This window comes from Pseudoalteromonas sp. NZS127, assembly GCF_015864805.1.
Lineage (GTDB): Bacteria > Pseudomonadota > Gammaproteobacteria > Enterobacterales > Alteromonadaceae > Pseudoalteromonas > Pseudoalteromonas nigrifaciens.
The window spans coordinates 287997-345667 of the sequence record NZ_JADYWN010000002.1 but is presented as its reverse complement, the minus strand read 5'-3'; the positions used below and the strand labels follow the sequence as shown (position 1 = coordinate 345667).

At 41.2% G+C, this 57671-nt stretch carries 57 protein-coding genes (1 of these 57 only partly in view); 51 read left to right on the top strand and 6 right to left on the bottom strand.

The window, feature by feature from the left end:
* The 9 genes from flgH to fliD form a co-directional block, all read left to right on the top strand.
* Positions 1-263, top strand: the 3' portion of a protein-coding gene (gene flgH / locus I6E78_RS03510; RefSeq protein WP_011327469.1) for a flagellar basal body L-ring protein FlgH. Its footprint begins 421 nt before the window's first position; the window shows 263 of its 684 coding nt (coding positions 422-684); the start codon falls outside the window, past its left edge; its stop codon occupies positions 261-263.
* A gap of 12 nt (positions 264-275) precedes the next feature.
* The gene (locus I6E78_RS03505) at positions 276-1373 is read left to right on the top strand and encodes a flagellar basal body P-ring protein FlgI (RefSeq protein ID WP_197181930.1); all 1098 of its coding nucleotides are present in this window, start codon (positions 276-278) and stop codon (positions 1371-1373) included.
* A gap of 127 nt (positions 1374-1500) precedes the next feature.
* Complete coding sequence (gene flgJ / locus I6E78_RS03500) at positions 1501-2496, top strand: flagellar assembly peptidoglycan hydrolase FlgJ (protein ID WP_197181929.1); 996 nt, start codon at positions 1501-1503, stop codon at positions 2494-2496.
* A 1-nt stretch (position 2497) separates the two neighbouring features.
* A complete protein-coding gene (gene flgK, locus I6E78_RS03495) occupies positions 2498-4510 on the top strand; it encodes a flagellar hook-associated protein FlgK (RefSeq protein ID WP_197181928.1) in 2013 nt (670 codons plus the stop codon).
* A gap of 2 nt (positions 4511-4512) precedes the next feature.
* Positions 4513-5784, top strand: coding sequence for a flagellar hook-associated protein FlgL (gene flgL / locus I6E78_RS03490; protein WP_089367866.1), 1272 nt, complete (start codon positions 4513-4515; stop codon positions 5782-5784).
* Positions 5785-6691: 907 nt separating this feature from the next.
* Positions 6692-8233 (top strand): flagellin, encoded by a 1542-nt coding sequence (locus I6E78_RS03485; protein WP_197181927.1) that lies wholly within the window; start codon positions 6692-6694, stop codon positions 8231-8233.
* A gap of 306 nt (positions 8234-8539) precedes the next feature.
* Entirely contained in the window at positions 8540-10075 is a 1536-nt protein-coding gene (locus tag I6E78_RS03480) for a flagellin (RefSeq protein WP_197181926.1), read from the top strand.
* Positions 10076-10218: 143 nt separating this feature from the next.
* Positions 10219-10635, top strand: coding sequence for a flagellar protein FlaG (locus I6E78_RS03475; RefSeq protein ID WP_197181925.1), 417 nt, complete (start codon positions 10219-10221; stop codon positions 10633-10635).
* A gap of 80 nt (positions 10636-10715) precedes the next feature.
* Positions 10716-12128 carry a flagellar filament capping protein FliD gene (gene fliD, locus I6E78_RS03470; RefSeq protein WP_197181924.1) on the top strand — a complete coding sequence of 471 codons (1413 nt, stop codon included), beginning with the start codon at positions 10716-10718 and terminating at the stop codon, positions 12126-12128.
* A gap of 758 nt (positions 12129-12886) precedes the next feature.
* Here the strand turns inward: fliD and I6E78_RS03465 are convergent.
* Both I6E78_RS03465 and fliS read right to left on the bottom strand, forming a co-directional pair.
* Positions 12887-13186 carry a hypothetical protein gene (locus tag I6E78_RS03465; RefSeq protein ID WP_011327478.1) on the bottom strand — a complete coding sequence of 100 codons (300 nt, stop codon included), beginning with the start codon at positions 13184-13186 and terminating at the stop codon, positions 12887-12889.
* A 6-nt stretch (positions 13187-13192) separates the two neighbouring features.
* Complete coding sequence (gene fliS, locus I6E78_RS03460) at positions 13193-13594, bottom strand: flagellar export chaperone FliS (protein ID WP_179807101.1); 402 nt, start codon at positions 13592-13594, stop codon at positions 13193-13195.
* 374 nt (positions 13595-13968) lie between these two features.
* On the opposite strand from fliS, the gene I6E78_RS03455 reads away from it, so the two are divergent.
* Entirely contained in the window at positions 13969-15402 is a 1434-nt protein-coding gene (locus I6E78_RS03455) for a sigma-54 dependent transcriptional regulator (protein ID WP_179807102.1), read from the top strand.
* A 144-nt stretch (positions 15403-15546) separates the two neighbouring features.
* On the opposite strand, the gene I6E78_RS03450 is transcribed toward I6E78_RS03455, so the two are convergent.
* Positions 15547-16143, bottom strand: coding sequence for a DNA-3-methyladenine glycosylase I (locus I6E78_RS03450; protein WP_197181923.1), 597 nt, complete (start codon positions 16141-16143; stop codon positions 15547-15549).
* A gap of 146 nt (positions 16144-16289) precedes the next feature.
* Between I6E78_RS03450 and I6E78_RS03445 the strand changes: the two genes are divergently transcribed.
* The 31 genes from I6E78_RS03445 to I6E78_RS03295 all read left to right on the top strand — a co-directional run bounded on the left by I6E78_RS03445 (position 16290) and on the right by I6E78_RS03295 (position 46035).
* Positions 16290-17402: a sensor histidine kinase gene (locus I6E78_RS03445; protein WP_089368937.1), complete on the top strand. Its 1113-nt coding sequence runs from the start codon at positions 16290-16292 to the stop codon at positions 17400-17402.
* The gene (locus tag I6E78_RS03440; protein WP_197181922.1) at positions 17399-18859 is read left to right on the top strand and encodes a sigma-54-dependent transcriptional regulator; all 1461 of its coding nucleotides are present in this window, start codon (positions 17399-17401) and stop codon (positions 18857-18859) included. The genes I6E78_RS03445 and I6E78_RS03440 overlap by 4 nt, the downstream gene beginning before the upstream one ends.
* Positions 18860-19019: 160 nt before the next feature.
* The gene (gene fliE / locus I6E78_RS03435) at positions 19020-19352 is read left to right on the top strand and encodes a flagellar hook-basal body complex protein FliE (protein ID WP_041454357.1); all 333 of its coding nucleotides are present in this window, start codon (positions 19020-19022) and stop codon (positions 19350-19352) included.
* Between the two features lie 20 nt (positions 19353-19372).
* Positions 19373-21088, top strand: a complete 1716-nt coding sequence (gene fliF / locus I6E78_RS03430) for a flagellar basal-body MS-ring/collar protein FliF (RefSeq protein ID WP_197181921.1) — start codon at positions 19373-19375, stop codon at positions 21086-21088.
* The gene (fliG, locus tag I6E78_RS03425; protein ID WP_011327486.1) at positions 21081-22121 is read left to right on the top strand and encodes a flagellar motor switch protein FliG; all 1041 of its coding nucleotides are present in this window, start codon (positions 21081-21083) and stop codon (positions 22119-22121) included. The genes fliF and fliG overlap by 8 nt, the downstream gene beginning before the upstream one ends.
* A gap of 3 nt (positions 22122-22124) precedes the next feature.
* Entirely contained in the window at positions 22125-22940 is an 816-nt protein-coding gene (gene fliH / locus I6E78_RS03420) for a flagellar assembly protein FliH (RefSeq protein WP_231617933.1), read from the top strand.
* Positions 22941-22958: 18 nt separating this feature from the next.
* Positions 22959-24293 carry a flagellar protein export ATPase FliI gene (gene fliI, locus I6E78_RS03415; protein ID WP_011327488.1) on the top strand — a complete coding sequence of 445 codons (1335 nt, stop codon included), beginning with the start codon at positions 22959-22961 and terminating at the stop codon, positions 24291-24293.
* Positions 24293-24742: a flagellar export protein FliJ gene (gene fliJ, locus I6E78_RS03410; RefSeq protein WP_041454359.1), complete on the top strand. Its 450-nt coding sequence runs from the start codon at positions 24293-24295 to the stop codon at positions 24740-24742. The genes fliI and fliJ overlap by 1 nt, the downstream gene beginning before the upstream one ends.
* A gap of 137 nt (positions 24743-24879) precedes the next feature.
* Positions 24880-26460, top strand: a complete 1581-nt coding sequence (locus I6E78_RS03405; RefSeq protein ID WP_197181920.1) for a flagellar hook-length control protein FliK — start codon at positions 24880-24882, stop codon at positions 26458-26460.
* 57 nt (positions 26461-26517) lie between these two features.
* Positions 26518-27048, top strand: coding sequence for a flagellar basal body-associated protein FliL (fliL, locus tag I6E78_RS03400; protein ID WP_197181919.1), 531 nt, complete (start codon positions 26518-26520; stop codon positions 27046-27048).
* Positions 27049-27057: 9 nt separating this feature from the next.
* The gene (gene fliM / locus I6E78_RS03395; RefSeq protein WP_011327492.1) at positions 27058-28149 is read left to right on the top strand and encodes a flagellar motor switch protein FliM; all 1092 of its coding nucleotides are present in this window, start codon (positions 27058-27060) and stop codon (positions 28147-28149) included.
* Positions 28150-28169: 20 nt separating this feature from the next.
* The gene (gene fliN / locus I6E78_RS03390) at positions 28170-28568 is read left to right on the top strand and encodes a flagellar motor switch protein FliN (protein ID WP_011327493.1); all 399 of its coding nucleotides are present in this window, start codon (positions 28170-28172) and stop codon (positions 28566-28568) included.
* Complete coding sequence (gene fliO, locus I6E78_RS03385) at positions 28565-28948, top strand: flagellar biosynthetic protein FliO (RefSeq protein ID WP_197181918.1); 384 nt, start codon at positions 28565-28567, stop codon at positions 28946-28948. Before fliN ends, fliO begins: the two co-directional genes overlap by 4 nt.
* Positions 28949-28952: 4 nt before the next feature.
* Complete coding sequence (fliP, locus tag I6E78_RS03380) at positions 28953-29693, top strand: flagellar type III secretion system pore protein FliP (protein WP_089367877.1); 741 nt, start codon at positions 28953-28955, stop codon at positions 29691-29693.
* A gap of 41 nt (positions 29694-29734) precedes the next feature.
* Positions 29735-30004: a flagellar biosynthesis protein FliQ gene (gene fliQ, locus I6E78_RS03375; protein ID WP_011327496.1), complete on the top strand. Its 270-nt coding sequence runs from the start codon at positions 29735-29737 to the stop codon at positions 30002-30004.
* A 2-nt stretch (positions 30005-30006) separates the two neighbouring features.
* Positions 30007-30786, top strand: a complete 780-nt coding sequence (gene fliR / locus I6E78_RS03370) for a flagellar biosynthetic protein FliR (RefSeq protein ID WP_011327497.1) — start codon at positions 30007-30009, stop codon at positions 30784-30786.
* A gap of 9 nt (positions 30787-30795) precedes the next feature.
* Positions 30796-31926: a flagellar biosynthesis protein FlhB gene (gene flhB, locus I6E78_RS03365; RefSeq protein ID WP_197181917.1), complete on the top strand. Its 1131-nt coding sequence runs from the start codon at positions 30796-30798 to the stop codon at positions 31924-31926.
* A gap of 72 nt (positions 31927-31998) precedes the next feature.
* Positions 31999-34110: a flagellar biosynthesis protein FlhA gene (gene flhA / locus I6E78_RS03360; protein ID WP_197181916.1), complete on the top strand. Its 2112-nt coding sequence runs from the start codon at positions 31999-32001 to the stop codon at positions 34108-34110.
* Between the two features lie 20 nt (positions 34111-34130).
* Complete coding sequence (flhF, locus tag I6E78_RS03355; RefSeq protein WP_193038479.1) at positions 34131-35621, top strand: flagellar biosynthesis protein FlhF; 1491 nt, start codon at positions 34131-34133, stop codon at positions 35619-35621.
* Positions 35614-36474 carry a MinD/ParA family ATP-binding protein gene (locus tag I6E78_RS03350; protein WP_011327501.1) on the top strand — a complete coding sequence of 287 codons (861 nt, stop codon included), beginning with the start codon at positions 35614-35616 and terminating at the stop codon, positions 36472-36474. The genes flhF and I6E78_RS03350 overlap by 8 nt, the downstream gene beginning before the upstream one ends.
* Positions 36475-36500: 26 nt before the next feature.
* Positions 36501-37211 (top strand): RNA polymerase sigma factor FliA, encoded by a 711-nt coding sequence (locus tag I6E78_RS03345; RefSeq protein WP_011327502.1) that lies wholly within the window; start codon positions 36501-36503, stop codon positions 37209-37211.
* 40 nt (positions 37212-37251) lie between these two features.
* Positions 37252-37635 carry a chemotaxis response regulator CheY gene (gene cheY / locus I6E78_RS03340; protein WP_011327503.1) on the top strand — a complete coding sequence of 128 codons (384 nt, stop codon included), beginning with the start codon at positions 37252-37254 and terminating at the stop codon, positions 37633-37635.
* A gap of 15 nt (positions 37636-37650) precedes the next feature.
* Positions 37651-38412, top strand: a complete 762-nt coding sequence (locus I6E78_RS03335) for a protein phosphatase CheZ (RefSeq protein WP_011327504.1) — start codon at positions 37651-37653, stop codon at positions 38410-38412.
* A 15-nt stretch (positions 38413-38427) separates the two neighbouring features.
* Positions 38428-40605 (top strand): chemotaxis protein CheA, encoded by a 2178-nt coding sequence (locus I6E78_RS03330; protein ID WP_011327505.1) that lies wholly within the window; start codon positions 38428-38430, stop codon positions 40603-40605.
* 51 nt (positions 40606-40656) lie between these two features.
* The gene (locus I6E78_RS03325; protein WP_011327506.1) at positions 40657-41832 is read left to right on the top strand and encodes a protein-glutamate methylesterase/protein-glutamine glutaminase; all 1176 of its coding nucleotides are present in this window, start codon (positions 40657-40659) and stop codon (positions 41830-41832) included.
* A complete protein-coding gene (locus I6E78_RS03320) occupies positions 41825-42589 on the top strand; it encodes a flagellar motor protein (protein ID WP_058372798.1) in 765 nt (254 codons plus the stop codon). The genes I6E78_RS03325 and I6E78_RS03320 overlap by 8 nt, the downstream gene beginning before the upstream one ends.
* An 8-nt stretch (positions 42590-42597) precedes the next feature.
* A complete protein-coding gene (locus I6E78_RS03315) occupies positions 42598-43557 on the top strand; it encodes a flagellar motor protein MotB (protein WP_197181915.1) in 960 nt (319 codons plus the stop codon).
* A gap of 12 nt (positions 43558-43569) precedes the next feature.
* Positions 43570-44340, top strand: a complete 771-nt coding sequence (locus I6E78_RS03310) for a ParA family protein (RefSeq protein WP_011327509.1) — start codon at positions 43570-43572, stop codon at positions 44338-44340.
* A gap of 3 nt (positions 44341-44343) precedes the next feature.
* Positions 44344-45093 carry a chemotaxis protein CheW gene (locus I6E78_RS03305; protein ID WP_182683996.1) on the top strand — a complete coding sequence of 250 codons (750 nt, stop codon included), beginning with the start codon at positions 44344-44346 and terminating at the stop codon, positions 45091-45093.
* 24 nt (positions 45094-45117) lie between these two features.
* Positions 45118-45615 carry a chemotaxis protein CheW gene (locus I6E78_RS03300; RefSeq protein WP_011327511.1) on the top strand — a complete coding sequence of 166 codons (498 nt, stop codon included), beginning with the start codon at positions 45118-45120 and terminating at the stop codon, positions 45613-45615.
* 18 nt (positions 45616-45633) lie between these two features.
* Positions 45634-46035, top strand: a complete 402-nt coding sequence (locus I6E78_RS03295) for a DUF2802 domain-containing protein (RefSeq protein ID WP_011327512.1) — start codon at positions 45634-45636, stop codon at positions 46033-46035.
* A gap of 30 nt (positions 46036-46065) precedes the next feature.
* Here the strand turns inward: I6E78_RS03295 and I6E78_RS03290 are convergent, their stop codons facing one another.
* Together I6E78_RS03290 and fliK are read right to left on the bottom strand one after the other, a co-directional pair.
* On the bottom strand, positions 46066-46374 hold the full coding sequence (locus I6E78_RS03290; RefSeq protein ID WP_011327513.1) for an EscU/YscU/HrcU family type III secretion system export apparatus switch protein: 309 nt from the start codon (positions 46372-46374) through the stop codon (positions 46066-46068).
* Positions 46375-46376: 2 nt separating this feature from the next.
* Complete coding sequence (gene fliK / locus I6E78_RS03285; RefSeq protein WP_197181914.1) at positions 46377-48479, bottom strand: flagellar hook-length control protein FliK; 2103 nt, start codon at positions 48477-48479, stop codon at positions 46377-46379.
* A gap of 113 nt (positions 48480-48592) precedes the next feature.
* Between fliK and ccmA the strand changes: the two genes are divergently transcribed.
* Genes ccmA through I6E78_RS03235 form a run of 10 tightly spaced genes read left to right on the top strand, consistent with a single transcriptional unit; the run spans position 48593 to position 56303 of the window.
* Positions 48593-49213 carry a cytochrome c biogenesis heme-transporting ATPase CcmA gene (ccmA, locus tag I6E78_RS03280; protein ID WP_157863170.1) on the top strand — a complete coding sequence of 207 codons (621 nt, stop codon included), beginning with the start codon at positions 48593-48595 and terminating at the stop codon, positions 49211-49213.
* Complete coding sequence (gene ccmB, locus I6E78_RS03275; RefSeq protein WP_011327516.1) at positions 49213-49899, top strand: heme exporter protein CcmB; 687 nt, start codon at positions 49213-49215, stop codon at positions 49897-49899. Before ccmA ends, ccmB begins: the two co-directional genes overlap by 1 nt.
* 1 nt (position 49900) lies before the next feature.
* Complete coding sequence (locus tag I6E78_RS03270; RefSeq protein WP_011327517.1) at positions 49901-50638, top strand: heme ABC transporter permease; 738 nt, start codon at positions 49901-49903, stop codon at positions 50636-50638.
* Positions 50639-50640: 2 nt separating this feature from the next.
* Positions 50641-50841: a heme exporter protein CcmD gene (ccmD, locus tag I6E78_RS03265; RefSeq protein ID WP_011327518.1), complete on the top strand. Its 201-nt coding sequence runs from the start codon at positions 50641-50643 to the stop codon at positions 50839-50841.
* Positions 50841-51320 (top strand): cytochrome c maturation protein CcmE, encoded by a 480-nt coding sequence (gene ccmE, locus I6E78_RS03260; RefSeq protein ID WP_011327519.1) that lies wholly within the window; start codon positions 50841-50843, stop codon positions 51318-51320. Before ccmD ends, ccmE begins: the two co-directional genes overlap by 1 nt.
* Positions 51321-51322: 2 nt before the next feature.
* A complete protein-coding gene (locus tag I6E78_RS03255) occupies positions 51323-53293 on the top strand; it encodes a heme lyase CcmF/NrfE family subunit (RefSeq protein WP_011327520.1) in 1971 nt (656 codons plus the stop codon).
* Entirely contained in the window at positions 53290-53859 is a 570-nt protein-coding gene (locus tag I6E78_RS03250; protein WP_011327521.1) for a redoxin family protein, read from the top strand. The genes I6E78_RS03255 and I6E78_RS03250 overlap by 4 nt, the downstream gene beginning before the upstream one ends.
* Complete coding sequence (locus tag I6E78_RS03245) at positions 53859-54320, top strand: cytochrome c-type biogenesis protein (protein ID WP_011327522.1); 462 nt, start codon at positions 53859-53861, stop codon at positions 54318-54320. The genes I6E78_RS03250 and I6E78_RS03245 overlap by 1 nt, the downstream gene beginning before the upstream one ends.
* Positions 54321-55562, top strand: a complete 1242-nt coding sequence (ccmI, locus tag I6E78_RS03240; RefSeq protein WP_192531780.1) for a c-type cytochrome biogenesis protein CcmI — start codon at positions 54321-54323, stop codon at positions 55560-55562.
* A gap of 9 nt (positions 55563-55571) precedes the next feature.
* On the top strand, positions 55572-56303 hold the full coding sequence (locus tag I6E78_RS03235; protein ID WP_011327524.1) for an MlaA family lipoprotein: 732 nt from the start codon (positions 55572-55574) through the stop codon (positions 56301-56303).
* 63 nt (positions 56304-56366) lie between these two features.
* Here the strand turns inward: I6E78_RS03235 and I6E78_RS03230 are convergent, their stop codons facing one another.
* Positions 56367-57590, bottom strand: a complete 1224-nt coding sequence (locus I6E78_RS03230) for an EAL and HDOD domain-containing protein (protein ID WP_197181913.1) — start codon at positions 57588-57590, stop codon at positions 56367-56369.
* Positions 57591-57671: the final 81 nt, after the last annotated feature.

Here is a 57671-nt window from a genome sequence, read left to right as displayed (position 1 = left end):
ATATATCGGTAAACGTAATGCGTGTTTTACCTAATGGTAATTTAGTTATTCGCGGCGAAAAATGGCTAACGTTAAACTCGGGCGAAGAATTTATTCGTTTAGAGGGATTAGTAAGGCCAGAAGATGTAACTGCAGACAATACCGTACAGTCAAATAGAATTGCTAATGCACGAATTCAATATTCGGGCAAAGGGCAAACTCAAGAAGCGCAAAGTGCCGGTTGGCTAACACGCTTTTTTAGTAGCTCACTTTTTCCTTTTTAGAGGACATTCATTATGAATGTATTTAAAGTTCTTTGTTTAATGGTGTTACTTGGCTGGCAACTTCCTGCCATGGCCGAGCGCATTAAAGATGTGTCTATGGTTGAGGGCGTACGCTCAAACCAATTAGTAGGCTATGGCCTAGTTGTTGGCTTACCTGGTACGGGCGAGAAGCAAAGCCGATTTACCGAGCAAAGCTTTAAAGGCATGTTAAACAGCTTTGGCATTACGCTACCGGCAAGCTTAAAACCAAAAATTAAAAACGTGGCTGCGGTTGCAGTGCATGCTGAGCTACCGCCTTTTAGAAAGCCCGGGCAAACTATAGATATTACCGTATCATCTATTGGTAGTGCAGGTAGTTTACGTGGTGGTACTTTACTACAAACCTTTTTAAAAGGGGTCGACGGCAACGTATACGCTATTGGTCAAGGTAGTTTAATTGTAGGTGGTTTAGGCGCAGAAGGGCTTGATGGCAGTAAAGTCGTTATAAACACGCCAACAGTGGGGCGTATTCCAAATGGCGCAACCGTTGAGCGTGCAGTTAAAAGCCCATTTATGCAAAACGACTATATTACTTTTAACTTAAATCGCCCAGACTTTACTACCGCCAAGCGATTAGAAAAAACCATAAACGATTTAGTAGGCCCAAATAGCGCCCAAGCACTCGATGCAGCGTCTATTAGAGTTATTGCCCCAAGAGACGCCTCGCAGCGCGTGTCTTACTTATCAACGCTCGAAAACCTAGAGTTTACCCCAGCAGATACAGCGGCAAAAATTATCGTTAACTCGCGTACCGGTACTATTGTTATTGGTAAAAATGTAAAGCTGCAACCAGCTGCTATTACTCACGGTGGCTTAACAGTAACGATTGCAGAGCAGCTAAACGTATCGCAGCCTAATGCTTTTAGCGATGGCGATACCGTTGTTACCCAGCAAAGTATTATAGATATAAAACAAGACGACTCACGGGCATTTGTATTTAACCCCGGAGTGAGCCTAGATGACCTAGTACGCGCTATAAACGAAGTAGGCGCCGCACCTGGCGATTTAATGGCAATACTAGAAGCCCTAAAAGAAGCCGGCGCAATAAACGGCCAGCTAGTTGTAATTTAAAACAACGTAATGCTATCGGTGGTCAGTTTTAAAAGCTGGTAACCGATGGCATCTTGCTTAACACCTTCCCCTCTGGCTCAATTTTTGCATTGCTTTATACATTATTCATTATTGTGTCAAAAAGCTGATGGAAACAAATCACCTCGATAAGCAAAACTTTTTTGATTTAGGTAACTTAAACGCTTTGCGTAAAGACGCCCTAAACAGTGGCGACGCGTCTAGTGATGCCTCAAAAGCGGCTCTCAAAAAAGCAGCGGCACAATTTGAAGCCATATTTACGCAAATGCTGCTTAAAAGCATGCGCAAAGCCAGCGAAGCCTTCGAAGACAAAGAAAGCCCATTAAATTCAAGTAGCGTAAAGTTTTTTGAAGAAATGCACGATCAGCAACTTTCATCAGAGCTCTCGTCTAATGGCTCATTAGGGCTTGCCGACTTAATAGTGCAGCAACTTTCTCCTACGGCAAAAAATTACACCCCAGCTTCAGTACTCAGAACCAGTAACGATCTTTTAAGCGATCAGCGTGCTGGCATAGAGTTGCCGCAGCAACAGCGTAAAAAAGCCGTAACCGAGCCTGTAGATAAAAACGCTATGAATACCGAAAAGCCAGAAGTAGCTAAGCCAAACTTTGAAACGGCCGAAGAGTTTGTAAGTTCGGTATGGGAGCATGCTAAAACAGCGGCTAAAAAAATTGGTTTAAACCCAGCCGTTATGGTGGCTCAAGCAGCACTTGAAACCGGTTGGGGTAAGCATATTATTAATAAAAGCGACGGTAACAGCTCAAATAACTTATTTAATATTAAGTCAGATAAAAGCTGGCAGGGCGAAAAAGCCAACAAAGTAACCTTAGAGTTTGAACAAGGTGCTGCAGTTAAAAAACAAGCCAGTTTTAGAGCTTACGACTCAATAAAAGACAGCGTAAACGACTTTGTTGATTTTTTAACTCAAAACCCACGCTATCAACAAGCATTACAAAATACCGGCAAACCGGCAGCGTTTTTAGACTCATTACAACAAGCCGGTTATGCAACAGACCCAAATTATGCGGATAAAATAAAGCGCGTACTTAACAGTAGCGAGCTAAAAAATATTGCAACAAACGTGATCCGCCAAGGAGTAAAGTAACATGTCGTTTAATTTATTAAACATTGCTAATTCAGGAATAAGAGCAAACACTGATCTGTTGCAAACAACCAGTAAAAATATTGCCAATGTAAATACCGACGGGTATGTGCGCGAGCGTACAGAGCATGGCACCATGATCGGCAATCAAGTTGGCAAAGGTAATACCTACAGGTTACTTAATGAATTTGCACAAAAACAATTAAACCGAGACACCTCAAATAAAACGTTTTTTGATCAGTTTGTAAGTGAAGCAAACCGGGTCGATACGTTATTTTCGCAAGAAGCGAATAGCTTATCAACAGGTATAAACTCGTTATTTAATAACGTGCAAGAAGCGCTTAATCAGCCATCGTCAACGGTTGCACGTTCGTTAGTAATGACTAACGCCGATAGCTTAATAAGCCAAATGGATAGGTTGTCGGGAATAGTGCTGGATCAAAAAAATGTTGTAAATGAACAGCTCGAAATATTCTCCGATGAAGCCAATACCTTAATTCAAAAAATAGGATCGTTAAACCAACAAATTGCTGGTGTTAATGGTACTAACAACGCATCAGCTGCAAGCGGCACATATAACGAGCGCGATAAAGCGATTCGCGATTTATCAGAGTTAATCGACATTGAAACGCTTGACGGCCCTAATGGTGAAAAGCTCGTTTTTATGGGCAGCGGTGAAGCCGTTGTAATGCAAAACGGCTCGTTTAACTTGTTTTCGATGCGCGGCGACCCGGATCCAAACTTTAAAGAACTGCGCTTAGATGTAAATGGCGGCAAAGCTGTGCCGCTTGAAGTTGATGCCAGTAAATTAAAAGGCAAAATAGGTGGTTTACTTGCCTTCAGAGACGATATTTTAGTACCTGCGCAAAATCAAATAGGCCAAATGGGTTTAGCGTTAGCAGATGCATTTAACCAGCAAAACCGTTTGGGAATGGATGCTAACGGTAAATTGGGCGGCGATATATTCAATATACCTACGGCAAAAGGGTTTGCCTATCAAGCTAACACCGGCGGTGCGGGTGTTAGTGCAACAGTAGAACCCGGTAAAGGTAGTAATTTACCAGCCAGTGATTTTATTGTGACTTATACCGCAAACCCAAACGAAGTGAGTATTCAGCCAGTAGATAATAAAGGCGAGCCATTAGGCGCCGCTACAACAGCAACATTTGTAGGCGGTGAAATTAACTCGGCAAATAACCCAGGTGTTGATTTATTTGGTTTGCAGTTAACTATGGCTGGTGCAGGTAATGAAGGCGATAAATTTCAAATTAAGCTCAATTCAGAAGCCGCAGCAAATATTACCCTCGCCACTGGGCGCGGTGAAGACCTAGCGTTAGCATCGCCAATACGCACCGCCGATTACATAAATAACACCGGTAGCGGCGCTATTTCTGCTGGCAGTGTGAGTAGTGTTACCGCTGGTGGCTTTACAACTACCACTCCTCCTGCACTCGCTAATGGAGATATAACCATTGTTAAAGCAGCGGGTACAAATGATTACTTAATTAGCGATGGAAACGGCGCTAATGTGCCAATTACTATTGCACCACCAGGCAAAAATGTTTTGGCTGGCCTTGGTGCTCCTTATGACGGTTATGGTTTTGACTTTGATATTGAAGGCTCGCCAGCCACAGGCGATAGCTTTACGTTAGAGTTTAACAAAGGCGGCTTTGACGATAACCGCAATGGCTTAAAGTTAGCCGAGTTACAAAACGGTGACTTGGTGCGCCAAAATGTTGTTTCAAGCTCAGATGCCGATAACCATAAAACGTTTAACCAAGCGTATGCCGGATTAGTAACCGACATTGGCGTGGTAACAGGCCAAGCTAAAACAAACGGCGCAGCATTCGACGCACTCGCACAGCAGTCAGAGGCTTGGTACGAGTCCTTATCTGGGGTAAACCTTGACGAAGAAGCGGCCAATTTACTGCGCTTTCAACAATCTTATGCGGCTTCAGCTCAGGTGCTTTCTGCTGCACGTTCTATTTTTGACACTTTACTTAGTGCCACGAGGTAATTATGCGTTTATCAAATAACTTAATGTATCAAAACAGCATTAATAAAATATTACAAAATCAAAATGGCGTAGCAAACGCACAAGAGCGAGTAAATACTAGGCAAAAGTATTTATCTACCTCAGAAGCGCCTGCCGACATATCGCAAGCTATGCTGTATACCAATAAAATACAAAGCAATGAGCAATATACAAAAAATATTAACCAGCTCAATGGCCGACTCAAAACCGAAGAAAGCGTACTGCAAGGTATTAACGAAAGTATTCAAGCGGCTAAAGATATTGCCTTAAAAGCAGGTAATGGCGCATACAGTAAAGACGACTTAAAGTCGTTAGCGTCGGAGCTAAGCGAAATACAAAAAACGTTAGCTAATTTAATGAACACCCGTTCAGAAGATGGTAAGTACATATTTTCAGGCTACCAAGACAACACGCAACCGTATCAGTTTGATGCTGCCAGCGGCACATACAATTACCAAGGCGATCAAGGTCAGCATAAAATTACTATTGCCGAAGGTGTGTCGATTAAATCTAGCGACAACGGCTACGACACCTTTGAAAAAACCAATGCACGGCTAAATGTGGCGTCAAATACCGGCAGTATTCCTACATTAACACCCCCAAATAACATTACAGCGGGTAGTGTGTATGTAGATAAACAAGGAGTGTTCGATCAGTTTCATAAAGAGCAATATAATGCTGATCCCACTGCCGCACCTTCGGCAAATACCTTTAATATAGTGGTTTCTGCGGGAACTAACCCAGGCGATCCGCAGCAATATGAAATTCAGCGCGCAGGTAACCCATTAAACCCACCTGTTACCGGGGCGGTACAAGCAGGCGAGCCAATTGAATTTGCGGGCATGAAAATTCAGCTAAGCGGCGCTGCACCTGGGCAGCTTGATTTTAGTCTCGAGCCACCTCATAAAGAAAACGTACTTAATACGCTACAAGGTTTAATTACAGGCTTAAATAATGGCACGCTTACGGGGGACGATTTTCAGCAAGCACTTAACGATGGTGTAACGCAGTTACAAAATGCCAGCGAACAAGTTGTGTTTACCCAAGCGAGTTTAGGTGGGCGGATGAATGTGCTAGAAAGAGTAACCGACTCTAACTCTGCGCTAGACATTCAAAACCAAAGTAATCGTTCAAGCCTGCTTGAAGTAGATATGGCTGCTGCAATTAGCGAACTCACTCAGCAAGAAACCGCACTCCAAGCATCGCAAGCCACCTTTGGCCGCTTAGCTAAACTTTCGTTATTTGATTATATTTAAAGGTCAAGAGCAGGTTTTAGGTGTCAGGTTTTAGGCAAAAATTAACCAAGCACGGTGTGAAAGAGCAGGTTTGAGGTGTCAGGTATCAGGTTTTAGGCAAAAACAAGCCAAGCTAGGCGTTTTTGTTGATGGAGGCGCGGTTTTATACCGCGCTTTTTGGTTTTCGACTATCTGAAATTTACTGTTCTTTGTGCAAACGGGTTTAGTAAATTTATTTACAAAGAGGTTATGAGGGCGCTACGCTTTAGAGAAGAAAAAACACATAAATTATGTGTTTAAGTTACTCCTCATTTACCCTCATTGTTTGCTCTTTGTGCACAGTAATATTTAAATGCTTTATTCACAAAAAGGCTAAGAGGGCGCTACGCTTTAGAGAAGAAAAAACACATAAATTATGTGTTTAAGTTACTCCTCATTTACCCTCATTTTTTTCTCTTTGTGCGCAATAATATTTAAATGCTTTATTCACAAAAAGGCTAAGATGGCGCTGCGCTTTAGAGAAGGAAAAGATACTAAATAACCTGTTTAATTGGCTTCTCATTCCCCCTCATTGTTTTCTCTTTGTGCAAAATAATATTTAAATAACTTATTCACAAAAAGGCTAAGAGAGCGCTGTGTTTTTAGAGAACCAAACACACTAAAGTAAAAAACATCTCATACCCCGGTAATCGTCCCCGAATATCACCACTAAACCAAGCGGCAAAAAAATGTCACTATTTATTAACCTTCCATTATAAAGCTCACTTTTACTCTAAAACTCAGTTTAATATTTATATTTTGCATTAAAAACAATGCGTTGAGTTTGTTAGGTGAGTTGGCACAAAACCTGCTTTATTAACTGCATCTAATAGTGGTTCCTGCAAAAGCATTTTGAACCACATCCTGTTAAACACTCGGAGATGGTAAAATGGCATTAACAGTAAATACTAATGTGTCGTCACTAAACGCACAACGTAACTTAACTAAATCAGGTCAGGGTTTAGCCACTTCAATGGAGCGTCTTGCCTCAGGCATGCGAATAAATAGCGCTAAAGATGATGCGGCTGGTATGCAAATTGGAACGCGTTTAACCTCACAAATTAGTGGTTTAGCTGTAGCGCAGCGAAATGCTAACGACGGTATTTCAATGGCACAAACTGCTGAGGGTGCATTACAATCATCTACCGATATTTTACAGCGTATGCGTGACTTAGCACTGCAATCATCAAACGGTTCTAACTCAAAATCTGACCGTGAAGCACTGCAAAAAGAGGTGTCAGCATTACAAGCCGAACTAACCCGTATAGCCGATACCACCACCTTTGGTGGGCAAAATTTATTAAACGGTGATTACGGCACTCAGCAATTCCAAGTAGGTTCAGATAGTAACCAAACCATTGGTGTGACCTTGAACTCATCAGCGGCTAAAGATATTGGTTTAACGGGTAAAAAAATTGAGATTGCTGCTATAACAGGTTTTTCAGGTGCAAGTAAAACCCCCAAAGATTTTGATCCTACCGACACATTAACAATGAAAGTTGGTACTGAATCAAAAGATATTGTATTAACCACTGGCATGAGCGCAGCTGATTTAGCAGGTCAAGTTAATGGTACTAATGGTGTGTTTGGTGTTAGTGGTACCACGCAGGTTGCAGTTGGAGGCTTTTCAACCGATACAACTGGTGGCGATGTTGTTACTTTAAATGTTGCAGGTGTTGAGATTTCAGCAACAATGTTAGCAACTGAGGATAACGATGCTCAGGTTAGTAGATTATTTAATGCAATAGATGCAGCAACAGTAACTGCACTAGCAGAGCAAGGAATTGAAGCGTCACTTGATTCCGATGGCGATTTATTAGTATTTACCAATAAAGATGGTAAAAATATAGACGTAACAATGAAGATTGCAGAAGGAGGTACTGATGCAGGTGGGGCTGCTGGTACAGTTTCTGCTTATGATGGTACAGGTGCCGTGGCTGGTGGTGTAATTACGACTGCAGCAACTGGCGCTACAGTCAGTGAAACTTCTACAGTAACCGGCCGTTTGGATTATACAAATTCAACGATAGATATCAAAAATGCTAGTGCATCACTAACTGCAGGAGGTACACTCACTGGTGCTGGTGCTGCAACGGTTGGCGCTAAAACTTTAACATCGATTGCGGATTTAGATATATCGACTTCGGGTGGTTCACAATCAGCAATAGATGTGATTGATGCCGCTTTACAGCAAATTGGTAATGAACGCGCCGAGTTAGGTGCCACGCAAAATCGCTTTAGCCAAACGATTAGTAACTTAGCGAATATTCAAGAAAATGCGTCGGCATCACGTAGTCGTATTATGGATACAGATTACGCTACTGAAACAGCGGCTATGACTAAAAACCAAATATTGCAACAAGCAGGTACGTCAATCTTGTCGCAAGCTAACCAAATACCACAAGCCGCTATTAGTTTGTTAGGTGGCTAATTACTTGGCTTATCGATAACAGTTTATAAAAACGCACTTCACAATTTTGAAGTGCGTTTTTTTTGGATAATAAAAAGTAACTAAAAATATTATTTTGAATTTCATCAAAAAAATAGATTTAAATAAATCATTAAAAACAATTGGTTATGTTTTATTAATAAGTGAGCTAATTTATTTTTTAAAATACTCCTAAAGATAATTAACCTTCTGCCGTTAACTTAATCAGTACGGAGCTGAGCATACATTTGTGACAGCTCTTGGTTAAATTAAACAAGCAATATTACGAAAGTAATCAGGAGTTTTATCATGGCTATATCAGTAAATACAAATGTATCTTCACTAAACGCTCAGCGTAACCTTTCTAAATCTGGTCAGGGTTTAGCTACTTCAATGGAACGTTTATCATCAGGTATGCGTATTAACAGCGCTAAAGATGATGCGGCTGGTATGCAAATCGGGACACGTTTAACTTCGCAAATTAGTGGTTTAGGTGTAGCGCAACGTAACGCTAACGATGGTATTTCTATGACGCAAACCGCAGAAGGCGCATTACAATCATCTACCGATATTTTACAGCGTATGCGTGACTTAGCACTGCAATCATCAAACGGCTCTAACTCTACATCTGACCGTGAAGCACTGCAAAAAGAAGTAACCGCATTACAAACCGAACTAACCCGTATAGCCGATACTACCACATATGGTGGTCAAAAGTTATTAAACGGTGATTACGGTACTCAGCAATTCCAAGTAGGTTCAGACAGTAACCAAACCATTGGTGTGACCCTGAATTCATCAGCAGCTAAAGATATTGGTTTAACGGGTAAAAAAATTGAGATTGCTGCTATATCAGGTTTTTCAGGTGCAAGTAAAACCCCAAAAGCTTTTGATGCTAACGACACATTAACAATGAAAGTTGGTACTGAATCAAAAGATATTGTATTAACCACTGGCATGAGCGCAGCTGATTTAGCAGGTCAAGTTAATGGTACTAATGGTGTGTTTGGTGTTAGTGGTACCACGCAGGTTGCAGTTGGAGGCTTTTCAACCGATACAACTGGTGGCGATGTTGTTACTTTAAATGTTGCAGGTGTTGAGATTTCAGCAACAATGTTAGCAACTGAGGATAACGATGCTCAGGTTAGTAGATTATTTAATGCAATAGATGCAGCAACAGTAACTGCACTAGCAGAGCAAGGAATTAAAGCGTCAGTTGATCCTGATAGCGATTTATTGGTATTTACCAATAAAGATGGTAAAAATATAGACGTAACAATGAAGATTACTGAAGGAGGTACTGATGCAAATGCTGTCGGTACAGTTTCTGCTTATGATGGTGCAGGTGCCGTGACTGGTGGTATAACTACGACTGCAGCAACTGGCACTACAGTAAGTGAAACTTCTACAGTAACCGGCCGTTTGGATTATACAAATGCAACGATAGATATCAAAAATGCTAGTGCATCACTAACTGCAGGAGGTACACTCACTGGTGCTGGTGCTGCAACGGTTGGCGCTAAAACTTTAACATCGATTGAGGATTTAGATATATCGACTTCGGGTGGTTCACAATCAGCAATAGATGTGATTGATGCCGCTTTACAGCAAATTGGTAATGAACGCGCCGAGTTAGGTGCCACGCAAAATCGCTTTAGCCAAACGATTAGTAACTTAGCGAATATTCAAGAAAATGCGTCGGCATCACGTAGTCGTATTATGGATACAGATTACGCTACTGAAACAGCGCAAATGACGAAGAACCAAATATTGCAACAAGCGGGTACGTCAATACTCTCGCAAGCAAACCAGTTGCCACAAGCAGCACTTAGCTTACTAGGTTAATAGCTAACTAATACCAAAAGTCAGTATTAGTAATTTAAAAAAGGAGATGGCTTTGTTCATCTCCTTTTGTCGTTTAACTTGCTAAATTAAGCTAATTTATAAATAGTGTACAATGCAATGTTTAAAGCTATTTAGGAGGCGTTATGAATACAATTACCTCAGGCGCAGAAGCTTTAGTAACGGCAAGTAATACTGGGCAAGCTAGCGAAAGTAAAGCAGGGCAAGCCAGTACAGTATTAACTGCTGGCGCTATTGACGATGTTAAAAAAAGTGCTTCACAAGCACAGCAGTATCAAAGTAGTGCCGACACTGCTATGCAGCAGCAACAATCGCTTGAGCGTGAACAGCTTGAAAAAGTGGCGCAGCAATTGCAGGATTTTATGGGCGAAATGAACCGTAGTTTGCAGTTTAAAGTTGATGAAGATTCAGGCCGCGATGTAATTAAAGTGCTCGATAAAGCCACTGGCGATGTAATTAAACAATACCCTTCGGAAGAAGTGTTAAGTTTAGTGTCTAAGTTGTCTGAAACTGCGGGTTTATTAATTGACCAAACGGTATAGCTATATAAGTATATAACTAAATAGCAGCTGCGTTTTTTAAGTTTTTTGTTTTTTATTTAATAGTGTAAAGGGGTATAAACATGGCTATTTCGTTTACTGGCTTAGGTTCAGGCTTACAAGTATCTGAAATTGTGGGTGCATTGGTTAATGCCGAAAAAGCCCCATTTGAAGCGCGCTTAAATAGAAAAGAAGGTAGCTTAACTACCGATATATCGGCGGTGGGGGCATTAAAGGCCGCGCTTGAAAAGGTACAGCAGTCGATGACAGGACTAGGCGACGTTGATAACTATCAAAAACGTACGACATCGGGTAATGATGATTTTATATCGCTTAGCTCAGATAAAGACGCCCAACCAGGTGGCTACTCAGTAAAAGTAAATAATTTAGCCACTGAGCATAAAATAATGTCGAGTGCGTTTGATGCCACCAACCCTGTTGGCGCTGGCACCATGACGTTAAGCTCGGGCGATAATAGCTTTGATATTGCAGTATCAAACACTGCAACGCTTAGCGAAGTGCGCGATGCAATAAATAGCAGTAAAGATAACAAAAGCATTAACGCCACCATAATTACAGATGATACTGGCCAGCGCTTAGTGTTTTCGGCTCAAACCAGTGGTGTAGAAAACCAAATTAAAATTGCAGTGGCCGATGACGATGCTAACAACACCGATACCCTAGGCCTTTCGCGTTTAGCATTTGACCCTGCACCTGCAGGAATAAAAAATGTGAGCGAAGTGGTTGCCGCTGTTGATGCGTCAATAACTATTGACGGCACAGTAACAGTAACTAGTAGCACTAACGAATTTAAAAACGTGATTGATGGCGTGACTATTACGGCTAAAAAAGCACAAGGTGTTGACGACGACTTAAGTAAGCTAACCGTTAAAGAAAATAACAATAATATAAAAGCAGGGCTAGATAGCTTTATTAAAAGCTATAACGAGCTGTTAGAGCTAAGTAAAAACTTGGGTAAATCTGGCGAAGATGGTGCTGGCGTAATGGCGGGTGATTCTCTGCTACGTGGTGTTATGTCAAAGTTAAGGCAAGAAATTACCAACAGTGTTGACTTAGGCGATGGTAACTCTTTGTCGCTATCGCAGTTAGGTGTTGAGGCCGACCGCTATGGTAAATTAAGCTTAGATAGCGAACGCTTAGATGAGCAAGTAAAAAATGATGTTGATTTAGTGCAGCAGTTTTTTATTGGTGAAAATAAAGACGAAGGCGGCTTTGCCCAATCGTTTGATGAGTTAATGAACTTTTATACAAAGTCTGATGGCTTAATTCAAAACAGGATAGAGAGTAAAGAAGGTCAGCTTCGCGGGATTGATGACGAACGAGTATCGTTTGCACGTAAAATGCAGTCGTTAGAGTCGCGCCTTTATGCGCAGTACAACAGCATGGATTTATTAGTAGCAGGTTTAAACTCAACCAGTAGTTATCTTCAATCTCAGTTAGATAATATGCCAGGCGTAGTTAGAAAGTCTAAGTAGTTAAGGGTTAGGCTTTAGGGAATATACTGGGCTTTAGGCTAAGACAAATACTGAGCTTGCGAAAAGGCAGTTTTTAGTTTTATAAGTGCGGTTTTATTTAATCACAACAATACCGCACTTTTTGCGTTAAACAGATTAAAACAGTGCAAAAAAGCTTTAAGTGATTTACTCACAAAAAGGCTAAGAGGCGCTGCGCTTTAGAGAAGAAAAGGCACTAAATTACTTGTTTAACTCACTTCTCATTCCCCGCGTCCTCCCTCGCTATGCATATTTGATTTAAGTAAATATATTCACAAAGAGGTTAAGAGGGCGCTGCGCTTTAGAGAAGAAAAAAGACACTCAATTATGTGTTTAATTTACTTCTCATTTACTCTCATTGTTTTCTCTTTGTGCAAAATGATCTTTAAATAATTTATTCACAAAAAGATATTAAGAGGCGCTGCGCTTTAGAGAAGAAAAGGCACTAAATTACTTGTTTAACTCACTCCTCATTTACTCTCATTGTTTTCTCTTTGTGAAAAATGATCTTTAAATAATTTATTCACAAAAAGAGGCTAAGAGGCGCTGCGCTTTAGAGAAGAAAAAAGACACTCAATTATGTGTTTAATTTACTCCTCATTTACTCTCATTGTTTTCTCTTTGTGCAAAATGATCTTTAAATAATTTATTCACAAAAAGATATTAAGAGGCGCTGCGCTTTAGAGAAGAAAAGTATAAAACCATCGTTTAATTTACTTCTTATTATGCTAACTGTCTTTTTAAGTGCTTTTGTAAGCGCTGATCGCTTTGTCTGACTTTTTATGCTTTAACAAGGCTTTAAACGAGTCGTCTTTATGGATATTAGCTTGAGTTAAAATAGCATTAATATGCGCTTGTGTTGTTATAAGCTCGTCACTACTTGGCTGCTCAGCGCTTTCGCACCAGCTTTTTAAACACGTATTTAACGCTTCAAGCTGTAAAGCTGCTGCGTCAGCATCGTTGTTATTTACCAGTGTTTCAAGCTCGCAGAGCAATTGTTTAATTTGCTCTGCTGGCTGTTGGTCAGTAATTAAAGGCATAATAAATTAAACTGCAGGAGAGCGTTCGCTAGCAGGAATATTATCCCACCCTTCTTTTATTTCTTTCACTATGCTAGAAACTTCCATAATTGCTGCTGTGTCGTTATTTAAGTTAGCTTTAGTTAGTGTACGCTGGCAATAGTCGTATAACGCTAATAAGTTGTCTGAAATTTCTGAGCCTTGCTCAACGTCAAAATTAAGTGCGTCTTGTAATGCGCCAAAAAGTAAAATGCAGGCTGAAATGTTTTCGCCCTTTTTTTCAATTTCTTTGCGTTCAATAAAACCTTTGGTTGCAGCTAAGCGCCCGATAATGTTACTAAAAATTAGGTTTATTTGTTCGTAAGGTGTCATTTCGCTAATGCTGCTTGCACGAACTTGACCGTATTTTTTAATTGATGCATGTGCCATGAGAAGATCCTAAATTTTGATAACTAAAAATATTAATACAATGCCAGCAATTATAATGCCAAGCATTTTATATATACTTACTTATCGGCATTTAAGGCAGCAACTTAAGTAAATATTAGTGAATATTTTTATTATAAAGTGACTTTATATCTCTAATTTAAGTATTAAGCTTTGCGATTAATTTATTATGCGAATGTAGGGGGCCTTTATAACCTTAATACTTAATGGTTAATCCTTAAGTATTGTTGCTTTAATTAAAGTGTCTGTTTTTTGGCGTTTATGTCAAAAAGTCGCCACTAGTGCTTGCATACAATTTCAACTGGCTTACAATTTGATTAACAAAATAAATTAGTGAAATGAATGGCCCGCTAAATATGATCTTAATTTTAGATAATAATAACAATCGCTCGATAGGATTATATGCCTCACTTACTTTTATTGGTGAAGCGGTGCAATTACAAACGGAAGCCGACTTTGAGCAAGCATGTAGTAAGTATCAAAGTAAAGAATGCATTGTAATTTTAGGTGCATTGCAGGCGCTTGATCACGAAAGTTTAATTAAACGCTACCCTACGTTTCCTTTTTTACTAATTGGCGAAACACTCAAGCCTTTACTGAGTATTGCTAATGTAGTGGGGTTAATTTGTGAGCCATTTAGCCACGAAATAACCACGCAACTATTACACGACTGCCAACAATATCAGCGCATGTTGCCTATTGAGCACAAACACAGTAAACCACACAATACTTTTGATGGCCTAGTAGGTGAAACATCTGCGGTTAAAGACCTGCGCTTTTTAATTGAGCAAGTAGCAAAAACCGATGCTAATGTACTTATTTTAGGTGAGTCGGGCACAGGTAAAGAGGTAGTGGCGCGTAACGTACATTTATTGTCTAAACGCCTTAAAGGGCCTTTTGTACCAGTTAACTGTGGTGCGATTCCGGGGGAGTTGCTCGAAAGTGAATTGTTTGGCCATGAAAAAGGCGCATTTACAGGGGCAATTTCTGCTCGTAAAGGGCGTTTTGAACTGGCGCAAGGCGGTACACTATTTTTAGATGAAATAGGCGATATGCCGCTGCAAATGCAAGTTAAGTTGCTGCGCGTATTGCAAGAACGCAGTTATGAGCGAGTAGGTGGTACAAAAGCGATTCAGGCTGATGTACGTATTATTGCTGCAACCCATCGCAACCTCGAAACCATGATAGAGCAAGGCACGTTTCGTGAAGATTTATACTACCGATTAAACGTATTCCCTATTGAAAGCCCGTCGCTTACTCAGCGCGCCGATGACATACCGCTGTTATTAAAAGAGTTAATGCGCCGCGTTAATGAGCAAAGTGGCTCAACCGCTAAGTTTACTGAGCGCGCGGTCGAGAGTTTAAAAGAACATAGTTGGCCGGGTAATATTCGCGAGCTTGCAAACTTAGTTGAGCGAATGGTGATAATGTTCCCAGAAAAAGTGGTAGATGTTCCCGATTTACCGGCTAAGTATCGCTATATTGAAGTTGAAGCCTATGAGCCGCAGTACCCAGAAGAGTTAATGGAGCGCGATGCTTTTAACGACATATTTAGCACCGACTTTAGCGATTATGACGATGAACCCGAACACTCTACAGCAGCAGATTCAGGCTTGTTACCCAGCGAAGGGATTGAGCTTAAAGAATACTTAGCCGAGCTGGAAATTAACTTAATTACTCAAGCATTAGAGCGCTTTGATTATGTAGTTGCCCGCGCCGCTGAAATACTCGGGGTACGCCGCACTACTTTGGTCGAAAAAATGAAAAAATATAACTTGTCGAGAGACTAAAAATTAAGGGCAGCTATCAGGTTTTAGGTGTCAGGGTTCAGGCTTTAGGTAAAAAATAACCAAGCACAGCGTTTAGCTTTTGCTGTAGGCGTTAAGCTTGCTGACGCGCGCACTAATTACAGAGGCTTGATTAAAAGCCTGAAATCAGACTGTTTGCCTAGCCCCTAGCTTTTTAACTTTTTCTTTTCTAAAACAATTATTACTGTGATCGTTAACCATGCCGCAGGCTTGCATATGGGCGTATACGGTTGTTGGCCCTAAAAACTTAAAACCACGCTTTTTTAAATCTTTAGCAAATGCGCTTGAGGTAGGGGTAATTGCTGGGGCGTTGTCAGCAGAATTTAAATTACTTACTTGCGGCTTATTGCCAACAAACTGCCATTGATAGTTACTGAAACTGCCAAACTCTTGCTGAATTTTAATAAAGCATTTGGCGTTATTTACAGTAGCAGCAATTTTTAAGCGATTGCGCACAATACCCGCATCAAGCATTAGTCGCTCAATATCTTGCTCGGTAAATGCTGCTACTTTGTGTGCATCAAAATCGGCAAAAGCATTTTTATAACCATTACGCTTTTTTAAAATAGTGTACCAACTCAAGCCTGCTTGCGCCGACTCCAGCGTTAAAAATTCAAACAGCTTTTTATCGTCATACACTGGCACTCCCCATTCATTATCGTGGTATGCAACGTAGTCGGGTTTGCTGGTGTCGAGCCATGAGCAGCGGGTTTGCTTGGTCATTATAATTCCTTAGTTGCGGTGCTTTTATTTGCGCGTCATTTTAATGTCGCGCATTTTTACTGTGTAACTCAATGATATACATGGTAATAAAAGGTGGTATAAATTGTGCATTTGAAACTGTATCTGCATCAATTAGAGATTTGATTATGGCACTTGCTAGTGTGTTAAAACCACAGTTTATTTCTGCAAATCAGTATAACCCATGTTTACTTCAAGAGGAGTATATAGGGGAGTTAAGTGATCTGCGTAAACAGGCTAGTTGGCTTTCGCATTTAGTAGATACTATGCCCGCAGGAGTAATTGTGCTTGATGGTAAAGGCATGATAGCGAAAGCGAATCAAATTGCGATTGATATGCTTGGCGAGCCGCTTGAAGGCGAAAAGTGGTTTAGTGTTATTCAGCGCTCTTTTCGGCCTCAGCAAGATGATGGCCACGAAGTGTCTTTAAAAGACGGGCGCTTAATAAAACTTGATATTACCGCACTTGCCCCAGAGCCTGGGCAACTTATTTTAATGACAGACTTGAGTGAAACCCGCCGCTTACAAAAGCGGGTTGCACATATGCAGCGTTTAAGTGCGCTGGGTAAAATGGTGGCATCTTTGGCGCACCAAGTACGTACGCCGCTGTCGGCGGCTATGCTTTATGCTGCTAATTTAGGTTCAAAACGCTTACCCGAAGCGTCGCGCGATAACTTTCAAACTAAATTAATGTCGCGCTTAAAAGATTTAGAAAACCAAGTAAACGACATGCTGCTATTTGCCAAAAGTGGCGATCAGCATGTGGTTGAGCAGGTGTCTATGCAGCAATTATTAAGCGAAGTAAAAACCGGTGCAGATGCCATGGTAACGCTTAATAACAGTGAGCTTGATGTAAGCTTACCTGAGCCCGACATTGCGATTTTAGGGAATAAAACCGCGCTTGCCAGTGCGATTCAAAACCTGATTCATAACAGTATTCAAATTATAGGCGCTGGGGCACAAGTGCAAGTAAGTGCAATGCGCGATTTGCAAACCCCAGATTTTGTACGCATTAGCGTGAGTGATAATGGCCCAGGTGTTGACCTACAGCAGGTAGATAAACTGTTTGAACCATTTTTTACCACTAGCAGCCAAGGCACAGGCTTAGGGTTGGCGGTTGTTAGCTCTGTTGCTAATGCGCACCAAGGGCGTATTGAGGTGACTAATAATGTACATGGCGGCGCTTGTTTTAATCTGTTATTGCCAATTAGCGCAGCATCTAAATTAGAGGAATCGTTATGAGTAATACTATTTTAGTTGTAGAGGACGACGCAGGACTTCGCGAAGCATTAATAGATACCCTAGAAATGTCGGGTATTGAATGCGTTGCTGCCGACAGTGCTGAGCAAGCAATGTTACTACTTAAAAAAGAATCCTTTTCGTTAGTGGTGAGCGATGTGCAAATGGGCGCTATGAGCGGCCTAGATTTACTGCGCAGTATTAAATTAAATTACCCCGATTTACCGGTATTAATGATGACCGCCTACGCAACTATTGACGATGCGGTAGAGGCAATGCGCTTAGGCGCGATTGATTATATGGCCAAACCATTTGCACCCGAGGTGCTATTAAATATGGTGAGTCGCTATTTGCCCGAAAAACCCAAAGAAACCGACGGCCCTATTGTTGCCGATCCAACGAGTATTCAATTGTTGGAGCTTGCAAGCAGGGTAGCTAAATCAGACGCCAGTGTTATGGTGCTGGGACCAAGTGGCTCGGGTAAAGAAGTATTAGCGCGGTTTATTCATGATAAATCAGCGCGTGCAGCAAAGCCTTTTGTGGCTATTAACTGTGCAGCTATTCCTGAAAACATGCTAGAAGCAACATTATTTGGCTACGAAAAAGGCGCGTTTACTGGCGCGATTCAGGCATGCCCAGGTAAGTTTGAGCAAGCACAGGGCGGTACAATTTTACTTGATGAAATTACCGAAATGGATTTAGGCTTACAAGTTAAACTACTGCGTGTATTACAAGAGCGTGAAGTTGAACGCTTAGGGAGTCGTAAAACCATTGCGCTGGATGTACGCATACTCGCAACCAGTAACCGCGATTTAAAACAAGCGGTAGCGAATAATCAGTTTAGGGAAGATTTATATTATCGCCTTAACGTTTTTCCGCTAATGTGGCGGCCATTGTGCGAGCGCCCTGGCGATATAATTGTGTTGGCGAAGCACTTAATTGAACGCCATTTAATAAAAGCTAAGCAGCCGCTGGCTATTTTAGATAAGCAAGCTGAGCAAAAGCTCCTTAGCCATACATGGCCAGGTAATGTGCGTGAGCTTGATAACGTAATTCAGCGTGCGCTTATACTGCGCAGTGGTAACAGCATAGGTGAGCAAGCTATTTTTATTGAAAATTTAGCCCCAAGTAACTTTGTAGTAGAGCCAGCAATTAGTGAAAGTGCGTTAACTAGCGCCTATTACGATAGTAAAACAACAGCCGTTATTAATGACGAAAAGTCGGGTGATGAAAAGCTTGATGATCAAACACCGAATGAGCAAAAATCAGATTTACTCGCTCAAGATACAGGCAGTTATAAAGATGAGCTTAAAGATAAAGAGCATCGAATTATTTTAGAAACACTTGCGCGTTGCCAAGGCAAGCGTAAAGACGTAGCCGAAACTTTGGGTATTAGCCCGCGAACTTTACGTTATAAACTAGCGCAAATGCGCGACTTAGGTATTTCACTTCCTGCATAACCTTCAAAAAAGCCCTAAATTCAATACCTTGAATTTAGGGCTGTCAAAACTCTGACTAAGTAAAAACTAACTGTAACACCATGTATTTAAAGCTTTATTTATGTGGCACGTTTTGTGCTTTATTAACCTTAAGAGTTAACTGCATTGTTAGAGACAAATAATGAAAATTCAAAATAGCGCTGTATTTCAAGAAATGCAATCAATGGCCTTAGAAGCGGGCCGTAATAATCAAATTAATAAATTGCCTACGCAAGTTCAGTCTACGTCATCAGCACAATTTGGCGATATGCTTAGCAATGCGCTCAATACTGTGCATGAGTTACAGCAAGACACAGGTCAAAAAGTAAAAGCGGTTGAAATGGGCGACAGAAGCGTATCGCTTGCTGAGGCAATGATTGCTTCGCAAAAGTCTTCTGTTGCATTTGAAGCGACCGTACAAGTGCGTAATAAACTTGTTGAAGCTTACAAAGAAATCATGAATATGCCTGTTTAATCAGGTAGTGGAGAATAATTGTGGCGCAATCTAATCAATCTACAGATCTTGCACTTGCTAGTGGCGGTATTGAGCAAAGCGATAGTGACGATCAACAAGAACAAAAGTCGGGCTATTTAAGTGCGTTAAGCGGTGTTGATGTATTGCGTCAAGTTACCCTTGTTATAGCACTGGCGATTTGTTTGGCAATTGCCATTTTTGTGATTATTTGGGCACGTCAGCCAGATATGCGCCCATTAGGTAAAATGCCCACCGAAGAGCTAATTCAAACGCTTGATTTTTTAGATGCGCAAAAAATAGATTATCAACTAGATGGCAATGTAGTGTCGGTTGATGAAAGCGAATACCAAAATATAAAATTACTAATGACTCGCGAAGGCTTGGATCAAGGTCCTACTTCTGGTTCAGACATAATAATGCAAGACATGGGCTTTGGTGTAAGCCAGCGCTTAGAGCGCGAGCGCCTAAAGCATGGCCGAGAGCAACAACTTGCCCGCACTATAGAAGAGCTAAATAACATCACTCGCGCCAAGGTGCTGTTAGCTATTCCAAAAGAAAACGTATTTGCCCGCAGAGAGAAAAAACCATCAGCAACGGTCGTACTTACGCTTAAACGCGGACGCTCGCTTAACAGCGAAGAAGTAGACTCTGTTGTGGATATTATAGCCTCAGCTGTGCAAGGGCTTGAGCCTGCACGTGTAACGGTTACCGATCAAAATGGCCGTTTATTAAATTCGGGCTCACAAAGCTCACTTTCTGCGCGTTCTCGTAAAGAGTACGACCTAGAGCGTAAGCGCGAGCAAGAATACCTAGAAAAAATTGATAGCATTTTAATCCCTATTGTTGGTTTGAGTAATTACACTGCGCAAGTTGATTTGAGCATGGACTTTAGCTCATTAGAAGAAACGCAAAAACGTTATAACCCAGACCTACCAGCGGTAAGAAGCGAAACCACGTTTGAGGAAAACAACATAGGCGGCTTAGCTGTGGGTATTCCTGGCGCGTTAAGTAATCAGCCTCCGGTAAATTCAGATATTCCAGAAGTAGCAGGCCAAGGCGGCGCAGGAAGTGCTACTTCACCGAGTCGTACGCATAAAGAAGCCACGCGTAACTATGAGCTCGATACTACTATTTCGCATAAGCGCCAACAAAGCGGCACGATTCGCAGAATTAGTGTATCGGTAGCGGTTGATTATTTGCCAACAGTGGGCGAAAACGGTGAAACCACCATGACCCCGCGCTCGGTTGAGGCACTGTCAAATATTCGACGTTTATTACAAGGTGGTGTTGGCTTTGATATACAGCGCGGCGATGCCCTAGAAGTAGTAACAGTTCCCTTTGTACGAGAAGCCGTAGATATGAGTTTTGAAGTACCTTTATGGGAACAAGACTGGTTTATGAAAATAGTACGCTTAGTACTGGCTGCATTGGTTATTATTGTGTTGATTATGGCTGTAGTTAAACCTATGCTAAAACGCTTAATTTACCCAGACAGCACGCTTGATGAGTACGATGAAGATGCACTTAGCTCAGGGGTTGATATTGGCGATAATAGCTTAGATATGCTAAATAAAGACTTTGATTCTGCTTCAGTTGGCTTCTCAAGCGATGGTACACTGCAGCTACCCGATTTACATGGTGACGAAGACTTACTTAAAGCCGTACGTGCCCTTGTAGCTAATGAACCAGAACTATCATCACAAGTAGTGAAAGCGTGGTTAACAGAAGATGACTGATCAAAACCAAAAACAACTCCCAGCAGCATTTGATGTTGATAAGCTAGATGGCGTAGATAAAGCGGCCATACTGCTATTAAGTTTATCTGAAGAAGATGCAGCGCAAATACTCAAACACTTAGAGCCCAAACAGGTGCAAAAAGTGGGTATGGCGATGGCCGGTTTGCAGGATCTATCGCAAGCTAAAATAAGCGCAGTACATAATTTATTTATAGAGCAAATTCAAAGCTTTAGTACAATTGGTTTTCAATCAGAAGACTTTATTAAAAAAGCGCTTACTGCTGCATTAGGTGAAGATAAAGCTGCCAGCTTAATTGACCAAATAGTAATGGGATCGGGCGCTAAAGGGCTAGATTCGTTAAAGTGGATGGACTCGAAGCAAGTAGCTAACATTATTCGTAATGAGCATCCGCAAATTCAAACCATTGTATTATCTTATTTAGAGCCTGAGCAATCTGCCGAAATACTGGCGCAGTTTCCTGATAAAGTGCGCCTAGATTTAACCATGCGTATTGCTAACCTTGAAGAAGTGCAGCCAGCTGCCTTGCAAGAGCTTAACGAAATTATGGAAAAACAGTTTGCAGGCCAAGCGGGTGCGCAAGCTGCGAAAATGGGTGGCTTAAAAGCGGCTGCCGATATTATGAACTACCTAGATACCAACGTAGAAGGGCAGTTAATGGACTCTATTCGTGAGCATGACGAAGAAATGTCGCAACAAATTCAAGATCTTATGTTTGTGTTTGAAAACTTAATGGACGTAGACGACCGTGGTATTCAAGCAATTTTACGCGAAGTACAACAAGACGTACTAATGAAAGCTATTAAAGGTACAGACGATGCGCTTAAAGAAAAAATACTCGGTAATATGTCTAAACGTGCTGCCGAAATGCTTGCCGATGACTTAGAGGCAATGGCACCAGTGCGTATTAGTGAAGTAGAAGCAGCGCAAAAAGAAATACTCTCTACGGCGCGTCGATTGTCTGACTCGGGCGAAATACAGCTTGGCGGCGGCGGCGGCGAGGAGTTTTTATAAACCATGACTAAATCGTCAATGCACAAAGGGCGTCCACTGCACGCAGATGAAGCCGATGAACTATTAAAGCACTGGGATGTTCCTGATGTAGCACCCGATGAAAAAAGCTTTGGTAATCGCTCTACTGCCTTTGGTACACCGCTTGCTGAGTTGTATCGAAAAGAAATGGCTGAAGAGTCGCTAATTGAAGAGCCGCAAGAACCTGAGTTACCTGCGCTTACTATGGCCGAACTTGAGCGCATTAGACAAGATGCGTTTGAAGAAGGTGTAAAACAAGGGCACGAGCAAGGTTACATAGATGGTTTTGATAAAGGTGTTACCGAAGGTAAAGAAGCTGGCTACAAAGAGGGCCTAGAGCTGGGAAAAACCCAAGGCCAAGAAGATGTAAAACCACTAATAGAGGAGCAGTTAACTGGCCTACGTAGTATTTTAGAGGGGTTAACCGCGCCGCTAAGTAAAGTAGATGAGCAAGTTGAAAAGCAATTAGTGCAATTAGCCGTTATGCTTGCAGAAGCTATTATTTATCAAGAAGTAAAAACCTCTCCTGATGTTATTTTACACACCCTTAAACACAGTATTGATGCGCTTAATACCGAGCAAGAAAAAGTACGCATTCATTTACACCCCGAAGATTTAGAGCTAATAAAGCAAAGTTATGGCGAGCAAACAGTGACAGATAATAACTGGCAGTTGATTGCAGAGCCAACGTTAGAGCGAGGCGGCTGCGAAGTTAAAACGGCGCAATCATCGCTTGATATGACACTTAAAACGCGTGTCAAAGAAACATTGGATAGTTTTTTGCATAGCAGTAGTATCTAACTATTTTATTGGTCTGTTATGTCTGCTTTAGATGTTTCATTAAGCGAACGCTTATCTCAATACAAACAGCATATTAAACCGCCAACACTTGCTGTAGCGGGTATTTTAACACGAGTAGTTGGCCTTACCCTTGAGGCTAAAGGCTTACGTGCGCCTGTAGGTAGCCAATGTAAAATAGAAACTATGAACGGCTTTGTTGATGCCGAAATAGTTGGTTTTAACGACCAAACCTTATATTTAATGCCAAACGATCATATATCGGGGGTGCTCCCTGGTGCTCGGGTGATCCCCCAACTTAACGACACAGGTTTACCTGTAGGCATGAGTTTGCTGGGCCGCGTAGTTGATGGCTTAGGTCGTCCTCTTGATGGTTTAGGTAAAATTAATGCCGAGCACTATCTTAAGTTTGCCCAAAAACCGATAAACCCTCTTTCAAGACGACCTATAAGCCAGCCTATGGATGTAGGCGTGCGTGCTATAAATTCAGTAATAACAGTAGGACAAGGCCAGCGAATGGGCTTGTTTGCAGGCTCGGGTGTAGGTAAGTCGGTACTGCTTGGTATGATGACTCGTGGTAGTGAAGCCGATGTTATTGTGGTGGGGCTGGTGGGCGAGCGTGGCCGCGAAGTAAAAGAATTTATTGAAGAAATACTTGGTGTAGAGGGGCGTAAACGCTCAGTGGTTGTAGCAGCACCGGCAGATTCTTCACCATTAATGCGTTTAAAAGGCTGCGAAAGTGCGGTAACAATTGCAGAGTACTTTCGCGATCAGGGATTAAACGTTTTGTTATTGCTCGATTCGGTAACGCGCTATGCCATGGCGCAGCGTGAAATAGCACTTGCAGTAGGCGAGCCACCGGCGACTAAAGGCTACCCGCCTTCGGTGTTTGCAAAACTGCCAGCGCTGGTGGAACGTGCCGGTAACGGCGGAGAAGGGCAAGGCTCTATTACTGCCTTTTTTACCGTACTAAGTGAAGGCGATGATATGCAAGACCCCATTGCCGATGCGGCGCGCGCTATACTCGACGGCCATATTGTACTTTCGCGGGAACTGGCCGACAGCGGTCATTACCCGGCAATTGATATAGAAAAATCCATTTCGCGAGTGATGCCACAAGTGGTATCTGAGACGCATATGCAACAAGCGCGAGTGCTTAAGCAGGTATATTCTATGTACCAGCAAAATAAAGACATGATCACCTTAGGTGCGTATCAAAAAGGGACAGATCAAATGCTTGATCAAGCCATAAATATGATGCCAAGAGTAAATGCCTTCTTACAGCAAGGCATGCGTGATGTAATTAGTTACGACGACGGCCTGCAAGGGCTAGCGCAGTTATTAGGGCAAGCATAATGGCTAAAAACAAACTGCATTTATTACTAAAGATTGAAAACGATAAAGAAGAAACGCTGCGGATGAGCTATTTGCAGGCGAATCAAAATTTGCAGGCAAACCAGCAAAAACTCCAAGGTTTAAATAACTTTAGATTGGAATACACCCAGCAATTACACATTAAAGGGCAGTCGGGCTTATCAAGTGCTGGGTTTAGTCAGTTTCATGCATTTATTGCTAAAATAGAAGAAGCAATTCGCCAACAAGCCAATACAGTTAACACTGCAAAACAAGTGGTTAGCCAGCGTAAAACCCTGTGGTTAAAGCAGCAAATTAAGGCTAAAGCAGTCGCTAAACTCATAGAAAAACAACAGTTAAAGGCCGATGTGCTAGTGGCTAAAAATGAGCAAAAAATGTTGGATGAATTTTCGGCTAATCAATTTTTTCAACGACACAACAATCGACTTTAGTAAGTAGCGAGTACTTTAACCGCTTTAACAAAAGCTTGTACCTTATAAACACAGGCACGTTAATTGCTTTGTTGTTAAATGAACTATAATTTTAGGCATTATTGGGTGGTTTGTTGCCGCTTTATATTAGGTGATTTATGACGATTAATGATATTTCAATGTTAGCGGTATCTGAGCAAGACGCTTACTCTAATAAACAAACGAGTAACTCAAGACGTAATGATGACTCTGATACTGGTTTTTTTAATCAGTTAGAAGATGCCAATAAAGCGGCTTACAATAATAACAGCAAAGCTAAAGCAGGCGCTAGCAATGCTAAGGCTGAGCAGCCTGAAACACAAGACGATGCTGTTTCGGGCGATAGTATGTTGGCGCAAATAAATGCTGCGCACACTATAGACACCACAGTTAAAAAGAACGCTGATGCTAAAGCCGAGGCTTTAGATGAAGACGCTAAGCAATTAAAAGGGAAGCCTGATGATCAGCTTGCCCCTATTGTAATTGCACCGCAAAAAGGTGTGCTTAGCGATGTTGCAGCAAGCGCTGAGGCGGCAAACGAAAAGCTAATGCCCTTATCTCAAAGTATGGCCACTGCAAATAATAAAGGCGATGCAACAGCGCAAAAACAATCTGTAGATGCCGCAGTAATGAACTTGCTAAGCAAAGATAGCGAGGCAATTAAAGCAGATCCGTTACTTGCTAAACTAACACCCGAGCAGCATGAGCAATTAACTACGCAGCTGCAGGCAAGTAGCAAACCCAATGGCAACGACAACCTAGCAACGTTAAAGCAAATGCTTACTCAATATGTTGTTGAAAGTGATAAAGCAAGCGCGGCAGACACGGCTAAACAGGCCTTAAATTCTCAAATAAATGCTTTGACCACACCAGAAAAACAAGCGCTACTGAGCCAGTTAAATAGCTATATTAAAAATGAGCAGCCCCAAGGTGAGCAACTAGCAAGTATTAAGCAAACAATTACAGAGCTAAGCGCATCGATTGATAAAAAAGTATTAATATCTGCAGATGATAAAACAGCATTAAATGCGCTTAGCGATAAAGAACTCACTAAATCGTTAGAGTCATTGCAAAAAAATAACACTGAACAGTTATCACCCCGAGCAGCACAATTATTGACGCAAATTACCAGTACGGTAAATGGTTTAGGCCTATACGATAGTGTAGGGTATGAGCAAACTATAATTGATATGCAAGCGTTGCAGGCTGGGCAATTACAAAGCACAGCGCAAGTTAAACAAGCAAGCTTGGACCCAGGTGTTATGCAAGCGCTTAATATTATAAAAAGTGACGCGGCAAAAATGTTGCAAGAGCGAGTGAGCTCTATGCTTAGCATAAATAATAAAGTAGCAGAAATTCGTCTCGACCCACCAGAAATGGGCAGTATGCAAATTCGCATCAGAAGCGATGCAGAGCAAGCACAAATAAACTTTGTAGTACAAAACCAGCAAGCTAAAGAAGCGCTTGAACAATCGCTTCCGCGCTTACGCGAAATGCTTGCCCAGCAAGGTATAGATTTAGGCGAAAGTACTATTTCTTATGGTGAGCCTGGAGGGCAAGGAGCAGAGCAAAATGATGACAACGATAGTCGTCGTTTAGCTAATAATGAATTGACTACTGATGAAAACGATGAGCAAATTAATACACAAATGCCAAGTTCTCGACAACAAACGTCATCATCAATAGATTACTATGCCTAAGTACTGCTATTATAATAGCTAAAACAAGCAAGTACCTTTGCTAATAAAGGAAATATCATGGCTGAAGAGACTAATTTAGAAATAGAAGAAACAGGTAACAGCAAAAAGAAAATCATAGTAATTATTGCAGCTGTATTGCTTGTTATTGTTGCAGCTGTTGTTGGTTATTTTTTGCTTTCGGGCTCAGACACGCCAGCGGAAACGTTAAATGATGAAGCCGCTACAGCACAGCAAACAAGCTCTTCTACAGGCTCATCGGCCAAAATAGGCAGCGCACTTTATGTTGCAATGCCAAGACCTTTTGTATTTAACATACCGGGCTCTAGTCGCGATAGAATTGTGCAAATTAAAGTGGAATTATTAGTGCGCGGCGAAGCAAACGAAGAAACCGCTAAAAAGCATATTCCACTAATAGAAAGTACATTATTAAGTATATTTTCTATGTCCACGGCTGACGAACTAAGCACCAGTGTAGGTAAAGAAAACTTACGCTTTGCAGCACTAGAAAAAGTACAAGCTAGCTTAATGGACGTTGAAGGCAGTAAAGTAATTGAGCGGGTATTATTTACCGGCTTTGTGATGCAATAAGGGGCTAGCGTGAGCGATTTATTATCCCAAGACGAAATTGATGCGTTATTGCATGGTGTTGATGACGTTGACGAGGAAGATATACCCGAAGGTGAAGACGGTGAAGGCAATACGCTTCAGTATGACTTTTCTTCGCAAGATCGGATCGTACGTGGACGAATGCCGACACTGGAAATTGTTAACGAACGCTTTGCTCGTCATATGCGAATTAGCCTATTTAACATGATGCGCCGCACCGCTGAGGTGTCTATAAATGGCGTGCAAATGATTAAGTTTGGCGAGTATGTGCATACTTTGTTTGTGCCAACTAGTTTAAATATGGTGCGTTTTAGACCTTTAAAAGGCACCGGCCTTATAACCATGGAAGCACGTTTAGTGTTTATTTTGGTTGATAACTTTTTTGGTGGTGATGGCCGCTACCATGCAAAAATTGAAGGGCGTGAATTTACCCCTACAGAGCGACGCATTGTGCAAATGTTACTAAAAATAATCTTTGAAGATTATAAAGAAGCATGGGCACCGGTAATGGATGTATCGTTTGAATACTTAGATTCTGAAGTAAACCCTGCTATGGCTAACATTGTAAGCCCAACCGAAGTGGTGGTTATTAGCTCTTTTCATATTGAATTGGATGGCGGCGGAGGGGACTTTCATATTGCTCTACCTTATTCTATGCTGGAGCCAATTAGAGAGCTGCTTGACGCGGGTGTGCAATCGGATACCGAAGACACCGATTTACGTTGGAGTAAGGCACTACGCGATGAAATAATGGACGTAGAGGTTGAGTTATCTACTCAGTTATTGGAAGTGGATTTAACGCTAAAACAAATAATGGAACTTAAAGCGGGTGATATTATTCCGGTAGAAATGCCTGAGCATATAACTGTATTTGTTGAAGAGTTACCGACATTTAGAGCTAAAATGGGCCGCTCACGCGATAGTGTTGCGCTGCAAATTAGTGAAAAAATTAAACGACCTGATTCAGTTAAATCTGAGCTGCATGTATTTACCAAAGGCGGCAAGAAAATTGATTCAGATGCAGAATTAGCAGAACTAGAAGATGATTTACACCTCTCTGACGGTGTAGACTTAGACTGGTAATTGATTAAAAGGTTAAACGTATGAGCGATGATCAAGACACTATGGATGAATGGGCAGCAGCTTTAGCCGAAGCTGAGGGTACTGATGACAGTGGCCAAGCAAAAGTAACTGAACTCGATGAATTAAGTGATGCAAAACACGAGATCAGTGGCGATGAAAAACGCAAGCTCGATACAATTTTAGATATACCTGTGACTATTTCTATGGAAGTAGGGCGCTCTAAAATTAATATTCGTAACTTATTACAATTAAACCAAGGCTCGGTGGTAGAGCTTGACCGTGTTGCAGGTGAGCCGTTAGATGTACTGGTTAATGGTACTTTAATTGCCCATGGCGAAGTGGTGGTAGTAAACGATAAGTTTGGTATTCGTTTAACCGACGTAATTAGCCAAGTAGAACGGATCAAAAAATTACGATGAGTATGGTTGTTGCTTTAACCAGCTCGGTATTTACAAAAGCAGAGCAGGTAACACCCACAGGCGATATTCTCTCTATGGTGTTATCGCTTGTTATGGTGCTGGTGCTAATTATAGTACTGGCATTTTTTGTGAAAAAGTTTAATCCAAATTTAGCAAATAGTGATGAATTTAAAGTAGTGCGTAGTTTACCGCTGGGCTCGCGTGAGCGTTTAATGGTGGTAGAAATAGACAACACACAACATTTGTTAGGGGTTACCCCGCACAGCATTAACTATTTACATAAATTAGATACACCTTTGAGTGAAAAAGAGCTACCAGAATTAGCAAAACGCTTTAGTAAGCTTTTAAATCCACAAGCAAATCAAAATAAAAAGAATTAAAATTATGACTAAATGCCTGCTTCTTATTTTTGTCATGCTGTTTGTACCAAATGTAAGTGCAGAAGGAATAGACGCACTAACCATTACCACAAATGCAGATGGCACCCAAGATTACTCGGTAACGCTGCAAGTATTGGCTATTATGACCGCGCTGAGCTTTATTCCGGCGGCTATAATCATGATGACCTCGTTTACCCGTATTATTGTAGTGCTGGCTATTTTACGCCAAGCCATAGGTTTACAACAAACCCCTTCAAATCAAGTATTGCTAGGCATGTCTTTATTTTTAAGTATTTTTATTATGGCGCCTATTTATCAGCAAGTGAACGAGCGCGCTATAGAGCCCTACCTAAGCGAGCAAGTCACTTCAATGGAAGCATTGGAGCTAGCAAAAGAGCCAATGAAAGCCTTTATGCTGTCGCAGGTGCGTATTAAAGATTTAGAAACCTTTGCCAAAATAGCAGGATACGATCAGTTAGACTCGCCAGAGGCCACGCCGTTAATTGTACTTATTCCGGCGTTTGTAACCAGTGAGCTGCAAACGGCCTTTATTATTGGTTTTATGTTTTTTATTCCTTTTTTAATCGTGGATTTAGTGGTGGCGTCGGTATTAATGGCCATGGGTATGATGATGTTATCGCCAATGATAGTGTCTTTGCCGTTTAAAATAATGCTGTTTGTGTTGGTTGATGGCTGGAGCTTAGTGATGGGAACCTTGGCAAAAAGCTTTGGTTTAGGCACATGACCTTACTTAACACTAAGCTAATTACGCACTAGGAGTATGCCGTGGAACCAGAAGTATTTGTTGATATTTTAAGTAGCGCGCTGTTTTTAGTAATTAAATTGGTTTCTGCTATTGTAGTGCCGGGCTTAATTGTGGGTTTAGTGGTTGCCGTGTTTCAGGCTGCAACTTCAATTAACGAGCAAACTTTGAGTTTTTTACCACGCTTACTAATTACTATAAGTGCGCTTATTGTTGGCGGCCACTGGTTTACCCAAGAGTTAATGGACTTTTTTACCCGCCTAGTATTACTTATTCCTGAAATTGCAGGCTAAGTATGGAATTACCGTTTGCTGTCGTTATTCAATGGTTGAGTGACTTTTTACTGCCATTAGTGCGCATTAGCTCAATGATTATGGTAATGGCTGGCCTTGGCGCTAAAAACGTACCCACACGTATAAAAATGGGCTTAGCAATTGTTGTTACTTTTGTTGCTGTGCCTATGCTGCCGCCTGCTACCTTTACTAATTTGTTTTCGTTTGAAATGATTTTAGTGGTTATTCAGCAAATGCTAATAGGCATTGCGATTGGCTTTGCATCTACCTTATTGTTAAATACCTTTGTGTTAGCTGGGCAAATACTGGCTATGCAAACGGGTCTTGGTTTTGCCTCTGTGGTTGACCCCTCCAATGGTTTAAGTGTGCCTGCAGTAGGGCAGTTTTACCTTATTTTAGCGACCTTATTATTTTTTGTATTTAATGGTCACTTAATGATGATTCAAATGGTGGTACACAGCTTTGAAGTGCTGCCAATTGATGGTAATTGGTGGTCGGTGGATCATTACTGGGACATAGTAACCTGGGGCGGCTGGATGTTTACTACAGCGCTGGTGCTATCACTGGCACCGCTTACCGCTATGCTGGTAATTAATATGTCGTTTGGCATTATGACCCGCGCCGCGCCACAGCTAAATATTTTTTCTATTGGTTTTCCGTTTACGTTAGTTGCTGGGCTTATCATTATTTGGGCGACCTTAGGTAACTTTGTATCGCAGTTTGAGTTTCAGTGGCTAAAAATGGTCGAGTTAATGTGCTCATTAGTGGGCTGCTCGCCTTAGGAGGTTATTGTGTCTGAAGATTCTGGACAAGAAAAAACCGAAGAACCCACATCCAAAAAAGTAGAGGATGCCAAAAAGAAAGGTCAAATAGCGCGATCCAAAGAGTTGGGCACTATGTTTGTGCTTATTTTTTCGGCTATTTCGTTGCTCATGTACGGCCCCGAAATTGGTAAAGGTTTGTATAACGTAATGGGTAGAATGCTTAGCCTAAACCGTAACGAAACCTACGACACCACCAAAATGTTTGCTGTATGGGGCGAAGTGGCCGATGCGCTGATATTTCCTATGGCAATGTTTGTATTAATTATTGTATTAGCTGCTTTTATTGGTAACACCATGCTAGGTGGCTTTAATTTTAGTTGGCAAGCTGCTGCACCTAAAGCCAGTAAAATGTCGCCAGCTAAAGGCTTTAAACGTATGTTTGGCCCACAAGCTGGGGTGGAGCTGTTAAAGTCGCTGTTAAAGTTTGGTTTAGTTGCCAGTTTTGCAGTGTTTTTAATTAATACCTTTTTTGATGAAATACTGCACTTAAGTGTAGAAAGCGCCCCAGGTAATATTATTCATGCCTTAGAAATATTGGCTTGGATGTTTTTAGGCTTGTCTTGTACCTTAATTATTATTGCTGCGATTGATGCGCCGTTTCAAAGCTATAACCACAATAAACAACTTAAAATGACCCTTCAAGAAGTAAAAGACGAGTATAAAAACTCAGAGGGTGACCCACAAATAAAAGCGCGCATAAGGCAAACCCAGCGGCAAATGTCGCAAAAACGTATGATGCAAGATGTGCCCGATGCCGATGTTATTGTAACTAACCCTACCCATTACTCTGTGGCTTTAAAGTACGACACCGAACGCGCCGGAGCACCTATAGTAGTTGCCAAAGGAATTGATGAAATGGCAATGCAAATTCGTAAAATAGCGATTGGTAATGAAGTGCCTATTTTAGAATCGCCATCGCTTACTCGAGCACTTTATCATACTGCAGAAGTGGGGGAGCAAATCCCGGATCAATTATTTACCGCAGTTGCGCAAGTATTAGCTTATGTGTTTCAGCTTAAGCGCTTTAATAAAGGGCGCGGAAAACGCCCCACCAAACTTAATAAAAAACTGCCTATTCCTGACGATTATCAGTATTAATTTAAATAACCTATAACTTGGAATAGTTATTGCAATTTCACAGTAGTGTCAATTTTTTGAAATTGTAGGGTTATGGGATTTAAAGCGGTATTACAACAACTTAACAAAGATAAAAAAGAGTATGCCAAAGGCGTAGGTACACCATTAATGGTACTTGCTGCGCTGGGTATGGTCATTTTACCTCTTCCTCCGTTCCTGCTTGATATATTATTTTCTTTTAATATTGCCCTTGCTTTGGTGGTGTTACTGGTAACTGTATACACCATGAAACCACTTGAATTTGGTATGTTTCCGGCTGTGTTACTAATCGCCACTATTATGCGTTTGGCACTTAACGTTGCCAGCACCCGAGTAGTATTACTTGAGGGCCACAATGGTGGTGACTCTGCCGGTAAAGTAATTGAAGCCTTTGGCTCTGTGGTTATTGGTGGTAACTATGCGGTAGGTTTAGTGGTGTTTTTAATCTTGATTATCATAAACTTTGTGGTAATTACTAAAGGTGCTGGGCGTATTTCTGAAGTGTCGGCGCGCTTTACCCTTGACGCTATGCCGGGTAAACAAATGGCAATTGATGCCGACATGAATGCGGGCTTTATTAGCGCCGAGCAAGCCCGAGAGCGCCGTGAAGAAGTTACCCGCGAAGCCGACTTTTATGGTTCTATGGATGGTGCCAGTAAATTTGTTAAAGGCGATGCTATTGCCGGTATTGTTATATTAATTATTAATATTGTTGGTGGCTTATTTGTTGGCATGATCCAACACGATTTAAGCTTTGGCAGTGCCATGGAAATTTATACCTTGCTTACCATAGGTGATGGCTTAGTTGCACAACTTCCCTCATTATTACTCTCTATTGGTACTGCTATTGTTGTAACGCGTCAAAATGAGTCGCACAACATGGGCGATCAATTTAAGAAACAACTCGGTAACGAAAAGTCGTTATTTATTGCTTCAGGCATTTTAATTATTATGGGTTTAGTACCTGGTATGCCACACGTAGCGTTTTTAAGCTTGGGCGCATTATTAGGTTATTTAGCTTACTACACCCAACAAAACAAATTAAAAGTGGCAGCAGCACTTGCTGAGGAAACCGCTAATGGCAGCGCAGCAGGTACAGGCATTGCCAATAAGCAAGAGCAAAAAGAGTTAGGCTGGGACGATGTGCAGCAGGTTGATGTAATTGGTTTAGAGGTAGGTTACCGACTTATTCCATTGGTTGATCAATCCCAAGGTGGTGAATTGCTAAACCGCATTAAAGGCGTGCGTAAAAAGCTCTCTCAAGAATTAGGCTTTTTAGTGCCCCCGGTACATATACGCGACAACTTAGAGCTAGACCCAAATGCATACCGAATTACCTTAATGGGCGTATCAAGTGGCGAAGGCGAACTAAAACACGGCGACGAATTGGCAATTAATCCGGGGCAAGTATTTGGTCCTATAAAAGGGATTGAAACTAAAGATCCGGCTTTTGGTTTAGATGCTGTGTGGATCAAGCCTGATCAAAAAGATGAAGCGCAATCGCTTGGTTATACCGTGGTTGATTCGGCGACTGTGGTTGCCACTCATATTAGCCAATTGCTCACCAATAATGCGGCGTTATTATTAGGCCACGAAGAAGTACAAAACCTATTAGATATGCTAGCAAAAAGTCACCCAAGGTTAGTAGAAGGCTTGGTGCCTGATGTATTGCCATTAACTACCATAGTTAAAGTTTTACAAAATTTATTAAACGAAGGTGTAGCTATTCGCGATATGCGCTCAATAGTACAAACCCTTGTAGAGTATGGCCCGCGTAGCCAAGACCCAGATGTTTTAACCGCTGCGGTACGTATTTCACTGCGTCGATTAATAGTTCAAGATGCGGTCGGTATGTCTTCAGAAATCCCTGTCATAACCTTGGCGCCTGAGTTGGAACAGATGTTGCATCAGTCATTACAAAATGCAGGCGACGAAGGTGCCGGAATAGAGCCAGGACTTGCAGAGCGACTTCAAGTGTCATTAAACGAAGCGCATCAAAATCAAGAAATGGCCGGTGAACCTTCAATACTGTTAACGTCAGGAATGTTACGCACTGTGTTATCTCGTTTTGTTAAGTACACCATTCCAGGATTGCGAGTGATGTCTTATCAAGAGATACCAGACGAAAGGCAGATCAAGATTGTTAGCTCAGTAGGCCAACAATAAGATTTTAAAGGGGTTGAACCATGAAGATTAAACGTTTTTTTGCTAAAGATATGCGCACAGCACTTAAAGAAGTTAAAGATGAGCTAGGTGTTGATGCGGTTATTATGTCTAATAAAAAGCTCGCAAACGGCGTAGAAATTGTCGCAGCAGTTGATTATGACAAAGCAGCCCCTAAAGCCGCCGCGCCACAACAAAGTGCGCCGCTGCAGCAGCGTACGGCACATTCTGCCCACTCGCAAAGCATGCATAACTTTGTAAAACCAGAGCCACAGCGTGCTAGACCTGAGCCACAAGCAAAAGTAGCCGACAGCTTACAAGCATTATTAGAGCGCCAGTCGCCGCGTCCACGTTCAGCAGAATTGGCTTCAATGTTTTCGCAATCAGGTATAGATACCTCAGAGCATTATCAAGAGCCGGTCGCTAAACAACGCCCTACAAATATGTTTGCGCGTGAAGAAGCCGCGCAAGCACGCCCACAAACGCAAGCTGACAGCTTAGGTTTTGATGACCTAGACCGTGATTTTGATGAATTAGACACGCCAGTTGCGCAAACACACACGACTAAAAATACCGAAAGTGAAGCAATGAGCACAATGCGTGAAGAAATGAACGCAATTCGCCAGTTATTAGAGCACCAAGTGTCGGGTTTAATGCAGCAAGATATGGCGCGCCGTGACCCAACGCGCGCATGCATGATTGACCGCTTAGTAGGCATGGGAATCGATAAAGAAGTTGCTGAGCAAATGGCTTGTTTTGTACCTGAAGATGTTCCGCGTCAGCAGGGCTGGAAAGCGCTGTTAACTATGGTTGAAGATCAGATGCAAACCACGAATAATGAAATTTTGCGCCAAGGTGGTGTTTACGCATTAGTTGGCCCAACCGGTGTAGGTAAAACCACTACAGTGGCTAAGCTCGCGGCATTAGGTGCACAAAAATATGGTGCTGATAAAGTAGCGCTAATTACTACCGATACTTACAGAATTGGTGCTTACGAGCAGCTTGCAACATATGGCCGTATTATAGGCTGTGGGGTTAAACAAGTTAAAGATGCGAACGAACTGGCTGAAGTGTTATATCATTTACGTAACAAGCGCTTAGTACTTATAGATACCGCAGGTATGAGCCAACGTGATTTACGTTTAACTGAGCAGCTAAATACCTTAATGCGTAATCAGCGTGTGGATATTCGTAATTACTTAGTATTAAGTGCCACTGCGCAAATAAATGTGTTACAAGAAACCGTAAGACACTTTAAAAAAGTACAGTTAAGCGGTTGTATTTTCACTAAACTCGACGAATCATTAAGTTTAGGCGAGATAATTAGTATTGCGATTCAAAATCGCCTGCCAATAGGGTATCTTACTAATGGTCAACGAGTACCTGAAGATATTCGAGTTGCAAATGCAGAAAAACTAGTGAAAAAAGCTGAGCAATTATATTTAAAGAGAACAAAAGTACAACATTCACGACACCAATCAGTGGCGTCGAGCACAGTAGAGATGTATGATTAACACAGTATTAGATCAAGCAAGCGGCCTGCGTAAAATGAGCAAAAATAATAATAACGGCGTTAAGGTTATCGCCGTCACTGGCGGTAAAGGTGGCGTTGGAAAAACAAATGTATCGTTAAATACTGCGATCGCTTTAGGTCAGCAAGGCAATAGAGTGTTAGTGCTTGATGCCGATTTGGGTTTAGCCAATTGTGATGTAATGCTTGGACTACGTGTTGAGCGTAATTTATCGCATGTGTTATCTGGCGAATGTGAGCTTGATGAAATACTAGTAGAAGGCCCCGCTGGGATAAAAATAGTACCAGCGACTTCGGGTTCACAAAGTATGGTTGAGTTGTCGCCTGCAGAACATGCTGGGCTTATTCGTGCTTTTAGCGAACTCAATACTGATTTTGATATATTAGTTGTTGATACCGCTGCCGGTATATCGGATATGGTGCTGAGTTTTTCTCGCGCTGCACAAGATGTTTTGGTTGTGGTATGTGACGAGCCTACCTCAATAACCGATGCCTATGCACTGATCAAAGTATTAAGCCGCGAACATGGCGTGTATAAATTTAAAATTGTTGCCAACATGGTGCGTTCATTACGCGAAGGGCAAGAGTTATTTGCAAAGCTATCAAAGGTTACAGACCGATTTTTAGATATATCAATGGAGCTGGTTGCAACCGTTCCTTATGATGAAAATATGCGCAAAGCAACACGTCGTCAAAAAGTAATTGTTGAACTGTTTCCTAGTTCTCCAGCTGCACTTGCCTTTAAAACATTAGCAACAAGAATAACAAAGTGGCCAATACCGAACCAGCCTTCGGGTCATTTAGAATTTTTCATTGAGAAACTCGTTAACGGCTAACTATGACTACATTGGTGAATAGAGCTATGGGATATGAATCAACACAAAATTTAAATATGATTGTTGAAAAGCATGCTTCATTAGTAAAAAAAGTAGCATGTCATTTAATTGCTCGTTTACCCCCTAGTGTACAACTCGATGATTTAATTCAATCAGGAATGATAGGATTAATAGAGGCGTCAAAAAACTTTGATGCCACTAAAGGCGCTAGTTTTGAAACCTTTGCGGGTATTCGTATTCGGGGCGCTATGCTTGATGAAATGCGCCGTGGAGACTGGGCTCCTCGCTCAGTACATCGTAAAAGCCGCCAGGTTATAGAAGCTATTTCAGCATTAGAAAGCAGCCTGAATCGTGAACCTACAGACAGTGAAGTTGCCCAAAAGCTTGAAATTACACTAGAGCAATATCATCATATTTTAACCGATGTTAATTCCAGTAAAATCTTGGGAATAGAAGATTTAGGTATTGATGAGGATGTTATAACACCTGTTGGGCACGATTTAGCACTAGACAAACCCTTTAATAATGTTAAAAATGAAAGGTTTAATGAATCTTTATTAAGTGCAATTAAATCCCTACCAGAGCGAGATGCAATGGTGCTTTCGTTGTACTATAACGATGAAATGAATTTAAAAGAAATTGGACAGATACTCGATGTAAGTGAGTCGCGTGTAAGTCAGATACATGGTCAGGCGATGATTAAGCTAAAAGCAAAAATCAATGACTGGATAAATTAGAAGTAAGTAAATACAGGTTTAGGCCTCACTGGAGGATGTTTTGGATAAAAACATAAAAATTCTTGTTGTTGATGACTTTTCAACGATGAGACGTATTATTAAAAACCTATTGCGTGATTTAGGGTTTACCAATGTTTTAGAAGCAGATGATGGCTCAACTGCTTTACCTATGTTGCAAAATCAATCATTTGACTTTGTAGTAACAGATTGGAATATGCCGGGCATGCAAGGTATTGACTTGTTAAGAGCAATACGCGCAGATGACAAATTAAAGCATCTTCCGGTTTTAATGGTTACTGCAGAAGCTAAAAAAGAGCAAATTATTGCAGCAGCCCAAGCAGGTGTTAATGGTTATATTGTTAAGCCATTTACTGCGGGTACATTAAAAACTAAATTAGAAAAAGTGTTCGAACGCTTAGGTTAATAAGGGGAGAGGCTTATGTCAGCACCTGCTGCGCCTCAGATTACTTTAGAGCAAGCACGTCAGCTGGTCACTTTTTTAGAAAACGGTGAGCAACATAAAGCTGATCAGTTAATTTTAGAAACTGCCTCTCAAGAACAATCATATTTGTTTGCAGAAGTAGGTAAATTAACGCGCCAGTTGCACGAGTCTTTAAAGGGTTTTGAGCTTGACACCCGCATAACAGATTTAACCACTGATGCCATTCCGGATGCTAAAAAGCGACTTAACTATGTCATAGAAATGACAGAAAACGCCGCCAACAAAACCATGGATGCGGTTGAAGCGAGCCTGCCTTTAGCCCAGCAGTTAGCTGATGATATTTCGCATATCAAGCCAACCTGGGATCGGTTAATGAGCCGCGATCTTGAACTTGGTGAATTTAAAACATTGTGTCATAGCATTGATAAATTTATGAACAGCTCGCATCTTAAAACCGATGAGTTGCAAGTATTAATGACTAATGTGTTAATGGCTCAAGATTATCAGGATTTAACCGGACAAGTAATTCGCCGTGTTATTGAGCTGGTACGCGAAGTTGAAGAAAGTTTAATTCATCTGTTAACTGCGTTTGCAGCACAAGATGAAAACGATAACCAAGAGCAACAAAAAACAGAAAACTCGATTGCCGCACAAGCATTAGCAGGCCCAGAAGGCCCTATTATTGATAAAGAATCGCGTGATGATGTTGTATCTGATCAAGACGAAGTTGATGATCTTTTATCAAGTTTGGGCTTCTAATAGGAGAGTAACTGCATGAGCTTTGAAGTCGATGAAGATATATTACAAGATTTTTTAGTTGAAGCTGGAGAAATCCTTGAGCTTTTATCTGAACAATTAGTTGAACTGGAAAATAACCCAGAAGATACTGAATTATTGAACGCTATTTTTAGAGGCTTTCACACTGTTAAAGGTGGCGCGGGCTTTTTAGCGATGTCAGAGCTGGTAGATGCCTGTCATGGCGCAGAAAACGTGTTTGACTTACTGCGTCAAAAAGTGCGAACAGTTAACTCTGAGTTAATGGATGTTATACTTCAAGCACTTGATACTATTAACGAAATGTTTGCTACGATTAAAAATCGTGAGCAACCAGAGCCTGCCGATCCTCAGTTACTCGAAATATTACATAAATTAGGTTTACCGCCCACAGAAGAAGAGCTTGGTGGTGACACTATTGCGCCAGTAATAACGCAAGATGCTAATTTAGATGATGACCCTTTTGCATTTGATGAGTTGTTTGATGCACCCAGTGCAGCAACAAACGCTACAGCAAACGATGCGCATATTGATGAAATTAGCGAAGATGAATTCGAAAACTTACTTGACGAACTTCATGGCAAAGGTAAAGGCCCTGCAATAAAAGAGTCATTAAGTAATAGCAGCGACTTAAGTGGCGATATTACCGACGATGAATTTGATAGCTTATTAGATGAGCTTCACGGAGTAGGAAGTTTTGGTGCGGTAAATAAAACCCCAAAACCTCAAGCAGCTCAAAGTCCGGCTGCTAGCACTAACGATGATGAAATAAGTGACGATGAGTTTGAAGCTTTACTAGATGAGCTGCATGGCAAGGGAGCGGCGCCAAAATCTAAAGAAAGCGCGGCAACACCTGCACCTGTAAATAAAGTTACGGCTCCTAAAGCAGCTGTAGTTAAATCCTCACCAGTAGCAGTTGATAAAGTTAAGCAGCCACAAGCGGCTGTTGTAGCAGCAAGTGCTAATACCAATACCGCTGCGCCAGTTGCTAAAAAAGCGCCGCCTGCACAAGCTGAAACGACAGTAAGGGTTGATACTAAACGCCTTGATCAAATTATGAATATGGTGGGCGAGCTTGTATTAGTACGTAATCGTTTAGTGAGTTTAGCCACCAGTTCAGAAAGTGAATCTATGAGTAAAGCAATATCTAACTTAGATGTTGTTACAGCTGATTTGCAAGGCGCGGTAATGAAAACGCGAATGCAGCCAATCAAAAAAGTATTTGGCCGTTTTCCGCGTGTTGTTCGCGACTTAGCACGTACCTTAAATAAAGATATTAATTTATTGCTGGTTGGCGAAGAAACCGATTTAGATAAAAACCTAGTTGAGGCACTGGCCGATCCATTAGTGCATTTAGTACGTAACTCGGTTGATCATGGTATAGAAATGCCAGATGATCGTGAAGCTGCGGGTAAACCGAGAACAGGTACCGTTACGCTTTCTGCTTCGCAGCAGGGGGATCATATTTTGCTTACCATTAAAGATGATGGCGCAGGTATGGATGCTGAAAAACTAAAACAAATAGCAATTAAAAAAGGTGTGCTTGATCAAGAGCAAGCAAGCCGTTTGTCTAACACCGAAGCTTACAATCTGATATTTGCGCCAGGGTTTTCTACCAAAGAAGCAATATCTGATATTTCTGGTCGTGGTGTTGGCATGGATGTGGTTAAAACTAAAATCACCCAGTTAAATGGCTCGGTTAGCATAGAGTCAGAACTAGGTGTGGGCACTATACTTGAAATTAAAGTACCGTTAACTTTGGCTATTTTACCTACCTTAATGGTGGTAGTGAGTGAGCAAACATTTGCACTACCATTGGCAGGAGTAAGTGAAATATTTAACTTAGACCTTACTAAAACGAATGTGGTTGATGGTCAGTTAACTATTATTGTTCGTAAAAAAGCAGTGCCTTTATTTTATTTAGAGCATTGGCTAGTGAAAGGTGCCGATCGTACAAGCCGTAAAGCGCAAGGGCATGTGGTTATTGTGCAAATAGGTACACAACAAGTTGGCTTTGTGGTTGATTCGTTAATTGGTCAAGAAGAAGTGGTTATTAAGCCGTTAGACGCTTTATTACAAGGTACGCCTGGAATGGCAGGTGCCACTATTACTTCGGATGGTGGTATTGCACTTATATTAGATGTACCGAGTATGTTAAAACACTACGCAGGTAAATAATAAAGTAGACGTATACTTTATACGTCTACACAATAAAAATAAGAGAGCAAAATGGCCGTTAAAGTTTTAGTTGTTGATGATTCGAGCTTTTTTCGCCGTCGAGTGAGTGAGATTCTTGAATTAGATAGCGAGATTGAAGTAATTGGCTTTGCCGTAAATGGCCGAGATGCTGTAGAAAAAGCAGCTAGTTTACGTCCTGATATGATCACTATGGATGTAGAAATGCCGGTGTTGGATGGTATAAGTGCTGTAAAAGAAATTATGGCCAGTAACCCGACGCCAATTTTAATGTTTTCTTCGTTAACTCGCTCCGGTGCAACTGCAACTTTAGATGCACTTGATGCTGGTGCTATGGATTTTTTACCGAAAAAATTTGAAGACATTGCTCGCAATAACGAAGATGCCATTAAGCTGCTGCAAAGCAAAGTAAAAGAAATTGGCCGCCAACGTATTAGACGTGTTGCTAGCCCTAGACCCTCCAGTATAAACAAACCTTTATTTACACCTACTTCAGCGCCAAGCGCATTAGCAGCAAGGTTTGCACAAACAAATAAAACAGCAACAACAGTAGTACAACCAGAGCGAAGCTTTAATAATTCGCCAGTAACTAGTCGCAGTGCAATAGTAACAAAGCGCGCGAGTGGCAAGCACTATCAACTAGTTGCAATTGGCACATCAACCGGTGGACCTGTTGCGCTGCAAACTATATTAACTCAGCTTCCTGCTAACTTTCCGCACCCTATATTATTAATTCAGCATATGCCTGCTGCGTTTACTCCGGCTTTTGCGGCACGCTTAAATAGTTTGTGTAAAATTCAGGTAAAAGAAGCGCAGCAAGGAGATCGACTGCAAGCAGGTGTGGCTTACTTAGCACCGGGTGGCCAGCAAATGATGATTGATGGTCGTGGGGCAAGTAGAACACTACGAGTTTTTGAAGATAACAGCGAGCGCATTAGTTACAAACCAAGCGTTGATGTAACCTTCGCCAGTGCCGCTAAAGCGTATCAAGGTGATGTATTAGCTATAGTATTAACTGGTATGGGCGCAGATGGGCGTGAAGGCGCTCGTATGCTTAAACAATCAGGGGCAACCATTTGGGCACAAGATGAAAAAAGTTGTGTTGTTTATGGTATGCCACAAGCAATTGCTAATGCTGGTTTAGCGAGCGAAAGTTTGCCATTAGATGAAGTAGCAATACGTTTAAAGACAGAGGTGGGCTGTGGATAAGCTTTCCGTACTAGGTTTACTTATTGGCTTAGGCGCCATTGCAATAGGTTACTCGTTAGAGGGCGGTGTGGTATCGGCATTATTTAACGGACCTGCGTTGATCATTGTACTGGGCGGCACATTGGGTGCTGTAATGTTACAAACATCAGCCAGTACTTTTAAAAAGATGCTAGAAATTACGCACTGGGTTTTTGTATCGCCTAAATACAATATTGAAGATGCCATAGAGCAAGTAAAAGGATGGTCACATAAAGCACGTCAAGAAGGTTATTTAGCCCTTGAAAACGAAGCGCTTACCCACCCAGATGCCTATGCTGCAAAAGGGCTTGGATTATTAGTTGATGGTTGCTCAGATCAAAAACTGCGCGATACGTTAGAAATAGATTTACTGTTAGAGCGCGAACGTCTGCTAGAGGCAAGTCGTGTTTATGAAGCTATGGGCGGTTATAGTCCGACCATAGGTATTTTAGGGGCCGTGCTTGGTCTTATTCAGGCAATGTCGTTTATTACAGATCCGCAAAAGCTTGGAGCCGGTGTTGCCACTGCCTTTATAGCAACTATTTATGGCGTGGGTTTAGCTAATTTATTATTTTTACCTATGGCTAATAAGTTAAAGCAACGGGTTGAGCAAAAAATGCTTTATCACGAAATGCTTGCCGAGGGCGTAATTGCAATAAGCCAAGGCGAAAGCCCAGTAAGTATTGAATTAAAGCTTGAAGCCTATCGGGTTGACCGCCCAAATGTCGTGGTTGAGTAGCAGCTATTATGTTACGTCGTCGCTTGCGCAACACCACTACTAAAAGTCAACACACAGAACGTTGGCTGGTGTCTTATGCTGATTATATGACGATTATGTTTGCCTTTTTTGTGGTTTTGTACGCAATAGCAATTAACAAAGAAGAGAAATTTCAAGTGCTGTCCGATTCGATTGGTTATGTATTTGATAAGTCAGCCCGTCAACATTCGCAGCAAGGAACTGGGGTTAATGGCGACGCAATATTGACAGACAGAGTAACCCCAGAGCAAGAGGTGCTCTACGGCGAAAGTATTTTAAAAGAAGAACACGGGCCAAAGCTGCTGGACGGACAAAGCGATACCAGTAATATTGATCAAAAACACCTTGGCAAACCACTCGATAGTTTGTTGGCTAAGCTGCAATCGTCATTAATAGATGAAATACGCGATGGTGAAGCAAGTTTAGAACTCAGCCAAGATTGGCTGATCATTGAGCTTAGTTCTGGCATGCTATTTTCAAGTGGCAGTAGTGTAGCGCAAGTTCGCGCTAAGCAAGTTGTTAAAATAATTAAAGATATTATTGCTCCGGTAGATAACTATATTAGAGTACGCGGCTATACTGACAACCAAACCATAGGTAATGAAATGTACCGCTCGAATTGGGAGTTGTCGGTGGCGCGTGCAACAGCCGTTTTAGTTGAGCTTGAAAGCCTAGGTATAAATTCAGCGCGAATGGCGATTGAGGGATATGGTCAATATTCTCCTTTTGCCACTAACGATACTAAGCAAGGGCGTGCTGAAAATCGCAAAGTAGTTATTGCCCTATCTAAATATGGGTTGCCACCAACAGCAGAAGTAGTAAGCGTTGAGCCGCAACAAGTAGTCGTTAAACCTGAGCCTGAAGCAGAATTACCCTCTGACGATAATACAATAAAAATAATTCGTTTACCCCATGGCGGTATTCGTATATCGACTCGAAATGAACTGTAATTAGGATGCAATGTGAAGATTTGGACTGTAGCAAATCAAAAAGGTGGAGTAGGGAAAACCACAACCGCGGTTAGCCTTGCAGGTATTTTAGCATCTCAAGGTAAGCGCGTATTATTGATTGATACCGATCCTCATGCCTCATTAACCTATTACTTTGGCATTGATTCCGAGGATTTAGAGGTTAGCGTATACGATATTTTTGTACGCGGAACTAGCATGCAAAGCGAAGAAATACTCCAAGCATTATGTCCATCTAGTATTGAAAACTTAGATATATTACCCGCCACTATGGCTATTGCTACCCTAGATAGAAGTATGGGCAATAAAACCGGCATGGGATTAATATTAAAAAAAGCGCTTGCAAAAATAAGCGAATATTACGACTATGCAATCCTCGATTGCCCCCCAGTACTTGGCGTATTAATGGTTAATGCGCTAGCTGCGAGTGAACGCATTTTAGTGCCGGTACAAACCGAGTTTTTAGCGCTAAAGGGGCTCGACAGAATGATGCGTACTATGCAGTTAATGCAAACATCTCAAGCTAAAAGCTATGAATATACTATAATTGCCACCATGTACGATAAGCGCACGAAAGCCTCGTTAGAGGCATATAAAACACTGCAAAATACTTATACTGATAAAGTATGGCCGGGCGTTGTTCCGGTAGATACCAAATTTAGAGACGCCAGTTTAGCGCAACAAGTTCCAAGTGAATTTTGTCCACGGTCTCGCGGGGTATATGCCTACAAGGCATTGCTCGACTATTTAATAGAACAAGGTTAATCAATGAGTAAGCAATTATTTGCTAATGAAAAAGTAATGACTCAATATCTAGGCGCGTTATTGTGCGAAGACGAGCCTGTAGATAATCTTGAACCCGTTGCAAAATTACTTGAGCAAGTAACGGATAAAAAAACTGAACACCCAGATTTAGAAGCGCAGAGCACACAAAGTACGCCAGTATTTGAGCAAGCTGTGCCAGAAGTTATTAAAAAGCCGATAGCGCAAGAAATCAAAGCTCTAGTTACCTCTGCTGAGCAAACACTGTCGGCCGAGCAAATATTAGCCGCACAAAGCCAAGCTGATTATTTTGACGGGCAGTTTCAAGCCTTATTTTTTGAAGTGGCAGGATTAACGCTAGCTGTGCCGCTTAAAGCGTTAGGCGGTATACATGAATTAAGTGAAGTAAATCATTTATTTGGTAAACCAAAGTGGTTTAAAGGCGTTATGCTCAATAGAGATGAAAAACTTAATGTGGTTGATACCGCACGTTGGGTTATGCCAGAAAAGTATGACGAAAAGTTAGAGGCGTCACTTAACTACAAGTATTTAATTACACTAGGCGACAGTCAGTGGGGATTATTGGCAGAAAAGCTAATAAATAACATTACATTGAGTAAAGAAGATGTAAAATGGCGTACAAACCAAAGTAAGCGCCCATGGCTTGCCGGTGTTATTAAAGAAAAAATGTGCGCTTTAATAGATGTAAATAATTTAAATGCATTATTAGAGAAAGGCCTAGACAGCCGTCAGTAGTAATGACCATTACGGGGAAACAGCATGAACCAAGATAAGTTACTGTCAGCAAATAAAAATGCAGATAATAATGATGAAATACTACAGTGGGTAACGTTTAAGTTAGAAGACGAAACTTACGGTGTTAACGTAATGCAAGTGCAAGAAATATTACGCTACACTGAAATAGCCCCTGTACCTGGTGCACCTTCGTACGTGATTGGTATTATTAATTTACGTGGCAATGTGGTTACGGTTATTGATACTCGTGCCCGTTTTGGTTTAGCCGGTACGGATGCAACAGATAATTCGCGAATTTTAATTATTGAAGCTGAAGAGCAAGTTATTGGTATTTTAGCCGACAGCGTATCTGAAGTGGTTTATTTGCGAAGCTCAGAAATAGACAGTGCGCCGAATGTAGGCACAGAAGAAAGCGCTAAGTTTATTCAGGGTGTGTGTAATCGCGAAAACGAGTTACTTATTTTAGTTGATTTAAATAAGCTACTTAGTGACGACGAATGGGATGAGTTGAGCGATTTATAAGCTTTACCACTAAAAATTATGTTATTACTCAGTTTAGCAATTATAGCGTTAGCTGTTGCCCTTATAGCATTGGCGATGATCATTCTATTTAAAAGCAGCTATGCAAGTGAGCTTACCTCTCAGCTGCAGCAATTTAAAGACTCGGCTGAGCAAATTAATATTTTACGCAGTGAGGTACAAGAGTTGCGCACTGGGTTATTAAGTATTGGTAAGCGAGTACTTGAAGTTGAACAGCAAAATGAAGAGCTAACTCAACAACAAGCAGCGCAAAAGTATGACGATCCAGATGCAAAAATTTATTCTCGTGCTGTAAAAATGGTCGAACTTGGAGCTGATTTAGAAGAAGTAATTCGTGAATGCGAATTACCTAGAGCAGAAGCAGAACTGCTGTTTTCATTGCATAAACAAAAAGGCGCTTAGCGTCTTTTTTGCTTTTTAATGCTGTTAAAGCTACGCCTTAATATTTAACTTACCTTGAAAGTCTTGCCAGCCTGGCGGAAATTGCCCTCTTAATACATACGAAAATGCAATTAGCTCAGCAATTACATAATACAACTCTTTAGGTATTTCTTCCCCAAGCTCTAAGTGTGATAACGTTTTGGCTAATGCTTCATCTTGATGGATCATAATGCCTTTTTTTTCAGCCGCTGCTATTATTTCATCAGCTAATTTACCAAAGCCCTTGGTACTTACCATTGGCGAGTTTCCGGCTGCATATAAAAGCCCAATCGCAGATTTGTTGTTGGCTGAGTCACTCATTTTTATACCTTAATATTAATAATGGCATGCGATTTATAAAAAGCTTGATGGCTTGCATCGCCTTGCTTTAAAGTAAGATCACCTACTTGCAAACCATGCTTGGCTAATTTTGATCTTAAATTATCAAGATGCGGATGAGCCATAGCGGTCACTTCTTGGCTTGATGCAAATAACTGGCAATCAAGTGCTTTATCCATTAATTCGGCAGTAATTTGTAACTGACCAAGCTGTGCATAATCAAAGTTTAATCTAACAAACCAGACATTTTTTCCTGCTAGCTTATCGCCACTGGGCTTTTTATATTGGCCTAATGTTATTTCTGTTTGCGCCGCTTCTGGCGGTAATTTCATTGGTAATAAAAAGTTTACCAAGGGGTTTGAGTCGGCTAGCTGATTAGCAGGGGTAACATTTACTTGGCCAAGGGTATTTTTAACTTGTGTTAACTCCCCCGCAAGTGCTTGCACTTGGCTTTGTTGCAGTTGCTCAAGTAATTTAGCACCAGAGTTGCCGGTTTTAAATGTGGGTAATAACACCTGCAGTAGTGCATCTAAGCCGGTTTGATTATTAATGCTAATAGGTGTAGTTGTTTGGCTAATAATAGGCGCGGCTAAAATGCTTACTGCAAGTTGCTCTAATCCCTTACTAAAACTGCTTTGCAGCGTGTCGTTTGTCAGTTGCGTTGGTTGTAATGTGGCAAGAATTTCGCGCTGTATAGCTGTTGGGTGCAAATTGTTACTAGAAACCATCCGATTAAATGCCTGATTTACGAGGCGCGTTAAGTCGGCTGGTTGCTGCGATAACTGCTGTGCAATATCTGCTATTTTGCTGCTTAAAAGCGGCGTGTTATTGGGTATGTTTATTGCGCTAGCTGCACTGAGTTGGTTTAGCAGTGGAGCGAGTAATTTAGCTTCTAAAGGATGTAATTGATTTTGCGAACTTAGTTTGCCATTGCTCGTTGTTGCAAAGAGCATGCTTGTTGGCAACTGCCATAGGCTAACACTTGATTTTATTAATTGGGTTAACTGCACTAAAGGTGGCAACTGGTTAGGTTGCTGGTTTAACTGCTCGGTGACATTTAGTTTATTAATACCTGTTACCGTTTGATTTATAGCGGCAAAAGGTTTGTTTTCGAAGTACTTTACTGCATCATTTATACGCGTTTTTAGTTCACCAAAACTACTTTTTAACCAAGAATCAATAGGGCTGTTATTAGCCGCTATTAATGGACTAGTAGGGTTATTTAAATTGCTTGTTGATACGCTGCTTTGCTGCGCCGAAATTAGTTGATTAAACGGTTTTGTGAACGAGTTTTTAAGTATGACAGTGGTACTGTTTATATTAGTTTGAATTAACAGTTTGTTGGCTTGGCTGCTCAAGTTTACGTTTGTTACGGTATGCGAAAGTTGGTTAAGTTGATTATTGTTTATATTAAGCTTAAATGAACCTGCTTGTTGTGCATGCGTTAAAATTGCAAATTTAGGGGTTGCTTGTAGCTGTGCATTTGGCAAATTTTGCGCAAGTAAACTTGCTAGCTTTGCTTGAGTTATGGGTTGTGTATGCACGGATTCAGCAAAGCGATTGATAACGTCTAGCTGCGCGCCTTTATTATTAGTGCTAATTATTATTTTTAATGGTTGCTCTGCGGCCAGCAGTTGCGCTACCTCTTTATTAATTGCAATGCTGGCATTAAGCTTTTCAATTACCAGCTTGGGTGTAGGCGTTAATACGACCTGCGCCGGCATAGGATTATTTTGTAACTCGCTTCCGGTATTTATATAATTTAAAAATTGCTGTAATTGCACCGGTTGATTAAGTGTAAGCCTTGTATTGTTGGGGGTAATTGCAAGTGACTTGCCCTCGTTACTGAGCTGTATGCTCGCACTGGCTATTTTGTCTAAGTTTTTTGGCGCAGTTGTAATACCAAGCCTGAGAGTTTGCCAGTGCTTATTTATTAATACATCTAGGGTGATCGATTCTTTAGAAAACTGAATGTTTTTTGCCGCAAGCATCTCGCCAGGAAGCGAGGTTAAGTTATGCTTAGGCGCATTAGAGGTTAGGTTATTAACCAATGAATTAGATAATGTAATTTGCGTAGGTGTATTCATTATTTTAAATCAAGTTTTCTTTATTTTTAGTGAATCGATTTTAAAGCAATATTCGTATTACCCTATCATTATGATAGACTAACGCCTAATTTTTGGCAGAGAGAATCGTCATCTTGTTACACATTAAGTCCGTCACCTGCATCAAGCAAGAACGTTGTTTGTTTGCGGATCTTAATTTTAGCCTTAATAGCGGCCAAATCATGCAATTAGCAGGTGCTAATGGTGCTGGTAAAACGTCTTTATTACGTATTATAGCGGGCTTTTCTATGCCTGATGAAGGCGATATTCTGTACCTTAATCAGTCGATTAAAAAGTACTATGAAGAGTACGCCAGAGATCTATTATTTATAGGCCATAAAACCGGGGTTAATGTGCAGCTCAGTGCGCTTGAAAACGTTAAGCATTGGCTGGCAATTAATGGCTACACTAATGAAGGTGATTTATACCCTTTATTAAGTAAGCTTGGCTTAGTAGGCCTTGAAGATGTACCGGTTAGAACGCTCTCTGCTGGGCAGCAACGCCGTGTTGCGTTAGCTCGATTATGGTTAAGTGAAGCTAAGTTATGGATTTTAGATGAGCCATTTACAGCACTTGATAAAAGTGGTGTTGCCTTTTTACAGCAACGTTTTGTTGAGCATTTAAAAATTGGCGGAGCTATATTGCTAACCACGCATCAAGATTTAACGGCTCATTTTAGCAACCTACAAACACTCACTTTGGAGTATCGTCACTAATGACCCGACAACACTCCTATTGGTTACTTTTTAAAGCCGTGTTTAGTAAAGATGTTAAACTTGCTTTTCGTCAGCGCGCTGAAATTATCAATCCTATTTTGTTCTTTTTAATTGTTATTTCATTATTTCCGTTAGCTATTGGGCCAGAGCCCGGTCTACTGGCAAGAATGGCGCCGGGTATAATTTGGGTGGCTGCTTTACTCTCAACTATGTTGGGGTTAGATAAGCTGTTTAGAGATGATTATAACGATGGCTCACTTGAACAACTTATTGCATCGTCGTATCCGTTATCGTTAACTGTGTTGGCTAAAGTAGCCGCGCATTGGGTGATCACTGGGCTTCCTTTAGTATTAATGACCCCACTGTTTGCACTACTATTGAATTTAGATAACACAGCATTAATGGCTACGTTACTAACGCTATTATTAGGTACGCCTTTGTTGAGCTTTATTGGCGCAATTGGGGCTGGGCTTACTGTAGGATTACAAAAAGGCGGTATTTTAATGAGTTTATTGGTGTTGCCTTTGTATATTCCGGTTTTAATTTTTGCAACGTCAGCTATCGATACCAGTACTATGTCGCTGGATTATAGTGGGCAGCTTGCCATTCTTGGCGCTATGTTAGTTATTGCTATTATTAGTGCGCCAATCGCCATATCGTCAGCATTAAAAGTGAGTGTAAGTTAATATGTGGAAGTGGTTACATCCCTATGCTAAAGCAGAGCGTGCATATAAGTTATGCAATACGTTATTGCCTTATTTTGCCGTAGTTACGGTTATTAGTATGTTAGTTGGTTGGGTATGGGGGCTTGGTTTTGCGCCTGCCGATTACCAACAAAAAGACAGCTACCGTATCATTTTTATTCATGTGCCTTCGGCTATTTTATCTATGGGTGCTTATTCATCAATGGCAATTGCTGCCATTATTGCGCTGGTTTGGCAGTTACGAAACGCTGAACTTGCAGTTATTGCAATTGCGCCTGTAGGGGCGTGCATTACTGCGATTGCACTTATAACCGGTGCTGCATGGGGTAAACCTATGTGGGGCGCTTGGTGGGTGTGGGATGCGCGTTTAACCTCAGAGCTAATTTTATTATTTTTATATTTGGGTGTGTTGTCTTTGTACCATGCCTTTGAAGATAAGAAGGCAGCGGGTCGTGCCGCTTCTATTTTGGCTATTGTAGGGGTTATTAATTTACCTATTATTCATTACTCTGTTGAGTGGTGGAATACCCTACACCAAGGAGCCTCAATAACTAAGCTAGATACCAAAGCAATTGATCCCAGTATGTTTTGGCCATTAATGGTAAACATTTTGGCGTTTGCGGCTTTTGTTGGCACTGTTACTTTAATTCGTCTTAAAAATGAAATATTACAACGTGAAAAGCATCGCCCATGGGTGCGCCAGTTGTTAACTAAGAGGTAGTTATGCAGTTTGACTCATTTTCTGATTTTATTGCAATGGGAGGCTATGGATTTTATGTGTGGCTTTCTTTTGGTACATGCGCACTTATTTTATTAGGTATTTTATTTAGTTCACTCAGAGAGACTAAACATATTATGGCATCGGTAGAGCAACAAATAGCGCGAGAAGTTCGTATTAAAAATGCTAAGCAGGAGCAAATATAATGAACCCAAGACGTAAAAAACGCCTTTTAGTTATTGTTGCAGTGCTGTTTGGCATTGGTGCCTCAATAGGCTTGGTACTGTATGCATTACAAGAAAACATTAATTTATTTTATACCCCAAGTGAGCTTGTTGACGGTAAAGGCCCCAATAAAGAAAAACCACAAATAGGCCAAAAGCTACGCATTGGTGGCATGGTTGTACCAGGTTCGGTAGAGCGCAATGAGCAAAGTTTAAAAGTAAGCTTTACTTTAGTTGATACAGGCCCAACCGTGGTAGTGCGTTATCAGGGGATTTTGCCTGACCTATTTCGCGAAGGCCAAGGCATAGTTGCACAAGGTGTACTTGTGGAGCCCAATGTAATAGAAGCATTTGAAGTACTTGCTAAGCATGATGAAGAATACATGCCTGCTGAAGTGGCAGAAGCGTTAAAAGGAATTAAACACGAGAAACCTAAATACAACCTAGATAGTGGTAATTAATAATGATCCCAGAACTTGGTTATTTTTCTTTAACGCTTGCCATGGTGCTAAGCGTTTTATTATGTGTTTTTCCGCTGTGGGGTGCACATACCGGTAATTTACGCTTAATGCGTGCTGCTCCTTCGTTAGCGGTAGGGCAATTTGTATTTGTATTTATTTCGTTTGCCGCCCTTATTTATGCCAGCCTTACAAATGACTTTACAGTTGCGTATGTGGCGTATCACTCAAGTAGCTCTTTGCCTTGGTATTATCAAATAACCTCGACCTGGGGTGGGCATGAAGGCGCTATTTTATTGTGGTTATTGATGCAAGCTGGTTGGACAGCTGTTGTTGCACTGCGCTCTAAAGCGCTACCTTGGGTATTGCGTGCTCGTGTACTTGGTGTGCTTGGCTTTTTAGGTGTTGGCTTTATGATGTACACCTTATTGCTTTCAAGCCCATTTGAGCGTTTATTACCTTATTTCCCGGTAGAGGGGCGCGACTTAAATCCACTACTACAAGATCCGGGTATGATCATACACCCGCCGTTACTTTATATGGGTTATGTAGGGCTATCTGTAGCGTTTGCTTTTGCAATTGCGGCACTTTTAACTGGCAAGCTAGATAATACTTGGGCCAAATGGTCTCGTCCGTGGACTATGACCGCGTGGGGCTTTTTAACTTTAGGTATTACCATAGGAAGTTGGTGGGCGTATTCAGAACTTGGCTGGGGCGGCTGGTGGTTTTGGGATCCAGTAGAAAATGCATCTTTAATGCCTTGGTTAGTAGCAACAGCACTTTTACATTCATTGAGTGTGACAGAAAAACGTGGTGTATTTAAATCATGGACAGTACTGTTAGCAATTGCAGCATTTTCACTTAGCTTACTGGGCACCTTTATTGTGCGCTCAGGTATTATTGTATCTGTGCATGCTTTTGCAACTGACCCTGATAGAGGCTTATTTATACTGGCCTTTTTAGCTATTGTTGTTGGCGGTGCATTAGCACTTTATGGCATGCGCGTATCGCAAGTGCGAAGCGAAGGGCGTTACAAGTTAGTATCGCGCGAAGTAGCACTGTGGCTAAATAATATATTCTTAGTGGTTGCTACTTTAATTGTATTACTAGGTACTTTATTGCCTATGGTACACAAAGAAATGGGCTTAGGCAGCATTTCAATTGGCGAACCATTTTTTAATAAGATGTTTGCAATACTGCTAGTGCCATTTGCTATTTTAATGGGTATTGGGCCGTTTTTACGCTGGAAGCAAAATAAATGGGCGTTTTTACAAAACAAAATACTAATGGGTGTATTAGTCAGTATTATTATTACCTTTGCTTGGTTATTTTCTAGCTATGATGTGATTGCACCGCTTACCTTATTAGCAACCACGTTAGCTGTATGGATTGTAATTACAACAGGTATTGATTTGTACAGTAAAGTTACCGTACATAGCACCTTTAAAGAAGGCTTTAAGCGCTTAGGTTTAGGTTATTGGGCTATGGTACTTGGCCATATAGGTATTGCCTTTGTAATTGCTGGCGTAACCCTTACTTCGGCATACTCGGTTGAGCGCGACGTATCAATGAAACCAGGTGATACGGTGCAGCTTAATCAGTATCAATACCGCTTTGAAGGAGTGAAAAATGTTCGCGGAGCTAATTACAGTGGCCATGCGGGTGTTGTATCGGTATTAAAAAATGACAAGCTAGTCACTCAGTTACATGCCGAAAAACGCCGTTACGATATTGGCATGCAGTTTATGACAGAAGCAGCAATTGATGCAGGCTTCACACGCGATTTATACCTAGCGTTAGGTGAGCAATTAAGCGAAGGCGCGTGGTCATTACGAATTTATCATAAGCCATTTGTGCGTTGGATGTGGATTGGCGGTATATTAATTTCGTTAGCAGGGTTTGTAATTTTATTTGATAAACGCTATCGCACCTCATCGCCTCAATCAACAAAAGAAACAGCGGAGAGCGAAGCATGAATCGTAAGCTTTTAGCTATAGCACCGTTACTGGTTTTTGCTTTTATTTGTGTGTTTTTATTCCAAGGGTTATTTGCTAACCCAAGGGAAATACAAACAGGGCGATTAGGGCAATCTATGCCAGAATTTAGCCTGCCAGATCTAATGCAAGATAATAAGCAGTGGAGCAATGAGCAGTTAAAAGGTGAGGTTTATTTATTAAATGTATGGGGTACCTGGTGCCCTACATGTTTAGCAGAGCTAGGCTACTTAACTAAATTGCGCGAGCAAGGCGTTAAAATTATAGGCTTGTACTATGTGCAAGGTTACGATGCCGATTTTGACGGGCCATTTGATATGCAAGCACTGCGTAGTGACGTAACCAATATGCTAACGCGTGCTGGCGACCCATATCAGTTTAATATTTTAGATTTACATCGCACACTGTCGTTAGATTTAGGTGTGTCGGGTGCGCCAGAGACTTTTTTAGTTGATAAAAGCGGCACCATTTTGTTGCACCATACCGGTGATATAAATCCGCGAGTGTGGCGTGCTAAGTTTGCACCAATTATGCAGGAGCTCAAATAATGAAGTGGTTGTTATTAACCCTTAGCCTTTTTGTCAGTATGGGGGCGCTTGCTCAGCAAGACCGTTACCAATTTGACAGTAACGAGCAAGCGGTTCGCTTTGAAGAGCTAACCAAAGAGTTACGTTGCCCTAAGTGTCAAAATCAAAATATTGCCGACTCTGATGCGGTAGTAGCAAAAGATTTACGCGAGCGAGTATTAGCTTTAGTAAAAGATGGTAAAACGAAAGACGAAGTAATAGATTATATGATCGATCGTTATGGCTACTTTGTACATTACGATCCACCAGTAACCCCTGCAACTTTAGTGCTGTGGGTTTTACCGGTATTGATTGTGATTTTTGGTTTTGGTTTTATTGTTATTCGCCAACGTAAAGCATCGGTAAAACAAAGCTGGAGCAACAACGACGAAGCAATGTTAGTTAAATTAATTGCTAAAAATAAACGTCAGGAGCAAAGTTAAATGATTTTAATGTGGGCGTCTTTTGCTTTACTCACACTTATTGCACTGTTGTTTGTGATGTTGCCTTTTTTAAAAAAAGAGCGTGTTAAAACCATTACGCACAATGCGAACGCAGAACTTATTAGTATTTATGAACAGCGTTTAGTTGAGCTACAAAACGACTTAGAAAACCAGCGAATTGATGCACAAAATTACAGTGAGTCAGTGATCGAGCTCAAACGTCGCTTACTCAATGAGCTCTCTCCTGAAAAGTCACTTAATAGCCGTGGTAATAATCGTATTTTTGCCTTAACAGGCGGTGCGTTTGTGATTGCCCTAACCGGTATTTTTTACTCTATGACCGGTAATCAGCAGCAAATATCGGCTTGGCACGATGCTATGGATAACTTGGCAGAGTACGGTGAGCGAGCTGTTATGCAAAAAGGCGAGCCGCTGAGTGAAAACGAGCTGCAAGCATTTGCATTGGCACTGCGAACTAAGCTTAGCCAAACGGGGGATGACGAAATTGCTTGGATGTTACTGGGCCGTGTGGCTATGTCATTGAACGAATTTGATATGGCGCAGCAGTCGTTTGATAAAGCGTTGCAAATGAATCCTGCCAATATGCAGGTGCTTATTAGTTACAGCCAAGTGCTGTTACTTGAGGGCAGTGAAGCAAGCATGACACGTGCTGCAGGTATGCTTTCAAAAGTACTGCAAGAAGAGCCGCAAAATTTAGATGCTATTTCTTTATTGGCACTCATTGCTTACGAACGTAAAGATTGGGTACAAGCAAAAGCGGCGTTTGAAGTATTACTTGCCAGTATGGATAAAGCAGATACCCGCTATAATATGATTGCGCAGCGTATTAGTGAGATTGAACAGCAACAAGCACAAAATGTTGACGTTACAAAGAGTGCAGCAATTAAAGTGACAGTAAATGTAAGTACAGAGCTTAAAAATAAACAACCTGAAAACGGAATTTTATTTGTTTTTGCAAAAGCGTTAAATGGCTCTCCAATGCCAATAGCGGTTGTTAAGCTTAACGAGTATCAATTTCCTATTACAGTTGAACTAAGTGATGCAAACTCTATGGTTGCAGGATTAAACTTGTCAAGCGCAGAAGATATAGTTATTACTGCACGTATCTCTAATGATGATTCAGTAATGCCAAGTAGCGGTGAGTTAGAAGGGCATTCAGCAGCATTAAAACGTGAAAGTACCCGTCAGTTGCAACTGCAAATAGACACATTAATACCTTAAGGATACGCGATGTTAAAACATGGTTTAATTTATATATTTTTGTTAGTGCTGGCCGGGTGTGCACAAGTACCTGATAGCCAAAAGGACGAGCGCGATCCACTACAAAATATTAACCGCCCAATATACGACTTTAATATGGATGTTTTAGACACATACATACTAAGACCGGCCGCCGTAGGGTATATCACGGTGACCCCTGTACCAGTGCGTCAAAGCTTAGTGCATTTTACCAATAATATTAGTGCGCCGGTAGATATGATCAACGCCGGTTTACAGGGTAAACCAGGTAATGCCAGTGTTAGCTTAGCACGTTTTTTAGTTAACTCGACCGTAGGTGTTTTTGGTTTATTTGATGTGGCCAGCTCATTAGGGCTAGAACATGTAGATGAGGATTTTGGGCAAACATTAGGTGTATGGGGTGCAGGTGATGGTGCTTACTTGATGCTACCTGCTATGGGGCCTTCTACAGCGCGTAACTTAACCGGCGATGTAGTTGATAACTTTGTTTTACCTGAAATAGCGTTAACTACACCACAAACAATTTTAGTGTTTGCGTTAAAAGCTGTTGAGGCCCGTGCATCACTAATTGCGCAAGAAGGTTTATTGAACGATTCACTAGACCCTTACTTATTTATTAAAGATATTTATTTTCAACGCCAATTATACGAACTTTACGACGGTAACCCGCCAATCAAAGAAGAGCCTGATGACTTTGATGAAGATTTTTTAGAAAGTTTGTAAACCTATTAAAAACGCCAGCAATGCTGGCGTTTTATTTTCTCATTAGTGATTAGAAAGTTGTTATTAAACATTGCTCATTAACTGCATTTGCTCGTTCACCCAGCTAATTGCTTCGTGGTAAGCATCGGGTACTTTATCATCTAAACCAAGTTGTTGGCTGATCTGATTAGCTGCCTGCCAGTTGCCTTGCTCATAAAACTTAACCAAGTTTAAGTAGCTTGCAAGCAAGCCCTCATCATTAAGTAAAGCGGCTTTAATCTCATTAGATAATGGCAGCTTTTGCATCACACTTTGCATGCTTTCATCTAAAATAGCATCCATAAGCGACATCATGCCGGTTAAAAAAACCATTCCTGTGTCTTTAAACTTACCATGCGATATAGCCAGTAATTCACTAAAACGCGCCCGAGTGAGCGATAACCTAATTAGTTCCATAGGCTTATCTGTTGAAACTTGCGCTGCAAATAGTATAGATAAAAGCTTTTTAATTTCATTGGCACCAAGAGTAATAAGCGCTTGTTTTATTGTGCTTATTTCGGCGCGTCTAGCAAATGCTGCAGAGTTTGAATAACGCAGTAACTTATAAGATAGATTTACATCTCGCTCAAATATATCGGTGATCTTTTTTAGATCCATATCAAGCGTTGAGGTCTCATAAAGTAGTTCGGCTAATGTCATACCAGAGGGGGGAAGCGCTTTACTTTGGATCATCTCTGGTTTTGAAAAGAAAAACCCTTGAAAATAATCAAAGCCAAGTTCCAATGCTTGGTTATACACCTCGTGGGTTTCAACTTTTTCAGCAAGTAATTTTAGATGTGGATAAGGTTTTAAATCATCAATAATTGTTTTAATTGTTTCTATATTACAGGTTAAAAAGTCAATTTTTATAATATCAACAAATGGATAAAAGTGACGCCACACAGGTTGATGAATGTAGTCGTCTAAGGCTAATGTATAACCTTTTTCTTTTAAGTCTTTAACAATAGCAAGTAAACGCTTACCAGGTTGCACCGTTTCGAGTATCTCTACCACCACAGCGTCTTTACTCAGTAAAGTAGGGTAGCCTTTTAGTAAAGTTTCTAGAGTAAAATTGATATATGCTGGTTTATTGTCAGTTAAATCCTCAAGGCCAAAATTAAACTGGCTGCCTTCTATTAGGCGTGTTGTTGCCTCATCTCCATCTATATCGGGAAACACGTTATTTACACCATCACGAAATAGTAATTCATAGCCAATAAGCTTTTTATCGCGATCTAAGATAGGTTGGCGTGCAGCGTAAAAGTACATAAAAAATTCCGTATAGATAAAAAATAACTATTGATTGTAACAATATATGGCAAAACATTAAAAATAGCATGATGTAAATAA

Coding starts and splice junctions, on each gene's coding strand:
- I6E78_RS03455 (WP_179807102.1), top strand. CDS start 13,969: ATGATCTTAATTTTAGATAATAATAACAATCGCTCGATAGGATTATAT.
- fliD (WP_197181924.1), top strand. CDS start 10,716: ATGGCTATTTCGTTTACTGGCTTAGGTTCAGGCTTACAAGTATCTGAA.
- flhA (WP_197181916.1), top strand. CDS start 31,999: ATGGGATTTAAAGCGGTATTACAACAACTTAACAAAGATAAAAAAGAG.
- fliG (WP_011327486.1), top strand. CDS start 21,081: ATGACTGATCAAAACCAAAAACAACTCCCAGCAGCATTTGATGTTGAT.
- I6E78_RS03305 (WP_182683996.1), top strand. CDS start 44,344: ATGAGTAAGCAATTATTTGCTAATGAAAAAGTAATGACTCAATATCTA.
- I6E78_RS03405 (WP_197181920.1), top strand. CDS start 24,880: ATGACGATTAATGATATTTCAATGTTAGCGGTATCTGAGCAAGACGCT.
- fliE (WP_041454357.1), top strand. CDS start 19,020: ATGAAAATTCAAAATAGCGCTGTATTTCAAGAAATGCAATCAATGGCC.
- flhF (WP_193038479.1), top strand. CDS start 34,131: ATGAAGATTAAACGTTTTTTTGCTAAAGATATGCGCACAGCACTTAAA.
- I6E78_RS03255 (WP_011327520.1), top strand. CDS start 51,323: ATGATCCCAGAACTTGGTTATTTTTCTTTAACGCTTGCCATGGTGCTA.
- I6E78_RS03290 (WP_011327513.1), bottom strand. CDS start 46,374: ATGAGTGACTCAGCCAACAACAAATCTGCGATTGGGCTTTTATATGCA.
- I6E78_RS03300 (WP_011327511.1), top strand. CDS start 45,118: ATGAACCAAGATAAGTTACTGTCAGCAAATAAAAATGCAGATAATAAT.
- fliJ (WP_041454359.1), top strand. CDS start 24,293: ATGGCTAAAAACAAACTGCATTTATTACTAAAGATTGAAAACGATAAA.
- fliP (WP_089367877.1), top strand. CDS start 28,953: ATGACTAAATGCCTGCTTCTTATTTTTGTCATGCTGTTTGTACCAAAT.
- ccmD (WP_011327518.1), top strand. CDS start 50,641: ATGCAGTTTGACTCATTTTCTGATTTTATTGCAATGGGAGGCTATGGA.
- I6E78_RS03335 (WP_011327504.1), top strand. CDS start 37,651: ATGTCAGCACCTGCTGCGCCTCAGATTACTTTAGAGCAAGCACGTCAG.
- flgL (WP_089367866.1), top strand. CDS start 4,513: ATGCGTTTATCAAATAACTTAATGTATCAAAACAGCATTAATAAAATA.
- I6E78_RS03325 (WP_011327506.1), top strand. CDS start 40,657: ATGGCCGTTAAAGTTTTAGTTGTTGATGATTCGAGCTTTTTTCGCCGT.
- fliN (WP_011327493.1), top strand. CDS start 28,170: ATGAGCGATGATCAAGACACTATGGATGAATGGGCAGCAGCTTTAGCC.
- ccmI (WP_192531780.1), top strand. CDS start 54,321: ATGATTTTAATGTGGGCGTCTTTTGCTTTACTCACACTTATTGCACTG.
- I6E78_RS03330 (WP_011327505.1), top strand. CDS start 38,428: ATGAGCTTTGAAGTCGATGAAGATATATTACAAGATTTTTTAGTTGAA.
- I6E78_RS03270 (WP_011327517.1), top strand. CDS start 49,901: ATGTGGAAGTGGTTACATCCCTATGCTAAAGCAGAGCGTGCATATAAG.
- fliL (WP_197181919.1), top strand. CDS start 26,518: ATGGCTGAAGAGACTAATTTAGAAATAGAAGAAACAGGTAACAGCAAA.
- I6E78_RS03295 (WP_011327512.1), top strand. CDS start 45,634: ATGTTATTACTCAGTTTAGCAATTATAGCGTTAGCTGTTGCCCTTATA.
- flgK (WP_197181928.1), top strand. CDS start 2,498: ATGTCGTTTAATTTATTAAACATTGCTAATTCAGGAATAAGAGCAAAC.
- I6E78_RS03475 (WP_197181925.1), top strand. CDS start 10,219: ATGAATACAATTACCTCAGGCGCAGAAGCTTTAGTAACGGCAAGTAAT.
- I6E78_RS03465 (WP_011327478.1), bottom strand. CDS start 13,186: ATGCCTTTAATTACTGACCAACAGCCAGCAGAGCAAATTAAACAATTG.
- I6E78_RS03235 (WP_011327524.1), top strand. CDS start 55,572: ATGTTAAAACATGGTTTAATTTATATATTTTTGTTAGTGCTGGCCGGG.
- fliS (WP_179807101.1), bottom strand. CDS start 13,594: ATGGCACATGCATCAATTAAAAAATACGGTCAAGTTCGTGCAAGCAGC.
- I6E78_RS03245 (WP_011327522.1), top strand. CDS start 53,859: ATGAAGTGGTTGTTATTAACCCTTAGCCTTTTTGTCAGTATGGGGGCG.
- fliH (WP_231617933.1), top strand. CDS start 22,125: ATGACTAAATCGTCAATGCACAAAGGGCGTCCACTGCACGCAGATGAA.
- I6E78_RS03505 (WP_197181930.1), top strand. CDS start 276: ATGAATGTATTTAAAGTTCTTTGTTTAATGGTGTTACTTGGCTGGCAA.
- ccmE (WP_011327519.1), top strand. CDS start 50,841: ATGAACCCAAGACGTAAAAAACGCCTTTTAGTTATTGTTGCAGTGCTG.
- ccmB (WP_011327516.1), top strand. CDS start 49,213: ATGACCCGACAACACTCCTATTGGTTACTTTTTAAAGCCGTGTTTAGT.
- I6E78_RS03480 (WP_197181926.1), top strand. CDS start 8,540: ATGGCTATATCAGTAAATACAAATGTATCTTCACTAAACGCTCAGCGT.
- I6E78_RS03250 (WP_011327521.1), top strand. CDS start 53,290: ATGAATCGTAAGCTTTTAGCTATAGCACCGTTACTGGTTTTTGCTTTT.
- I6E78_RS03230 (WP_197181913.1), bottom strand. CDS start 57,590: ATGTACTTTTACGCTGCACGCCAACCTATCTTAGATCGCGATAAAAAG.
- fliR (WP_011327497.1), top strand. CDS start 30,007: ATGGAATTACCGTTTGCTGTCGTTATTCAATGGTTGAGTGACTTTTTA.
- flgJ (WP_197181929.1), top strand. CDS start 1,501: ATGGAAACAAATCACCTCGATAAGCAAAACTTTTTTGATTTAGGTAAC.
- I6E78_RS03345 (WP_011327502.1), top strand. CDS start 36,501: ATGGGATATGAATCAACACAAAATTTAAATATGATTGTTGAAAAGCAT.
- I6E78_RS03450 (WP_197181923.1), bottom strand. CDS start 16,143: ATGACCAAGCAAACCCGCTGCTCATGGCTCGACACCAGCAAACCCGAC.
- I6E78_RS03485 (WP_197181927.1), top strand. CDS start 6,692: ATGGCATTAACAGTAAATACTAATGTGTCGTCACTAAACGCACAACGT.
- fliK (WP_197181914.1), bottom strand. CDS start 48,479: ATGAATACACCTACGCAAATTACATTATCTAATTCATTGGTTAATAAC.
- I6E78_RS03350 (WP_011327501.1), top strand. CDS start 35,614: ATGATTAACACAGTATTAGATCAAGCAAGCGGCCTGCGTAAAATGAGC.
- I6E78_RS03315 (WP_197181915.1), top strand. CDS start 42,598: ATGTTACGTCGTCGCTTGCGCAACACCACTACTAAAAGTCAACACACA.
- fliO (WP_197181918.1), top strand. CDS start 28,565: ATGAGTATGGTTGTTGCTTTAACCAGCTCGGTATTTACAAAAGCAGAG.
- I6E78_RS03440 (WP_197181922.1), top strand. CDS start 17,399: ATGAGTAATACTATTTTAGTTGTAGAGGACGACGCAGGACTTCGCGAA.
- I6E78_RS03445 (WP_089368937.1), top strand. CDS start 16,290: ATGGCACTTGCTAGTGTGTTAAAACCACAGTTTATTTCTGCAAATCAG.
- fliI (WP_011327488.1), top strand. CDS start 22,959: ATGTCTGCTTTAGATGTTTCATTAAGCGAACGCTTATCTCAATACAAA.